The organism is Pseudomonas sp. BT-42-2 (assembly GCF_025847435.2).
Classification (GTDB): domain Bacteria; phylum Pseudomonadota; class Gammaproteobacteria; order Pseudomonadales; family Pseudomonadaceae; genus Aquipseudomonas; species Aquipseudomonas urmiensis.
Map to the genome: position 1 here is coordinate 169499 of NZ_JAOYTM010000016.1, position 46246 is coordinate 215744.

Here is a 46246-nt window from a genome sequence, read left to right on the forward strand (position 1 = left end):
GGCATGCAGCAAGGCACGGGCGCCTTCGATGCCCAGGACAACGGCCACCCCATGCCCGGTGAGCCGGTGGCGCGTTATCGCAAGTACAGCGCCACGCTCAGCCTGGTACAGGGCTTTGAGCTGTGGGGCGAGCAGTTGAGCTTTAGCAGCCTGGCCACCGGTCAACGCAGCGAGGACGTGTTGTTCAGCCCCCAGCGCATCAGCCTTGGCGGCCTGGCCTCGGTGCGCGGGCTGCGTGAACAGTCGTTGTCCGGCGACAGCGGCGGCTACTGGCGCAGCGACCTGCGCTGGACCCGGCCGGTGACCTGGCAGCCTCTGCGGCCAGTGCTCAGCCAGTACGGCGTGGGCTTGGGCTATGACCTGGGGGTGATCAGCAACGATCGCTACAACGGTGACAATCACGGTCGGGCCAGCAGCCACTCGCTGGAGCTGTTCGCCCGTGGTCAGCATGTGGGCGCCAGTATCACCTTCGCCCATACCTTGGAGCGCCCTGGAGTGCTCACGGAAAAAGAGCGGCCGGTGTTTTTCCGCCTCGACCTGTTCATCTGAAACCCTGATTCGCGAGATCCAACATGGACGTTCGTCTGTTTGCCTTCCTGGCCCGCCAACCTTCGGCCCAGCTTCAACCGCGTGAGCGCTTCTGCGGCCTGCCCAAGCGCAGCCTGGCCTTGCTGTTGGCCAATGTCATGTTCTGGCAGCCGTTGTGGGCGCAGGCCGATGGCATCGCGGTGAGCGCCGCGGGCACCAGTGTCGGCAAGGCAGGTAACGGCGTACCGGTCATCAACATCGCCAAACCCAACGCCAACGGTCTGTCGCACAACCATTTCAGCGACTACAACGTGGGTAAGAACGGCCTGATCCTCAACAACGCCACCGGTCGCACCCAAGCTACCCAGCTGGGCGGCATCATTGTCGGCAACCCCAATCTTGGCGGGCGCTCGGCGGCGGTCATTGTCAACGAGGTCAATGGCGCCAACCCCAGCCAATTGCGTGGCTACACCGAGGTGGCGGGGCGCTCGGCGCATGTCATCGTCGCCAACCCGCATGGCATCACCTGCGATGGCTGCGGCTTCATCAATACCCCGCGAGCGACGCTGACCACCGGCAAGCCGGTGCTCGACAACGGTCAGCTCAGCCGTTACCAGGTCGACGGTGGCTCGATCGCCATCGAAGGCGCTGGGCTCGATGCCAGCCGGGTCGACCAATTCGAACTGATCACCCGCAGCACCAGGATCAACGCCGAGCTACATGCCAAGCGCCTGGATATCGTCGCTGGACGCAACGATGTCCAGGCCGATACCTTGCACGCCACTGCGCGCGCGGACGATGGCAGCGCCCGGCCTGAACTGGCTATCGACAGCTCGGCCCTGGGCGGCATGTACGCAGGCGCCATTCGCCTGGTCGGCACCGAGCAGGGGGTGGGGGTAAAGCTTGCGGGCAATGTCGCAGCGTCTGCCAGCGACCTGACCATCGCGGCCGACGGCAAGGTCAGCCTGGCCCAGGCCAGCAGCACCGGCAACCTCGCTGTCAGTGGCCAGCAAGTCGAACTGACGGGCAAGACCTACGCAGGCGGTAGCGCTAGCGTGCACAGCGGCGCCCAGGTGCAGATCAAGCAAAGCCTGGCTGCCCGCGAGCGAGTCGACGTGCGTGCCGGCCAGCTGCGCAACGACGGTGTCATCGAGGCTGGGGTCGAGGCCGATAACAGCCGCAATACCCGTGGCGATGTGAGCCTCACCAGCCAAGGCCTGGTCAATGCCGGGCAGGTCATTGCCAGTCGTGATCTTGAGGTCACGGTCAGTGGCGCTGTGGACAATCGCGGCGGCGCGCTCAAGGGCAACCAGCAACGCCTGAGCGCCGACAAACTGGATAACCGCGCCGGTCAGGTGCTGGCCGAGCAGGACCTGCAGGTCACCAGCCGCACCCTGGACAATCGTAACGCCGGCGCCCTGCACAGCAAGGGCAGCGCTACTGTCAGCGCCCGGGAGCGCCTGGATAACCAGGGCGGGCGGGTCGTCGGCGTGCAACAGCTGACGGTCGACAGCGCTGCGCTGGGCAACAGCGCCAAGGGCCTGGTCGCCAGTGAAGGCACTCTCAATCTGACGGTCGGCGCCTTGGACAACCAGGGCGGTACGCTGTCTGCCAAGCAGCAGAAGATCACCGCCACGACCCTGGCCAATCAGGCTGGCACGGTCGTCGGCGCCTCGCTGGAGATCAACGCGCAGCAGCTCGACAACCAGGCTGGCAGCATCGTCGCCAGCGGCGGTCAGGCCAAAGTCACTGCCCACCAGCGGCTGGACAACAGCGGCGGCACCCTGCAAGCGAAAACCCACCTGCAGGTGACAGGCGGTGAGCTGATCAACCAAGGCGGCGCGATACTCGGCGCCAGCACCACGCTGGCCGGGCAGCGCCTGGATAACAGCCAGGCCGGGCGAGTGGTCGCCGATGCCGGCGCGCTGGCGGTTGACGCCGGAACCAAGCTGGACAACCGCCAGGGTCGCTTGCAGTCGACCATAGGGTCGGCGCAGATCGGCGCCGCCGAGGTCGACAACCGCGGCGGTGTGGTGGTCGGCCAGCAGGTTCGTGTCAGTGCCGCTGCCGGGACCTTGGACAATCGCGCCGGCCAATTGCTCGGCACTCGCCTGGTGCTGGCTGGCCAGACCCTCGACAACCGCGCCGGCGGCCAGGTACTGGCGGGCAGCGATGGCCTGAGCATTACCAGCAATCATGTGCGCAATCAGCAGGGCAAATTGCTCGCCGGTGGCGCCTTGGCGCAACTGCTGCTCGGCCAGGGACGACTGGATAACCAGCAGGGCACCCTCACTGCCGGCGTTGTCGAGCTGACGGCCGGCGATGCCGACAACAGCGGCGGCACCCTGGCCAGCCTGGATGGCAACCTGCAACTGACCGTGCAACGCCTGATCAACCAGGGCGGCCTGATCGAAGCTAGCCAAGCGCTGCAGATGGCTGGCCTGCGCGTGGACAACAGCGCCGGTGGGCGGCTGATCGCCCGTCAGGGCGCCGAGAGCCACGTTCTGCTGCAAGAGCAACTGGATAACCGTGGCGGTCGCATCGCCAGTGCCAGCACCGACTTCATTGTCTCGGCGCCGCAGCTGCTCAATCAGGGCGGCAGCCTGGAGCACGTCGCCAACGGCAAGCTGCAACTGCGTGCTGACTCGCTGAGCGGCGCCCAGGGCACCATCAATGGGCTGGGCAGTGGCACGTGGACGCTGGGTACGGTCGATGGCGTCGGCACCTGGCACCTCAATGGCAATCTCGACATCAGCGGTCTGCAAAGCATCGCCCTGGGTGCTGGCGAGCGTATCGCCAGTGCAGGCAACCTGCGCTTGGCCGGGGGAGGGCTGGACAGCGCCGGCGAGCTGCTCAGCGACGGCACGCTGACCCTGGACATGGGGGGTGACCTGCTCAACCAGGGGCTGATTTCCAGCCAGCAAGGCCTGCGTATCGCCGGCAATGACCTGACCCAGGCCGGTGGCCGCATCGCCAGTGGTGGGCCAATGTTGCTGGAGCTGGCCGGCGCGCTGCGCAACCAGGGCCGCCTGACCAGCAACCAGACCTTGCAGGTCAACGCCGCGCGCATCGACAACCAAGGCACGCTCGGTGCCCAGGGCAAGGTGACCCTGCACGCCAGCGGCGCCATCGAAAACCAGCAAGACAGCCTGCTGTTTGCCGGAGGCGATCTGCAGCTGCGCAGCGCCAGCCTGCTCAACCGCTACGCCGACCTCTACAGCAAGGGCAATCTCAGCTACGCGGCGCTGGACGGCAGCAAGGCCGAGCAACTGAGCAATCTTTCCGGCAGCATCGAAAGCGAAGGCGATATCGATCTCAAGGTCAAACAGCTGGAAAACGCCAAGGCGGACTTCGTCGTCGGCGAGGCCATCGCCAACCGCCGTATCGATATCAACTGCACCGATTGCAGCGGTGATCACCACACCGGTTTCTACATTGTCACCACCACCTACAAAGGCCAGGTCACCCGCGATTCGCCCGCAGCGCGGCTGCTGGCCAACCGTGATCTGCTGATCGACACCGTCACCGTGGATAACCGCCAGAGCCTGTTGGCGGCCAACCGCAACCTTAGCGTCAATGCGCACAACTTCTACAACCGCGGCCAGACCCTGGACAACCGCATCGAAGAGGTCAGCTACTGGCTGCATGGCGTCAGCCAGAGCGCCTATCGCGTTGCCGAGGCGGCCACCAACCAGTGGAATGCGCAGAATCGCGATCTGCCAGCGGATCAGCAGGCAGCGTTGCCGAGCGCCGTCACCCAGTACCCGATCAGCAGCACCACCAGCTACGTGCTGCCGGGCACCGACACGGCCCACAGCGGTACCGTCCAGGCCGGTGGCAGCCTGGCGTTGAATGTCAGTGGCGAACTGGTCAATGGCACGCTCAACCCGCACAACAACGCCCAGCTCACCGGTCAGGCGCTGGACAGCGCGGCCATCGGCGCTGGTGGTGTGCAGATTACCTTGGGCACCCAGGCCGGCGATCCTGGGCCGCTGCAGGACGTCAAACGTATCGAGACGCCAGCCGCCGACGGCAGCACCAAGGTCAGCTTCGTTCCGGTCGACTTCAGCGGTGCGCCGTTCATCAGCGTCGACCCTACCGCACTGCCGAGCTTCCGCCTGCCTGAAGGCGATTACGGTTTGTTCGTGCGCAACCGCGATCCGTCTTCCAGTTACCTGATCGAGACCAATCGCGAACTTACCGACCCCGGCCGCTTCATGGCCTCCGACTACCTGCTTGGCCAGCTCGGCTACGACGCAGATCGCGCCTGGCGGCGCCTTGGTGATGGCCAATACGAGACCCGGCTGATCGCCGATGCCGTACGCGCCCAGACCGGCCAGCGCTTCCTTGCCGATGGCCTGACCAGCGACTACGAGCAGTTCCAGTACCTGATGGACAACGCCGTCGCCAGCAAGGACGCCCTGGGCCTGACCCTTGGCGTGGGCTTGAGCGGCGAGCAGGTCGCCGCGCTGACCCATGACATCGTCTGGATGGAAACCCGCGAAGTTGCAGGTGAGAAAGTCCTGGCGCCGGTGCTGTACCTGGCCAAGGTCGACTCGCGCAACCTGCGCGGTGGCGCCCTGATCCAGGGGCGTGACCTGAACCTGCTGACTGGCGGCGACCTGAAGAACGTCGGCACCCTGCGCGCCAGCAATGACCTGACCGCCGTCGCAGGTGGCAGCCTGTACCAGGGCGGCCTGGCCCAGGCCAACGAAAACCTCGCGCTGATGGCCCAGGACAGCATTCGCAATGCCCTGGCCGGGGAGATCCGGGGCAACCAGGTCAGCCTGGTCAGCCTCAAGGGCGACATCCTCAATGACCGCACCGCTACTGAAGTGGCGGTGGGGTCCGGTAGTGCGACCCGTGTCGATGCCGGTTCGTTGATCAGTGCCAAGTCCGGCCTGAGCCTGGACGCTGCGACCGACATCACCAACAAGGGCCGCCTGAGCAGTGGTGGTGACCTGGCCGCCACTGCCGGCGGCAACATCAACCTGCTAGCCGTGCAGGACCGCAGTGTCAGCCGTGAAGCCTTGCGCCGTGGCTTGCGCACTGAAGAGACGGTTACTCAGCTCGGCTCGAGCCTTGACGCTGCAGGCAATGTCAGCCTCAAGGCCGGTGGCGATGTCAATGTCGTTGCCAGTCAGGCCGCTGCGGGCAAAAACCTCGATGTGGCCGCCCAGGGCACTATCAACATCGTGTCTGGGCAAGACCTGTACAGCCTTGAAAGCAACGCCAAGCACGGCAAGAAAAAGGTCCATGAGATTGCCGAGCAGAGCCGCCAGGTGGCGTCGCGCCTGAGCGCTGGGGATAACCTCGCCCTTGAGGCCGGCAATGACGTCAACCTGCTCGCCAGCCAGTTGCGCGCTGGCGAGGACGCTTATGTCTACGCCGGCAACGATCTGAACCTGCTGGCCGCGCAGGAGCACGACTACAGCCTGTATGACATGAAGAGCAAGGGCAGCTTCGGCGCGAAGAAGACCCAGCGCGATGAAGTCACCCACGTCAGCAACGTCGGTACGCAAATCACCAGTGGCGCTGACCTGACCCTGATCAGCGGGGCCGATCAGCTGTATCAGCGCGCGCGGCTCGACAGTGGCAACGACCTGACCCTGATCAGCGGCGGTGCCATCGCCTTTGAAGGGGTCAAGGACCTCCACCAGGAAAGTCACGAGAAGAGCAATAGCAGCGCCGTTTGGCAGTCCTCCAAGGGCAAGGGCGCCACGGATGAAACCTTGCAGCAGAGCCAGCTTACCGCCAAGGGTGAGATGCTGGTGGAAGCTGTAGCGGGGTTGAACATCGATGTGCGCGAGGTCAACCAGCAGACGGTTAGCCAGACCATCGAGGCGATGGTCCAGGCCGATCCCGACATGGCCTGGCTCAAGGACATGCAGCAGCGGGGCGATGTCGATTGGCGCCAGGTCAAGGAGGTGCATGATTCCTTCAAATACAGCCACTCGGGCCTAGGTGGCGCCGCCACCATCGTGATCGCCATCGTGGTGGCGTATTTCACCGCTGGCGCTGCCAGTGGGTTGGTTGCCTCAGGCGCATCGGCAGCAGGCGCCACCACCGCAACCGCGGCCGGTGGCGCTTGGGCGGCCGGCACCGGCGCTACCCTGACTGGGGTCGGCTGGGCCAACGCAGCGGTCACTGCCGGCCTGACCGGCATGGCTAGCACCGGGGCCATCAGCACGGTCAACAACCGTGGCAACCTCGCCTTGGTGGTCAAGGACGTGACGTCCAGCGATGCCTTGCGCGGCTACGCGGTGTCGGGTGTCACGGCAGGGTTGACCCAGGGCCTGTTCGACGGCTGGATGGGCACTGAAACCGGTCCGCCGGGGGCCATTCAGAATGGCGGCAATGTGCTGACCAGCAGTAACTTGACCCGGCTTGAGAGCATGGGGCGTTTCGCCGGTAATCAGCTGCTGCAGAACGGCACCTCGACCGTGCTCGATCGCGCTCTGGGTGGCGACAGCAGCCTCAGCGATGCCTTGCGTAGCAGCCTTGCCAATACTTTCGCCGCCGCAGGTTTCGGCCTGATTGGCGATGTGACTCTGCCCGAGCAGTTGGACTGGAAAGACGGCAGCCTGGGCAAGATCGCCTTGCATGCGGTAATGGGCGGTCTCGCCGCAGAGGCGGCCGGCGGCGACTTCAAGACTGGCGCATTGGCCGCAGGGGTCAACGAAGCCTTGGTCGATAGCCTGGCCAGCGCATACGGCGCGATGGACAGTGATACCAAGAAAAGCCTGCTGGTGATGAACTCCCAGGTGATCGGCGTACTGGCAACGGCAGCACAAGGCGGTGACGAGCAGGACATGCAGACCGGTGCCTGGGTGGCAGGCAATGCGACCCAGCACAACTACCTCGGCCACAAGGATGTGCGCGAGCTCGAGGAAAAAGCCCGTAACTGCGATGCCACGCAGTCTTGCGCTGAGCTTGAAGCCGAGGCCAAGGCGCGCAGCGAAGCCAACCATCAAAAACTGCTCAAATGTGGTGAAACAGGCACTTGCGCGGCGATCCGGGCCGAGATCGACATGGGCTCCAAGGCAATCGATGCCTTGGAAAGCCAATTGCCGGAAGGCGCGGCCAGCAAGATCCTGCGCGGCTACACCTTCATTGGCGGCGACAACCTCAGTGACTGGACCTTGGCCGGCCAGCTGCACCTTGACTACATCGCCCAGCTCTACCAATCGAACGATCCACGCTGGATGAGCGAAGCCAGCAAATACACCGAGCAAACCGGCTTCAGTCCCTTTGGCTTGAATCCGCTGGCGCTCGGCGGCATGGGTAAGGGCCTGGCCAGCGCGGGCTCCGTTGGCAAGGCTGGGAGTGTTGAGCCAGGCAGCGTTTCACCAGGCTCGACGCCAGCCAAATGGGACAACGCCGTGTCGCGTGCCGAAGGCGACTTTGGCGCGCTCAATCAGCCGTCGAAAACGGGCCAGACGCCTGCGTTCTTCAATCCGCAACGGTCGGCCAGTGAGGCGCTGAACAACGGTCGAATTCACATCGATGATCTGCGCAAGCTGGTACCTCCGGGCACACCTGACGGATTCAAACCTTCGGTGACGATTACCGACGGGAGTAAGTTCAACTACGTCATTGGTGGGCAGAAGGTCGAGGTCAAATGGCATGCGCCGGATAGCAATGCTGCGGCTAAGTTCCCCGGCTCCAACTCTGGCGCCGGCTGGACTGCGCAAATCAGGATTGGTGGCAAGCTGCTGGGCCAGGATGGCAAGCTCTACAGAAAGGCCGGTAATCAAACTCACATTCCCGTAGATTTCTAGCGATGAAAACACCTGACTATTATCAGTCCCTGCCCGACGGCATGCCGCCGCAGAGTATTCGTGATGAGTTCGAAGCCATCCTGCTGACGCCGGATGACATGGCCACACTGCCACTGACCGAGGCGCTATACGAGCTGGCTGATCGGCAATGGCATACCTACAGCTTGCTCGATGAGGCGCTGAAGGGGCGGCTGGAACAGTTGCTCATCAGTCGCTGGCGGGATGATCTTGAGATCACCGAGAACGTGTTGTCGATAGTGTCTCGACTGGGCTTGGTGGGGGTGTGGGAATTTCTTCTGGGGCTCGATAAGCAGCGGATTTCAGCTGCAACCCGCGAGGCGATCGACGATGCCGTGGCGGAGATGGCTGACAGCATTGCCGATCCCTACAGCGGGATGCGCTAGGGCCACCAAACGACAACGCCCGGTATATACGAATTGGGGCCGCTTTGCGGCCCTTCGCGGGCAAGCCCGCTCCCACAGGGATTGCGTCGACCTTCAGGTAAACGCTTCCTCTGTGGGAGCGGGCTTGCCCGCGAAGGGCTGCAAAGCAGCCCCGATTCTTAATTGACTGGCCGGCCCGAAGGCCGCCATTTTGATGAGCCAGGATCAGCCGATTAGAATTCGTGATCAGCGGTATCCGGGTTCAGGTTGGCAATGCCCAGCTTGCCGGCAGCCTGCTCGATCGCGCCGGTCTGCTTGACCAGCGAGGCGATGGCGTCACGCACGATCTGGTTGCCGGCAGCGTTGTCGGCGGCGATCAGCTGATCGTAGTGCTCGCCCTTGAGCGCGTGGTCAACGATGACCTGGATCTTGGCCTCGGTGGCCTCCAGGTCAGCCTTGAGGGTGGCGTCAGCGGCCGGGTCGACCTTGGCCACCAGCGACGACAGGCTCGGGCCGGTCAGCTTGCTGCCATCGACTCGGGTGTACTCGCCCAGGTAGACGTTGCGGATACCCTTGGCGTCGTAGAAGTGCGAGTAGTGGGTGTTGTCGCTGAAGCAGTCGTGCTCGTCTTCAGGCGAGTTGGCTTCCAGGGAGACCTTCATGCGCTCGCCGGCCAGTTCACCCAGCGACAGGCTGCCCATGCCGAACAGCATCTTGCGCACGCCGTCGTTGACCGGCTCGGCTTCAAGCTTGGCGCGGTAGTTGTCGGCGACGTTCGGTGCCCAGTTGCCAACCATCTCTTCGAGGTCTTTGACCAGCAGGTCGGTGACCGCTTTGAGGTAGGCACGGCGACGCTCGTTGTGACCGCCAGTGGCGCCTTTGCCTTCCAGGTAGTCGGTCGCTGGGCGGTTGCCCGCGCCTGGGCCGGTGCCGTTGAGATCCTGGCCCCAGAGCAGGAATTCGATCGCGTGGTAGCCGGTGGCGACGTTGGCTTCCGAACCGCCCAGCTCATTGAGGCTGGCGAGCTTCTCGGGGGTGATGTCCTTGACGTCGATCTTGTCTTCGCCGACCTGGATCTCGGTGTTGGCGATGATGTTGGCGCTGGCGGCTGGGTTACCCAGGGCGTGCTCGTAGCTCTTGTCGACGTAGTCGATCAGGCCTTCGTCCAGAGGCCAGGCGTTAACTTGGCCTTCCCAGTCGTCGATGATGGTGTTGCCAAAGCGGAACGCCTCGCTCTGCAGGTAAGGCACGCGCGAGGCGGCCCAGGCGTCTTTGGCTGCTTTCAGGGTTTCATCGTTAGGCTTGGCCAGGAACGCGTCGATGGCGCTCTGCAGGGTCTTGGCGGTGCTCAGCGAGTCGCTGTACACGGCATGGACCAGCTCGGCGTAGTGCTTGACCACGGCCTTGCCGGCGGCTTCGTCGATCGCCCCAGGCGCCGCAGCAGCGGTGCTGGCGGCAGCAGGTGCCTGGGCTTGCGGTGCGGCAGCCTTGTCGTCCTTGCCTTCGCCGCAACCGGCGAGAGCGATGGCGATGGCCAGCAGACTGGCGGAGGCCAGAGGCATTCGAATCATTATTGGTTTCCCTGCGTCGTGTGGTTGGACTGCGCGGCGTGGCACGCGAAACCGCAACATCATGCGAAAGATTTGCATTTGCTGTAAAGGGGTGGGCACGCAATTCATGCAAATGCCTGTTGCCAGGGCATTCTCAGCAGTGGCAAGGGTTACAGCGCCGACACCTGATTGCGTTGCGCCTGGCGCAGGAAGGCGGTGAGCTCCCGGGCCGACAACGGTTTGCTGTAGTGATAGCCCTGACCTTCATGACACCCCTGGGCAATGATGTAGGTCTCTTGTTCGGCGGTCTCCACGCCTTCGGCGATCACCTGCATGCCCAGGCTCTTGCCCAGCTGGATGATGGCGCGAACGATGGTCGCGTCGTCATCGTCATCGAGCAGGTCCTGGACGAAGCTCTTGTCGATCTTGATCTTGTCCAGCGGCAGCGATTTCAAATAGCTGAGCGAGGAATAACCCGTACCGAAGTCGTCGATGGCGATCAGCGCCCCGGAGCGGCGCAGGCTCAGCAGGTGCTGGGCGGCGGTGCTGATGTCTTCCATCAGGCCGGTCTCGGTGACTTCCAGCTCCAGGCTGCGCGGTGGCAGGCGGTAGGCCTGCAGCAGGTTGTTGACCACCCGCGGCAGCTCATTGTGGTGCAGCTGCACGGTCGACAGGTTGACCGCCATGCGCAATTCGCTGAAGCCCAGGTCGTGCCATTCACGCAGCTGCCGGCAGGCCTGGTCGAGCACCCATTCGCCGATGCTGATGATGTTGCCGTTCTGCTCGGCCAGCGGGATGAACTGATCCGGCGGGACCATGCCCAGTTCCGGGTGCTGCCAGCGCAGCAGCGCTTCGACGCCGACCACGCGATGATCGCGATAGCTGATCTGCGGCTGGTAGACCAGGTACAGCTGGTTGCGCGGCAGCGCTTCACGCAGGTCTTTTTCCAGCTCGCGGCGCCGACGCATCTCGCTGTCGACGCTGGCGATGTAGAACTGGTAGCGGTTGCGCGAGCGGGCCTTGGCCAGGGTCATGGTCTGCTCGGCTTTTTGCAGCAACTTCTCGGTGCTGTCACCGTCTTCCGGGAACAGGGTGATGCCGATGGTCGCGCGCAGGCGGATTTCCTGCAGGTCGACGGCGAACGGCGCTTCCAGATCATCGAGGATGCTCTGGGCCAGCTCGGCCGCTTCATAGGGCTGCTCGATATTGGCCTGGACCAGGGCGAATTGATCGCCACCCAAGCGCGCCAGGGCGCCAAGGCGGCCGCTGTGGGCGCGCAGACGGTCGGCCAGGGCCAGCAGCAACTGGTCGCCGACCTGGTAGTTGAATTGCTCGTTGATGCTTTTGAAGTCGTCCAGGCCCACGCACAGTACCGCCACGCGCCGTTGCAGGCGGCCGCCATCGACGAGGATCTGGTCGAGCTGCTGTTGCAACTGCTGGCGGTTGGGCAGACCGGTGAGGAAGTCGTACTGGGCCATGCGTTGCAGGCTGTTTTCGGCTTCGTGGCGCAGATGCGTGTTGCGTTCGATCGACGCCAGCAGCTGGTTGGCAGTATTGACCCACAGCCCCAGTTCGTTGCGCTCATGGCCCTTGATCAGTGGAATCTGATGCTGGCTGGGGCGGTCGGGGTTGATCTGGGTGAGGTGTTCGATGATTTTCGACAGCGGCTTGGTCAGCAGCCAGTGATAGACCAGGTACAGCACCAGGCCCATGGCCAGCGCGCGCAGCACGCCGGAGATGAAGATGATCACTGCGTTGATCAGAAAATCTTCGCCATAGGCGGCGGTGTCGAGGGTAATGCTCAGGTCGCCGTAGTATTCGCTATAGGGGCCGCGGCCGACCAGTTGAGTGGTGTAGGTGCGTTCCTGGCCGAGAAACAGGTCGGTCAGCCAGCGCATGGACATGTCCTGCAGCGGGCGGGATTTTTCCGCCAGCATGGTTTCGTTGGGGTGGCCGATAGAGGCCATGCGCACCGACTCGTCCTGGAACAGGCCTTCCATGACCTGCATGCCCATTTCCCGGTCGAGGCTGTACACAGCCTGGGTCGACGGGTCGCGGAACATGTCGAGGATGCGCTGGGCATCATTGTTCACGGCCTGGCGGGTCTTGTAGGTGTCGTAGACGATCTGCGCACAGCTCAGAACCACGCCGACCGCCAGTGCGCAAAGCAGCACGACCCTGAGCAACTTGACCGATAAGCTGTTGCGAAATTCCAGCTTCAATGGGGTTTCCTTAATCCATGCGCATGCCACTATTTTGCCATTAGCTTCGGCAATAGACTATCGACCTTGCTGCCTTCGGTACTGTATCGGTTGCGCGCCCCTGCGACTTGAGTGCGTTGCGTCAACTTTCCAGACGTTTGATGTTAGCGCGCTATGCCAGGGGAGCAAGAGGGAGAAGGGCGCCAGAGGGTGAAAAATTGTAGTGGCTGGCACTGATCGGGGCTGCCTTTGGCCTCGCTGTGCATGCCCCAGGCTTCTCTAGCGCCAAGCCATGGCGCAGCCACAAAAAAACCCGGCAAGTGCCGGGTTTTTTCTACAAGCCAGAAGCCACTCAGGCAGTGAAGGTCTTGCCTTCGAACTGCTCGGCAACGAACTTCCAGTTGACCAGGTTCCAGAACGCCTCGACGTACTTCGGACGGACGTTGCGGTAGTCGATGTAGTAGGCGTGCTCCCAGACGTCGCAGGTCAGCAGCGGGGTGTCGCCGTTGGTCAGCGGGTTGCCAGCGCCGATGGTGCTGGCCAGCGCCAGGGAACCGTCAGCCTTCTTCACCAGCCAGCCCCAGCCGGAACCGAAAGTGCCAACCGAAGTCTTGGTGAACTCTTCCTTGAACTTGTCGAAGGAACCGAAAGCGCTGTTGATGGCGTCGGCCAGAGCGCCGGTCGGCTGACCGCCAGCGTTTGGCGCCAGGCAGTTCCAGTAGAAGGTGTGGTTCCAGACCTGAGCGGCGTTGTTGAAGATGCCGCCCGAAGAGGTCTTGACGATCTCTTCCAGGGTCTTGCCTTCGAATTCAGTGCCTGGGACCAGGTTGTTCAGGTTCACGACGTAGGTGTTGTGGTGCTTGTCGTGGTGATACTCCAGGGTTTCCTTGGAGATGTGCGGCTGCAGGGCATCGTGGGCGTAGGGCAGCGGCGGCAATTCAAAAGCCATGGTGGATCTCCTGATTCAGGTCTAGTTCGCGGTTTGCGCAAGGCCGATCACGGGCGGCCCGGTAAACGTCGGCGAGTTTGTACTCTTTGCGACGCAAGCTCTGGATCATATCACCAGCCCCGGCGCATAACCACGCAACAACTATAGGGAATAGAGGTTCCAGAGCGGTTACATGGCCGCTGACCTATGGCCGTCAATTGAAGATCAACTGCGCAGCCACGGCGAACATCATCACTGCCACCATCAGGTCGAGCAGGCGCCAGGTGGTGGGTCGCGCCAGCCACGGGGCCAGCCAAGCGGCGCCCAGGGCGAGGGTGAAGAACCACACCAGCGAGGCGCTGGCAGCCCCCGCCACATAGGCACCGGGTACGCTTTGCTGGGCGCCCAGCGAGCCGATCAGCAGCACCGTATCGAGATACACGTGCGGGTTGAGCAAGGTCACGGCCAAGGCGCTGAGCAGTACCGCGCGACGTGAGCGCATGCCCTGGCCTTCCTGTTGTTGCAGGCTCTGCTTGGAGCAGGCCCGTTGCAGCGCCTTGGCGCCATACCAGATGAGAAACACCGCGCCGCCCCAGCGAGCTGCCGCCAGCAGCATCGGGTTATGCGCCAGTACCGTGGCCAGGCCAAACACCCCGGCAGCGACCAGAATGGCGTCACACACGATGCACAACAGGGCCACCGGCAGGTGGTGCTCGCGGCGCAGGCTCTGGGCCAGGACAAAGGCGTTCTGCGTGCCGATGGCCATGATCAGGCCAAAGGCGACCAACATGCCGTTTAGATAGCTTTGCCACATAGCGCGAACACTCCACTGACGCCAACCGCTAGGTCGACGCTGTTTTGCTGATTGAATGCTGGTCATTGTGGATATTCCCGCTGTATAAGAAAAACAAATAAAGCTGATCAGGCATTAGGAACAACGATGTTCGATTACAAACTGCTTGCCGCCCTCGCTGCGGTGATCGAACAGGGCGGTTTCGAGCGTGCGGCGCAGGTCCTGGGGCTGTCGCAGTCGGCGATCTCTCAGCGCATCAAGTTGCTCGAGGCGCGGGTCGGCCAGCCGGTGCTGGTGCGGGCTACCCCGCCCAGCCCTACCGAAGTCGGCCGGCAGTTGCTCAACCATGTGCAGCAGGTGCGTTTACTTGAGCGCGACTTGCAGCGCCAAGTGCCGGCGCTGGACGAGGAGGGCATGCCCGAGCGTCTGCGGATTGCCCTCAACGCCGATAGCCTGGCGACCTGGTGGGCAGGCGCCGTGGGCACGTTCTGCGCCGAGCAGCAGGTGTTGCTGGACTTGGTGGTGGAGGATCAGGAAGTGGGCCTTAAACGCATGCGCGCCGGCGAAGTGGCGGCGTGCCTGTGTGGCAGCGAACGGCCGGTGGCCGGGGCGCGCAGCCTGCTGCTGGGGGCGATGCGCTATCGAGCCCTGGCAAGCCCGGCGTTCATGGCTCGCTACTTCCCCCACGGCTTTGACTCCAAGCGGCTGGCGCGCACCCCGGCAATCGTGTTCGGCCCGGATGATTTTCTCCAGCATCGTTACCTGGCTTCACTGGGCATCCAGGAAGGCTTCCTGCATCACCTGTGCCCGTCTTCCGAAGGTTTTTTGCGCCTGACCGAAGCAGGCCTGGGTTGGGGGTTGGTGCCGGAGCGCCAGGTCGCCGCCCAGTTGCAGGGAGGTGAATTAGTGGAAATCTGCGCCGATACCCCTATCGATGTGCCGCTGTACTGGCATCATTGGCGCAACGGCGGGCAACTGCTCGCGCAATTGACCGAGCACCTGCGCCAGATGGCGCCGGGCTGGCTGGTGCCCTTGTAGGGGCTGGCGACGTCAACTGCATCTGAAATCTGGCAAGGCGGAGTGTTACATGCGAATTCTGGTCACCGGCGCGAGCGGCTTCATTGGCGGGCGCTTTGCGCGTTTTGCCCTGGAGCAGGGCCTGGACGTGCGCGTCAATGGCCGGCGTGCCGAAGGCGTGGAGCACCTGGTCAAGCGCGGCGCGCAGTTCATCCCCGGCGATCTGGGCGATGCCGAACTGGCCCGGCGCCTGTGCCAGGGCGTCGATGCCGTGGTGCACTGTGCTGGGGCGGTGGGTAACTGGGGCCGCTACCAGGATTTCCATCAGGCTAACGTGGTGGTCACCGAGAACGTGGTCGAAGGCTGCATCAAAGAGCACGTGCGGCGCTTGGTGCACCTGTCGTCGCCGTCGATCTACTTCAATGGCCGCTCGCGCCTGGATATCCGTGAAGACCAGGTGCCGCGGCGCTTGCACGATCATTACGCGACCACCAAGTATCTGGCCGAGCAGAAGGTCTTCGGTGCCCAGGAGTTTGGTCTTGAGGTGCTGGCATTGCGGCCGCGTTTCGTCACCGGCGCAGGCGACGCGAGCATTTTCCCCCGGCTGATGCAGATGCAGCGCAAACGTCGCCTGGCGATCATCGGCAACGGCCTGAACAAGGTCGACTTCACCAGTGTGCACAACCTCAACGAGGCGCTGCTCAGCGCGCTGTTCGCCGATGACCAGGCCTTGGGCCAGGCCTACAACATCAGCAATGGCCAGCCGTTGCCGCTGTGGGATGTGGTCAACTACGTGATGCGCCAGATGCATCTGCCGCAGGTCACCCGCTACCGCTCCTACGGCCTGGCCTACAGCATGGCGGCCCTGAACGAAGCCGCCTGCATGCTCTGGCCCGGTCGCCCGCAGCCGACCTTGTCGCGCTTAGGCATGCAGGTAATGAGCAAGGACTTCACCCTCGACATCAGCCGCGCGCGCCAGTATCTGGACTACCGCCCGCAGGTCAGCTTGTGGAGCGCGCTGGATGAATTCTGCGCGTGGTGGAAGAACGTCCCAGGCAACCAGTGAACCTGGCGCAGGTATGATGGTCATCAGTGCGCCGCCGTTTGCGCGGTTTATACTAATGCCTCTTTGCCACCACCGCGGTTGAATCCACCCATGCGTAACGATGCTCGAGACGATTTCGACGACGTGCCCACCCTGCGCGCCGGCACCCCCGATGATGATGAACTGCTCCCTGCGCATGTCGCGCGCACGCGGCAGAAGGCCGCGCGGCCGGCCAGCAATGGCCCGCTGTGGGCACTGCTGGGCGCGTCGTTCATCGCCTTGGCCGGGTTGGGCTGGTGGAGTTTTCAGCAGATCTCGCTGATGGAGCAGCAACTGGTGGCCACCCAGGAAAGCTTCGCCCGCATCAGCGAAGAAGCTGCCGGTCGCTTGCAGGCGATCAGCGGCAAGGTCGATGCCAGCGATGCCAGCGTCAGCACCGGGAGCGAGGCGTTGAAGTTGCAGATTCGCCAGTTGCAGGCAAGCTTGGCCGAACAGGGCAAGCAGCAGCAGGGGGTGGCGGGGCAAGCCGGGGATTTGGGCAAGCGCCTGGAGCAGGTGCTGGCCGATACCCGCGAGCAGCAAAAAGCGGTGACCGAGTTGCAGAGCCAGTTGCAGGCGCAACTGAAAGCGGTCAACGCTGAGCTGGCGGCGCTCAAGTCGGGGCAGTTGGACGGTGGCAAGCTGGACAGCGAGCTCAAGAGCTTGAGCAGTGAAGTTGCAGCGTTGAAGAAGCAGGGCAATCCGAGCGCGGCGATCGAGAGCCTGGAGCAGGATGTGCTGGTGCTCAAGAGCCAGGTCGACAACAAGCCAGCGGCCGCAGCTGGTGGGGCTTCGGTGCAGGAGTTCGATGCGTTCCGCGGGCAGACCACCCGCAGCATCAACACCCTGCAGAGCCAGATTCAGAACTTGCAGCAGCAGATCAACGCCCGGCCCTAGAGATCGTGAGGCCGCTTTGCGGCCTTTCGCGGGCAAGCCCGCTCTCACAGGTACCGCGCCGGACCTAAGATTGACGCTATCGCTGTGGGAGCGGGCTTGCCCGCGAAGGGGCGCACAGCGGCCCCGGGATGTCACTTACAACCGCGGATAATCGATATACCCCACCGCCCCCTTGCCATAGAAGGTCTCCGGACGCGGCTCGTTGAGCGGCGCATCGGCAGCCAACCGCGCCGGCAAGTCCGGATTGGCGATAAAGGCAATACCAAACGCCACCGCGTCCGCCGTACCGCTGGCCAACGCCGCATTGGCACTGGCCTTGTCGAACCGCTCATTGACGATATACGGCCCGCCAAAGGCTTGCTTGATCAGCGGCCCAATGCTGTCATCGGCCTGTTTTTCCCGCGAGCAGATAAACGCAATACCACGCTTGCCCAATTCGCGGGCAACGTAGGTAAAGGTCTCGACCCGATCGGCATCGCCCATATCATGGGCATCGGCCCGCGGCGCCAGGTGCACGCCAACGCGGCCCGCGCCCCATACCTCGATCACCGCATCGGTCACTTCCAGCAGCAGTCGTGCGCGGTTCTCCAGCGAACCACCGTAGTTGTCGTTGCGCTGGTTGGTGCTGCTTTGCAAAAACTGATCGAGCAGGTAACCGTTGGCGCCATGAATCTCCACGCCATCGAAACCCGCCGCCTTGGCATTTTCCGCACCCACCCGATAGGCATCGACGATATCGGCGATCTCTTCGCTTTCCAGGGCCCGTGGTGTGGGGTATTCGGCCAGCGGCCGGACCAGGCTGACATGGCCTTTGGGCTGGATCGCACTCGGTGCGACCGGTAATTCGCCATTGAGGTAGCTGGGATGGGAGATGCGGCCAACATGCCACAGCTGCAGGACGATTCGCCCGCCAGCCCCATGCACCGCCTTGGTCACGTTGTTCCAGCCGCGCACCTGGTCGTTGGACCAGATCCCTGGGGTGTCCGGATAACCGACGCCCATTGGCGTGACAGAGGTCGCCTCGCTGATGATCAGCCCGGCGCTGGCGCGCTGTACGTAGTACTCGGCCATCAGGGCGTTGGGCACCCGGCCGGCGTCGGCGCGGCAACGGGTCAGCGGCGCCATGATGATGCGGTTGGGCAGTTGCAGCTCGCCCAAGGTCAACGGATCGAACAGCGTGGTCATCGGTGTTACCTCGCAAGGATCAATGGGAAGCAGTGGCCAGTTCGGCGTCGCCACCGCGCTGGCTGAAAGCGATCAGGGTGACGATCAACGCCAGCAGCGCCAGGGCCGCTGCGGCCAGCGGCACGCGGGTCAGGCCCAGGCCATGGGCGATGACGCTGCCACCGACCCAGGCGCCCAAGGCATTGCCCAGGTTGAACGCGCCGATATTCAGGGTCGAGACCAGATTCGGTGCGGCCTTGCCGTAGCTGACCACGTTGACCTGCAAGGCCGGCACTGCGGCAAACGCGGCAGTAGCCCAGAGGAACAGGGTGATCTCGGCCGGCACCAGGGCGCTGCTGGTCCAGCTCAGCGCGGTGGACACCACGGCCATGGCGGCGAACACGCCGACCAGGGTGGCGCCTAGGCGGCGGTCAGCCAGCTTGCCACCGAGGATGTTGCCCAGGGTCAGGCCCAGGCCGATCAGCAGCAGGGTCCAGGTCACCCCGCGTGGCGAGACGCCGGTGACATCACCGAGCAGCGGCGCGACATAGGTGAACAGGGCGAACATCGAGGCGGCGAACAGCACGGTCATGCTCAGCGACAGCCAGATGCCGATACCCTTGAGGGCGGCAAGCTCAGCGCGCATGTCCACCGCTTCTTGCTGACGTTGCAGCGGTAGGAAGCGCACCAGGCCGATCAGCGCGATCACGCCGATACCGGTGACTGCCCAGAAGGTCGAACGCCAACCCGCCACCTGCCCCAGCGCCGTGCCCAGCGGCACACCAAGCACGTTGGCCAAGGTCAGGCCGGTGAACATCAACGCCACGGCCGAGGCGCGGCGATTGGCTGGCACCAGGCTGGCGGCGACCACCGAGCCGATACCGAAGAACGCACCGTGACACAGCGCGGTGACCACACGGGCGAACATCAGCAGGTTGTAGTCGCTGGCCACTGCACACAGCAGGTTGCCGACGATGAACACGCCCATCAGCGTCACCAGTGCGGCTTTACGCGGCAGGCGGGCGGTGGCCAGGGCCATGAACGGCGCGCCGATGGCCACGCCCAGGGCGTAGCCGGTCACCAGCCAGCCGGCACCAGGGATCGACACACCCAAATCCAGCGCCACCTCGGGCAGCAGGCCCATGATGACGAATTCGGTGGTGCCGATGGCGAAGGCGCTGAGCGCCAGGATCAAGAGGGGAAGCGGCATTGCAAGGTCCTTTTCAGAGCTCTTGGCTCATTTGCTTGAGAAACGCCTGGATGGTGTCCTCGTTGCGTTTGAAGAAGTGCCACTGACCGATCTTCTGGCTGCTGATCAGGCCGGCACGCTGCAACGTCGCCAGGTGCGCAGAGACGGTCGACTGCGACAGGCCGCAGCGTTGGTCGATCTGCCCGGCACAGACACCGTGTTCGGTGCTGTGGTGCTGGTCGGGGAATTGCGCCGCCGGGTCTTTCAGCCAGCTAAGGATGTCTCGCCGTACCGGGTGGGACAGGGCTTTTATTATTTCGTCGAGATCGAGAGGCATAAGAGGGGCTCGGGATGTGTAGCGGTATATCGCGATGGGGCGAAATATAAATCGGTATTTCGCGATATACAAATATGAAGAGGTTCTGAGCACAGCGCCAATCGCTATATCGCGTTATAACGATATGCCTGCGGCCAGTGCTAGACTGGGCGCCATGAACTACCTCGCACACTTGCACCTGGGCGGCCAGCAGCCGCAGCAATTGCTCGGCAGCCTGTATGGCGATTTCGTCAAAGGCGGCTTGCAAGGGCGCTTTCCACCCATGCTTGAGGCGGCGATTCGGCTGCACCGGCAGATCGACAGTTTTACCGACAGCCACCCGCTGGTGCTGGCGTCACTGGCGCGTTTTCCGCGTGAGCGGCGGCGTTACGCCGGGATCGTCCTGGATGTGTTTTTCGATCATTGCCTGGCGCGGCATTGGCAGGACTATGCCGAGCAGCCATTGGCGCAGTTCACCCACGGGTTCTATCAGGTGTTGCTGGCCGAGCCTGAGCTGCCGGGGCGCTTGGCGCAGATTGCGCCGTTGATGGCGGCGGATGATTGGCTGGGGGCGTATGGGGATTTCGCGACGCTGGAGCAGGTGTTCAAGGGCATCGCCCGGCGCTTGTCGCGGCCTGAGGGGATGGCGGGAGTGATGGGCGAATTGGACGAGTTGTATGAGCCGTTACTGGCGGACTTTCGTGAGTTTTATCCGCAGTTGCAGGCATTTGCGGCTGGCCGTTGATGATGTGTCAGCAGACCCCCCTCTTCGCGGGCAAGCCCGCTCCCACAGGTACGGCGTTGCCCTCGGGTTCAGAGCGGTCCTTGTTGGAGCCCACAGGTACGGCGATGCTCCTGGGTTCGCCGCAGGACCCTGTGGGAGCGGGCTTGTCGGGGCGCCGAACCGCCGCGAAGAGGCCGGTACTGATTTCAACAGACCATCAGGCCGCACGTGCCTGTCGACGAGGCGCCATCTCGATTTCTTCAGCACCGAACAGTGCTATATGAATGGCCTGCTGCGCCTGTAAGGCCAGGACCGCACGTTCTTTTTCCAGGCTGTCGATCGGTGGCAACAGGTGAATCTGCACCTGCCCACGCGGCTGAGCAAACAAACGCATCAAGTGCGACAGCAGGTCATCATCGCCAATGAACGGCGCGATCGAGTCGACCTCACCTTCACGCAAGTACTGAATCGCCACCGGCTGCACCGGCGTCCCCTGGTCAATCGCACCCGCCAGCAGGCGGCCATGGAAGGTGCGCAAGCTGCGCCCATCGGTGGTGGTGCCTTCAGGGAAAATCAGTAAAGGCCGCTGCTGAGCCAATTGCGCGCTGATCTGCTCACGCAGGCATTGGCCATCACCACCGCCGCGGCGAATGAACAACGTCCCGGCTTTCTCTGCCAGCCAGCCCGCCAATGGCCAGTGACGCACCTCGGCCTTGGACAGAAATGACAGCGGGGTGAGCATGCCCAGCAGCGGAATGTCAGTCCAGGACACGTGGTTGCCGATCCACAACATGGGGCGTTGCGGTAACTCGCCGATCACCTGCACCTCAAAGGGCAGGGCGGCGACCAGCCGTTGCATGAAAAACTGGCTCCAGCGCTGGCGTCGCTCGATCGACATCTCCAGCCCCAGGCGTTCGCGTACAGCCGCCACGCTAGCCATGCCAGCGCCGAGCAACAGCACCATCAGCAACCGGGCCAGGCGGGCGATCACCCGCAGCCGCAGCATCAGACCGCTGCCTTGAAGTGGCGGGCGTAGCGCGGGCAGAGATCGTCGCGCTTGAGCAGGATGAACACGTCGGCGACTTGGAAGTCTTCGTCCCAGCAGGGCTCGCCGCAGATCTTCGCGCCCAGGCGCATGTAGGCCTTGAGCAATGGCGGCATCTCGGCGATGACATTGTTCGGCAGGGCCAGGCTTGGCAGCGGCTTCTTCGGCTCGGCGCGCAAGTGTTCGGTGCACAGGTAGCGCTCACGCAGGCGCTGCATGATGGCGTGGGCCTGCACGCCGCCGTCCTGCATGGGAATGCTGGCGCAGCCCATCAGGTAGCTGTAATGGCCTTCGTTGAGGACTTCGGCCAGCTCGCCCCAGAGTACCGCAATGGTGCCGCCGTTGCGGTACTCGGCGGCGACGCAGGTGCGGCCCAGTTCGAGAATCGGGCCTTGCAGCTGCAGCAGGCCATGCAGGCTGAATTCTTCTTCGCTGTAGAAGCGACCCAGGCTGCTGGCGGCCTGGTGGTCGAGCAGGCGGGTGGTGGCGACCAATTCGCCCGTAATCAGGTCGCGTACGCCAATGTGGCGGCAGTGGATATCGTAGTCATCCATGTCCAGGCCCTGTTCGGCGCCTTTGAGCTTGGCCTTGAATTCGGCGCTGAACACCTTGAAACGCAGGGCCTGTGCTTCCTGCAGGGCCGCAGCGCCGACCAGGCGTTCGGCTTGCAGACGGCGTTCAGTGCTGTTGTCGCCAGAGCGAGCGATCCGAGTCATTACGAGTCTCCATAAGCCAGCCATTAAGGGTTGCGGCCGGTCGGCTTTGTTGTGCAAAGTCAGCCTAGGTACGCCTGGTGTCACCTCGGTTAATCTTTGGTGATGCTTGCGTGACAGCCTTTTAAGGAGCGTCTGATGGCCTGGTTGCAACGACTTAACGACCCACTACGCCAACCCCTGGCCGCCAGCCTTGGGCAAACCTATGCCGCCCAGCTCGAACGCCTGGGCACCGTTGCGCCGTTCGAATTGGCGGTGCTCGGCGGGCGGGCCATGGCCACCCCGGGGCTGGCGTTCCTGATCGGCTATCAGGCGGCCTTGCGCGTGCTCTGGCCCAGCGCCCCGGCCGCGCTCGGCGCGTTGTGCGCCACCGAGCGGCGCAGCGTGCGTCCGGCAGATATGCACAGCCGCCTGGAGGGCTTGCGTGTGACCGGGCGCAAGGACTTCGTCACCGCCGGGCTCGAAGCTGAATGGCTGCTGGTGGCGGCGCGTTGCGAAGCTGCGGGCGAGTCTGCTCAGTTGAAGCTGGCGGTGGTTTACCCAGGTGAGCCGGGGGTAACCCTGGAGGCGTTGCCGACCCTGCCGCTGATGCCCGAAGTCGGCCATGCTCGCCTGACCTTGCAGCACGCCGCCTGCGAGCTGCTGGCAGGCGATGGCTGGGACGCCTACGTCAAGCCGTTTCGTTCTCTGGAAGATCTGTATGTACTGGCCGCCCTGGTGGCCTGGTTGTACGGCGTCGGCCAGGAAAGTGCCTGGCCCCAGGCGTTGCAGCTACGTCTGCTGGGCCTGCTCGGCGGCTGCGCTGAAGGTAGCCGGCAGTGCGCCGACAGTGTGGGCTGCCATCTGTTGCTAGGCGGCCTGTTCGCCCAATTCAACGCCTTGCGTGGCGAGCTCGACCAAGCCTTGGCCGCAGGGCCTGAGCAGTGGGCGCAGTTGTGGCAGCGCGACCAGGGCGTGCTGGCCCTGGCCACTGCCGCACGGGATAAGCGCTTGGCCAAGGCCTGGGCCGCCATCGGACTGTCATGAAACGCTGCCAGGCTCGCCTGATCGTAGATGAGAGGGCGGGGCATGCGCGTGTTTCGCGGTGGGCTGTGGCTGCTGTCGCTGCTGGCCTGTGCGGCGCCAGCGCAGGACTGGCCTGTACCTGACTGGCAAAGCCAACCTACTGCCATCGACTGGCGGCCCGTCGACGACTATGCCTTCCCCGAACGCAACGAGACCGAGCGCAGTGGCGTGCGTAGCGATGCACTGCTGATCATTCGTGATGGCCGCATCCTGTATGAGCGCTACTACGCGCCGACTGCAGCCAATACCTCGCACTTGACTTGGTCGGTGAGCAAAAGCGTGCTGGCCACGCTGCTCGGCGTAGCTTATGGCCAACAGCGGTTCCGGCTAGAAGATCAGGCAGCGCGCTTCTACCCACCTTTGGCCAAGCACCCTGAGCTGCGCCTGGTCGATCTTTTACACTGGGCAAGCGGCCTGGCCTGGCAGGAGGATTACGAATACGCCCCGCTGAAATCTTCGGTGGTGGCCATGCTCTATACCCGCGGTCGCCAGGATATGGCGGCCTACACGGCGGCAATGGCTGCTGACCAGGCGCCAGGCCAACGCAGTCGCTATTCCAGCGGCGACAGCAACCTGCTGGTCGCTGCCTTGCGCGGGATGCTCGACCCGCAGCAGTACGCCAGTTATCCCTGGCAAGCGCTGTTCATCCCGCTGGGCATCGACAGTGCCGTGTGGGAACGCGATCGCGCCGGGACCTTTGTCGGCTCCTCCTATCTGTACCTGAGCGCCCGCGACCTGGGACGCATCGGTTTGCTGATGCTCCGGGAAGGTCGGTGGCAAGATCGGCAATTGCTACCCGTCGATTGGGTCGCCTTCAATCGAGCACTGTTTGCTCATGCGCAAGCTATCGAGGGTGAGGCCAACCCCGGCGGCCACTGGTGGCTCAACCGACCAGTGCCGGGCCATCCGCCACCCTGGCCGGACGCCCCGCAAGATGTGTACGCCGCGCTCGGCCACTGGGGGCAGGCGCTGTATGTACTGCCGAGCCAGAAACTGGTGGTGGTGCGCTATGGCGATGATCGCGATCGCAGCTACAGCCACAACGCGTTGCTCAAGCGGGTCCTGGCGGCGGTGGCTGGGGAGGGTAGATGAGGCGCGTGCTGTGGCTGTTAGTTGCCCTGCTGCTGGCGTGGGCCTGGCATGAGCGGCAAGCGCTAGCGGACTTCCCGGGGATTCTCTCAGCCTACTCGGCCAAGGAGTACTGCTCATGCCGCTTCGTCATGGGCTTGGACGAGCACTACTGTCGAGTTTATGTGCAGCAGTACCTGCCGCTCACTCGCCTGCAAGAGGACAGCGCCACCCGTTTGGTTATCGCCGAGGGCCTTGGCCGCAGCAATCAAGCCGCTTGGCAGGGCCCGCGTGAGGGCTGCCGCTTGCTGCCGTGAAGGCGGGCGAGTAAGGTTGAACGCTTTGTTTCACAGGATTTTCCATGTTCAAGTTTGCCCGCCTCCTGCCTGCCCTGCTGCTGGCTTTGTGCCTGCCCGCTCACGCCAACTGGCACCTCGACGGCGAGTCGTCGCGCTTGTCATTTGTCACAGGCAAGAATGGCGACACCATCGAGGTGCATCGCTTCCTGGTGCTGCATGGCAAGGTCGACCGCAAGGGCACGGCAGGGCTGAGCATCGAGATGGATTCGGTGAGCAGCGGCATTCCACTGCGCGACGAGCGTATGCGCGATGGCTTGTTCGAGTTCGAGCGCTTCCCCGAGGCCACGGTCAAGGCGCAGATCGATCTACGCCCGATCAACGACCTGGCTGACGGTGCGCAGATCGAGTTGCGCTTGCCGGTCACCGTCACCCTGCACGGCCAGTCGCACAGCTACAACGCCCTGCTGCTGGCCACCCGTCTGGATGAGCGGCGTTTCCAGGTGGTCACCCTCGAACCGCTGATCCTGCGCGCCAGTGATTATGGTCTGTTGCCGGGCCTTGAGAGCCTGCGCAAATTTGCCAAGCTCAACTCGATCAACCCGTCGGTGCCGGTCAATGCGGTGCTGATCTTCACCGCCCGCTGACATGCCGGGGCCGGTCTTTCCCTGGCGCGATGGCAACCAGTTCGAACTGCTGATCGACGGCCCCGCGTTTTTTCCGCGCATGGTCACGGCGATCGTGCGCGCCCAGCACCAGGTTGACCTGGAGTTGTACCTGGTTGAGGCCGGTGCCTGTGCCGAGGCGGTAGTCGACGCGCTGGAGCAGGCAGCACGGCGAGGCGTGCGGGTGCGCTGCCTGTTCGATGACTATGGCTCATTGGCGTTTACCTCGGCACTGCGCGAGCGCTTGCTCAGCGCTGGGGTGCTGCTGCGCTGGTACAACCGGCTGAACTGGCGTCGCGGTTTTCGCAATCTTTATCGCGACCACCGCAAGCTACTGCTGGTCGATGAGCGCTGGGCGGTGGTGGGCGGGACCGGGGTCACCGATGAGTTCTGGACCCCGGACGCCGATGCCAGCGAATGGCACGAAGTGATGGTGCAGATGCAGGGGCCGATCGTCAGTGACTGGCAACTGTTGTTCGATCGCCAATGGCACGCCAACAACCGCCGCACGGCCTGGCGCCCGCCTGAGGGCTTCGGTCTGCCGCGCTTGCCGAAAGTGCCGGCGCAGGGTCAGGGCATGGGCCGGGTGGCCTACGCCGATGCCCGCCAGCACCGCGACATCCTCCATTCGCTGGTACGTGCGCTGAACAGCGGCCAGCGCCGGATCTGGCTGGCGACGCCGTATTTCCTGCCGACCTGGAGCGTGCGCCGCTCCCTGCGCCGGGCGGCGTCACGCGGGATCGATGTGCGTCTGCTGCTGACCGGCCCGCGCACCGATCACCCGTCGGTGCGCTATGCCGGTCATCGCTACTATCCGCGCTTGCTCCGCTCAGGGGTGCGCATCTTTGAGTATCAGCCGTGCTTTTTGCACCTGAAGATGGTGCTGATCGACGATTGGGTCAGCGTCGGCTCGTGCAACTTTGACCATTGGAACCTGCGCTTCAATCTGGAGGCCAATGTCGAGGCGCTCGACCCGCCCTTGACGGCGGCGGTGTCGGCCAGCTTCGAGCGGGATTTCCTCCTGAGCCAGGAGGTCGACCTGGATCACTGGAATGCGCGCCCGCTCTGGCGCCGGGTCAAGCAACGGGTGTGGGGATGGCTGGATCGGTTGGTGGTGTTGTTGCTCGATCGGCGCAGCTGAGCGCGGTTTTACCAGCTATCGTTGGCGTTCCTGCTGGCTTATTTAATGTGTCTGCACCAGCCTCTTCGCGGGCCTGTGGGAGCGGGCTTGCCCCGCAATGAGGCCGGCACAGACACCCCAAACAGAGAGGTGCTTGCAATGACGGCAAAGAAAATTCTCATGCTGGTGGGCGACTACGTCGAGGATTACGAGGTAATGGTGCCGTTCCAGGCCCTGACCATGGTCGGCCATACCGTGCACGCAGTCTGCCCGGAAAAAATCGCCGGGCAGACCGTACGCACGGCGATCCATGACTTTGAAGGTGAGCAGACCTACAGCGAAAAACCCGGGCACAACTTTGCCCTGAACTTTGATTTCGTTCAGGTGCGAGCAGAAAGCTACGATGCCTTGGTGATCCCCGGTGGGCGTGCGCCTGAGTACCTGCGGCTGAATGAACAGGTGCTGGCTTTGGTCAAGGCGTTCGATCAGGCCAACAAACCGATTGCAGCGGTCTGTCACGGTGCCCAGCTTCTAGCTGCTGCCGGTGTGCTGGAGGGCCGGGAGTGCAGTGCCTATCCTGCCTGCGCGCCTGAGGTAAAGTTGGCTGGCGGCACGTTCATCGATATCGCGGTGGATCAGGCCCATGTCGAGGGCAATCTGGTTACGGCGCCCGCCTGGCCGGCACATCCTGCTTGGTTGGCGGCGTTTCTCAAGGTGCTCGGGACCAGGATTTCCTGACTGGCCGGCAGATCGCGATCAAAAAAACCGCCCATGTAGGGCGGTTCTTCTATACCCAGCGAAGTGGAGTTACTTAACTTCTACCGCCAGGCTTTCAGCGATCTTGCTCTGCCACAGTGCGGGACCGGTGATGTGCACCGACTCACCGTTGCTGTCCACCGCGACGGTGACCGGCATGTCCTTGACCTCGAACTCGTAGATCGCTTCCATGCCCAGTTCGGCAAAGGCCAGCACCTGCGATTTACGGATCGCTTGAGCTACCAGGTAGGCAGCGCCGCCAACGGCCATCAGGTACACGGCCTTGTTGTCCTTGATCGCTTCGATCGCGGTCGGGCCGCGCTCGGACTTGCCGATCATGCCCAGCAGGCCAGTTTGCTCAAGGATCTGGCGAGTGAACTTGTCCATCCGCGTTGCGGTGGTCGGGCCGGCTGGGCCAACCACTTCGTCACCGACCGGATCGACTGGGCCGACGTAGTAGATGAAACGGCCTTTCAGATCGACCGGCAGCTCTTCGCCACGGTTGAGCATTTCGACCATGCGCTTGTGCGCCGCATCGCGGCCAGTGAGCATCTTGCCGTTGAGCAGGATGGTCTCGCCCGGCTTCCAGCTGGCGACTTCTTCTGGGGTGATGTTGTCCAGGTTGACCCGGCGGGCGCTTGGACCGGCTTCCCAGACGATTTCCGGGTAGGCGTCCAGCGACGGCGCTTCCAGCTCGGCGGGGCCAGAACCGTCGAGCACGAAGTGAGCGTGACGGGTGGCGGCGCAGTTAGGGATCATGCACACCGGCAACGAGGCGGCGTGGGTTGGGTAGTCCATGATCTTGACGTCGAGCACGGTGGTCAGGCCGCCCAGGCCCTGGGCGCCGATGCCCAGTTGGTTGACCTTGTCGAACAGCTCCAGGCGGATCTCTTCGATGCGGTTCTGCGGGCCACGGGCCTTGAGCTCATGGATGTCGATGGATTCCATCAACACTTCCTTGGCCATGACCGCGGCTTTCTCGGCGGTGCCGCCGATGCCGATGCCGAGCATCCCAGGCGGGCACCAGCCAGCGCCCATGGTCGGCACGGTCTTCAGGACCCAGTCGACGATCGAGTCGGATGGGTTGAGCATGGCCATTTTCGACTTGTTTTCCGAGCCGCCGCCCTTGGCTGCGACATCGACTTCGACCTTGTCGCCAGGAACGATCGAGTAGTGGATGACGGCCGGGGTGTTGTCCTTGGTGTTCTTGCGAGCACCGGCCGGGTCGGCCAGGATCGAGGCGCGCAGGACGTTTTCAGGCAGGTTGTAGGCGCGACGCACACCTTCGTTGATCATGTCGTCGACGCTCAGGGTGGCGCCGTCCCAACGCACGTCCATGCCGACGCGCACGAACACGGTAACGATACCGGTGTCCTGGCAGATCGGGCGGTGGCCTGTGGCGCACATGCGCGAGTTGATCAGGATCTGGGCGATCGAATCGCGCGCAGCAGGCGACTCTTCACGCAGGTAGGCCTCGTGCATCGCCTGGATGAAGTCGACGGGGTGGTAGTACGAGATGAATTGCAGGGCGTCGGCAACGCTCTGAATCAGGTCGTCTTGCTTGATCACGGTCATGCAGCGCGCTCCTCTTAAAGACGGGAACATTCGTAAAGGCTTTCCGACGCTGCACACCTGCGCGTCGAAACGCCTGGCAAGGCGTCGGCAGGTCAGGCCGACGCAAAAAAGGCGCGGCAGTATAGCGTGCATCGGTGGGCGAAACACCTGCGGGTGGTCTGGACCATGGTCGGCAAGCGACGGGCACCCTTTTTGCTGGCGCTGCCCGCTTGCCTTAGAGTGGCGCTGTAGACCCGGAGAAATGATGACCATGGCTGAACTCAGTGTCGGCGAGCGCCGCTGGACGGTGCCTTCTGGCAGCAACCTGCTCGATGCCTTGAACGAGGCGGGGTTGAATGTGCCCTACAGCTGCCGCGCCGGCAGTTGTCACGCTTGCCTGGTACATTGCCTGGAGGGGCAACCGGCGGATGCCTTGCCCGAAGCCCTGGCACTGGAAAAACATGCACAGGGTTGGCGCCTGGCCTGCCAGTGCCGGGTAGTAGGCGACTTGCGCGTGGCGGTGTTCGACCCGCTGCAGGATGGTATTCCCGCGCAGGTCTGCGCGATGGACTGGTTAGGTGATGTGTTGCGCTTGCGCCTGCGGCCCGAGCGGGTGCTGCGTTACCAGGCCGGCCAGCATGTGGTGCTGTGGAACGGATCGGTCGCGCGGCCTTATTCGCTGGCAAGCCTGCCGGGTGAAGATGATTTTCTCGAGTTTCATATCGACTGCCAGCGGCCAGGGGCTTTTTGCGACAAGGCCCGTGGGCTGCAAGTGGGTAATGTGTTGCGCCTGGGCGAGCTCAGAGGCGGGGCGCTGCACTACGACCCCGATTGGCAGGCGCGACCGCTCTGGTTGCTGGCGGCGGGTACAGGGCTTGCGCCATTGTGGGGCATCCTGCGGGAGGCTTTGCGGCAGGGGCATCGGGGTGAAATCAGGGTGATGCATGTGGCGCGTGACCACGCAGGGCATTACCTGGCCGAGACGCTGGAGGCTATTGAAGGGGTGGCTGTCGAGCGGGTGCTGGCGCAGCAGCTGGATGAAGCACTGACGGCATTGCGGCCGTCGTCACGGCAGACCGTGGCGCTGGTGTGCGGCTCGCCGGGGAGTGTGGAGCGGTTTGCGCGGCGGCTGTTTATTGCGGGGGTGCCGAGGAATCAGGTGTTTGCCGATGTGTTTGTCGAGCATGCCTGATTTTTTGCGGTGTTCATGCTGGCCTCTTCGCGGGGTAAGCCCGCTCCCACAGAAAACCTGCAGCCCTTGAGTTCAGTGGGCCTGTGGGAGCGGGCTGGTCCCGCGAAAGGGCCGCACAGCGGCCCCTTCGAAGGCTATCAACCGACCAGCGGATCACCGACATGCAGGATCTTCATGCCGTTTGTGCCACCAATGGTGTGGTAGCTGTCGCCTTTGGTCAGGATGACCCAGTCACCTTGCTCGACCAGACCGCGCTTGAGCAGCTCATCGACCGCCGCTTGGCTGACCTTGTCGGCCGGCAGCGAAGCCGGGTCGAACGCGATCGGGTAGACGCCGCGGAACATCGACGCGCGCGCTTGGGTAGCGCGGTGCGGCGACAGGGCGAAGATCGGTACGTGCGAACGCAGGCGCGACATGATCAGCGGGGTGTAGCCACTTTCGGTGAGGGCGATGATCGCCTTGACGCCGGGGAAGTGGTTGGCGGTGTACATCGCGGCCAGCGCGATGCTTTCGTCGCAGCGCTCGAAGGTGGTGTGCAGGCGGTGGCTGGATTTCTGGTTGGTCGGGTGCTTCTCGGCACCCTGGCAGATCCGCGCCATGGCCTGGACCGCTTCGATCGGGTAAGCACCGGCGGCGCTTTCGGCCGAGAGCATGACCGCGTCGGTGTTGTCGAGCACGGCGTTGGCCACGTCGGACACTTCTGCGCGGGTCGGCATCGGGTTCTGGATCATCGACTCCATCATCTGGGTCGCGACGATCACTGCTTTGTTGTTGCGGCGGGCGTGCTGGATGATCTTCTTCTGGATACCGATCAGTTCGGCGTCGCCGATTTCCACACCCAGGTCACCCCGGGCGACCATGACGGCGTCGGAGGCGGCGATCAGGGCGTCGAGGGTCTCGTCGTCGGCTACGGCTTCGGCGCGCTCGATCTTGGCTACCAGCCAGGCGCTGCCGCCAGCTTCGTCACGCAGCTTGCGGGCGTATTCCATGTCCTTGGCATCGCGCGGGAAGGACACGGCCAGGTAGTCCAGGTCCATTTCTGCGGCCAGCTTGATGTCGGCCTTGTCTTTTTCGGTCAGGGCCGGTGCGGTCAGGCCGCCACCTTTGCGGTTGATGCCTTTGTGGTCCGACAGCGGGCCACCGACGATCACCACGCAGTGCAGGGCATCGGCAGTGGCGGTCTCGACGCGCATGACCACGCGGCCGTCATCGAGCAGCAGTTCGTCACCGACGCCGCAGTCCTTGACCAGGTCGGGATAGTCGATACCGACGATGTCCTGGTTGCCTTCGGTCAGCGGGTGGACGGTGGAGAAGGTGAAGGTGTCACCGATCTTCAGTTCAATGCGCTTGTTGCTGAACTTGGCGATGCGGATCTTCGGACCCTGCAGGTCGCCCAGCAGTGCGACATGGCGACCATTCTTGGCAGCGATCTCGCGGATCAGGCGAGCGCGGGCCTTGTGCTCGTCCGGAGTGCCGTGGGAGAAGTTCAGGCGTGCCACATCCAGGCCGGCCAGGATCAATTGCTCGATCACTTCCGGCGAGTTGCTGGCGGGGCCAAGGGTGGCGACGATTTTGGTACGGCGGATGGTCATGCACAGACTCCTATAGTGAAGCGCAGCGAAAGGCTACTCCTCAATTGCGCTGTAGTCATTGTTCCGTTGCACTACCTTGCATCCTGCACGGGTGGCATTTGAACGGTGGGGGTATCCTTGCAAATGCCTGTGAAGATTTGCCGTATCTGGCCGATACACTGCCTAGCAAAGGAGATTCCCCATGCGAGCCCTGATCGTTTTAGCTGTCGCGGCCAGTGTCGTCGGCTGCACCCGGTGGTCGATGGACCATCATCTGAACAATGCCTACCGTGCCTATGATCGCGGCGACTGCCAGCGGGTCATGCTGGAGCTGTCCCAGGTCGATCGCACCAGTCGCGCCCGGCCGTTCATCCACCCGGAAGTATCGCTGCTGCGGGGCCAGTGCCTTGAGCGGCAAAAGCTCTACGTCGATGCTGCCCAGACCTATGAATACCTGATCCAGCGTTACCCACAAAACGAGTACGCCTACCGTGCCCGTGCACGCTTGCAGACCCTTGAAAAGCTGGGGCATTACCGCATTGGCGAGGCGGCGGTGGCCAACCCGGTCAGGACTAGCCCTTGGCGTTAACACCAATGTGTCCTTGATTTCACGAGATTTGCACTGCGTGCTGGGCTAATCTGTCTCTTAGATGTAACAGCAACCGCCAGTACCTCGTATTCCTGGCCCGGGTACGGACAACTATTGCGATCATGTTCATTCAGCGCCACATCCAACGTCACCAGCTGCCCTGTGTGCTCAAGGTGTACAACCGCTTTACCGATCAAGAGATCGGCTACCTGGGCAATGCCTCGGAAGACGGACTGATGTTGATCAGCTCTTTACCGGTCTTGGTCGGGCCGGACTTCGAATTGCAGCTGCGGGTACCGTTGGCGGGCGGTGGGCATCAGTTCATCAATCTCACCGCCAGTTGCCTGTGGTGCCGCGAAGACCAGACGCCAGGGCATTACGACTCGGGCTTCATGCTGTTGCAGGCGCCGCGCGAGTACGACGACTTCGTGCATTCTCTTCGTGACTTCTTCAGTTTTCGCCCTGCCAACGCCTCGGCCTGAGGCCTGTGGACACATCGTGCCAGGATTGGGGATTCGATTTAGCGGCGTCGGCCGCTAGACTCACGGTCGACCTAGCTACAGGAAGACCCCGTGACCTCCAGCATCTTCTGGCACGACTACGAAACCACCGGAATCAATCCGCGCTGCGACCGCCCGTTGCAGATGGCGGGTGTGCGCACTGATTTTGAACTCAACGAAATCGACGCGCCGGTCAACCTCTATTGCCGCCCCTCGGACGATATCCTGCCGCACCCGGCGGCGTGCCTGGTCACCGGTATCACCCCGGCGGAACTGGCCAGCAAAGGGCTGTGCGAAGCGGAGTTCATGACCCGCGTGCATGAGCAGCTGGTGCGCCCGGGCACCTGCGGCGCGGGCTACAACACCTTGCGTTTCGATGACGAGGTCACCCGCTATAGCCTCTACCGCAACTTTTTCGACCCCTATGCCCGTGAATGGCAGGGCGGCAACAGCCGCTGGGATCTGATCGACATCGTGCGCACCGCCTATGCCCTGCGCCCTGAAGGGATTGTCTGGCCGCAGCAGGACGGTCGCACCAGCTTGCGCCTGGAATTGCTCAGCAAGGCCAATGGCATCGATCACGGCCATGCGCACGAGGCGCTTTCCGACGTGCGGGCAACCATTGCGTTGGCGCGACTGATCCGTGACAAACAGCCCAAGCTGTATGACTGGCTGTTTGCGTTGCGCAGCAAGCACAAAGTCATGGAGCACATTCGCCTGTTGCAGCCGTTGGTGCATATCTCGGGGCGCTTTTCCGCCGAGCGCAATTATATTGGTGTGGTCTTGCCATTGGCCTGGCACCCGCGCAACCGCAATGCACTGATTGTGTGCGACCTGCACTTGGAAACCTTACCTTTAATACGGGAAAGCGCCGAAACATTACGTGAGCGGTTATACACCCGGCGCGATGATCTAAGCGCAGGGCAATTACCGGTACCACTGAAGTTGGTGCATATCAATCGCTGCCCAGTACTGGCGCCATTGAAGGTGTTGCGACCGGTCGATCAAGCGCGGCTGGGTATCGACCTGGCAATGTTGCAATCGCGTGGTGACGCCTTGGCCAGTCAACAGAGCAGTTGGCACGATAAGCTCGAACACATTTACAGCGGGGAAGAATTCCCGCCGTGCGAAGATCCCGAACAACAGTTGTATGACGGCTTTATCGGTGATCGCGATCGGCGCCTGTGCGAACAGGTGCGGGTGGTCGACCCAGCGCAACTGGGTCGTTCGCAGTGGTTGTTCGATGACCCGCGGCTACCTGAGTTGTTGTTCCGCTACCGCGCGCGAAACTTCTTTGAAACATTGAATGAGCAGGAGCAGCAACGCTGGCTGCTATTTTGCCAGCAACGGTTGAGCGATCCGCGCTGGGGCGCGCCGATCACCCTGGGTGACTTCGAGCAGGCTTGCCAGAGCAGTTGGGCCACGGCCGACGAGGCGGGGCGCCGTGTGCTGGAGGCCTGGCAGGTGCATGTCCAACACTTGAAGACGCAGTTGCAGCTGTAATGTGATCGAGCAAATAAAAACGCCGGCATCAGCCGGCGTTTTTTGCAAAGCAGGTCGCGGACATATTAGTCCAGCAGGGTCGCCCAGCTTTCAACCACATCGCCACCCCATTTGGCTTTCCACTCTTTCAGGGTTTTGTGGTTGCCGCCTTTGGTTTCGATCACTTCACCATTGTGCGGGTTTTTGTATTGCTTGACCTTACGCGCACGCTTGGTGCTGGTGGTCTTGGCGGCGCCACGTGGGGCTTTGCTCAGTTTGGCTTCTGGGTCGAGCAGGGCAATTACGTCACGCAGCGACTTGGAGTATTCGCCCATCAGGGTGCGCAGCTTGCCTTCGAATTCCAGCTCTTTTTTCAGCTTGTCATCTTGCGACAGGTTGGCCAGGCGCGCTTGCAGTTCTTTGATGGCTTCTTCGGTAGCGCGGTATTCGTTGATCAGGGACATGGCGTGTTCCTTAATGCATGTTCAGAGAGACAGTGTGGGCCAATAATAGACAGGCGATACTCGCAAGTAAACAATTAATCAGGTAATAAACTGTAATCGGCTCGGCAATAACAAGATTCTTTGGTTAAGAAAAATTTACATATGATTTGCCGGTCTCATCAGAACCGATGTGCTTAAGCTCTAATTGTCGCGGCGGCAGCCGGAGGGTTGGCCCGGCCCGGGCAGGCGCCGATGATTACTGCGTTTTTCCTGGCAGCTCGTTAGAATATGCGCCTTTGCGAAGTTCTTGGAGTCTCCCTCATGCGCACCTATCGACTGGTGATTGCCTGCCCCGACCGTGTCGGCATCGTGGCGAAAGTCAGTAATTTCCTGGCCTTGTACAATGGCTGGATCAACGAAGCCAGCCACCACTCAGACGAGCAGAGCGGTTGGTTCTTCATGCGTCATGAGATCCGTGCCGAGTCGCTGCCATTCGGCATCGAGGCGTTCCGTGAAGCCTTTGCGCCAATCGCCGAAGAGTTTTCGATGATCTGGCGAGTGACTGACTCTGCGCAGAAAAAACGCGTGGTGCTGATGGCCAGCCGCGAGTCGCACTGCCTGGCGGACCTGTTGCACCGCTGGCACACCGATGAGTTGGATTGCGATATCCCCTGCGTGATTTCCAACCACAATGACCTGCGCAGCATGGTCGAGTGGCACGGTATTCCGTTCTTCCACGTTCCAGTCGATCCAAAGGATAAACAGCCGGCGTTCGCCGAAGTGTCGCGCCTGGTCGAAGAGCATGGCGCCGATGTGGTGGTGCTGGCGCGTTACATGCAAATCCTGCCGCCGCAGTTGTGCGAGCAGTTTGCTGAGCGGGTGATCAACATCCACCACAGCTTCCTGCCGTCCTTCGTCGGCGCAAAGCCTTATCACCAGGCGGCACTGCGTGGCGTCAAGCTGATCGGCGCGACTTGCCACTACGTTACCGAAGAGCTGGATGCCGGCCCGATCATCGAGCAGGACGTGGTTCGCGTTAACCATGCCGACAGCATCGAAGACATGGTCCGCTTCGGGCGTGACGTCGAGAAGATGGTGTTGGCGCGCGGCCTGCGTTATCACCTGGAAGACCGCGTCCTGGTGCATGGCAACAAGACCGTGGTATTCGATTAAGGAAGAGGGCGGGCCGATGGCTGATCCACGCGACAAGGCCGGCGCCAAGGCGCCACCCACCTTGGGCGAAGGTTGCCTGGCCCGCTTCGACCCCGAGGCGCTAAGCGCCGAGGATGGCACCGAATTCCCCGGCGCCGCCGCCCTGTGGCGCCAGCTCAACCCGCCTGATGGCGCCGCCAGCGCTCCAGCAGCGGACGCGCCAGCAGGCAAACGAACACCGGGCCGCCCGCCAGCAGATAAAAGTAGTAGGTAACCGCGCGCCAGATCAGGATCGCGGCGGCCGCGGTCGAGCTGCCCACCAACGGCGTCAACAGGCTCGCCGAGGTCAGCTCGGCGGCACCTGCGCCACCTGGCAGCAGGCTGAACTGGCCGGCGCTGAGCGAGAGCATCTGCACCAGGAAGCTCGGTATCCACGACAGCTCCACGCCCAATCCGCGCAATACCAGGTACAGCACGCTGTAGCGCAGGCTCCAATGCACACAGGTCAGGCTGAACACCAGCGCCAAGGTCCGTTTGGGTAGCCGCCAGGTTTCGGCCAGGGCATGCACGAAATGCAGCACCTTGCGCGCCCAGCGCCGGCGTCGATGCACGGCCATGCCCAGTCGCCGCAAAAGCCGGCCATTGAAGCGCATGACGGCGCGCCGATAGCGCAGCAGGCCCACCACACACCCTAAGGCGATACACAGCATCAGCGCGCTGCCCAGCAGCATGCTTTCTTGACTGTGTCCCAGGCTGTGGAACAGCGCATAACCGGCGATGGCCAGCATGGCGCAGAAGAAGAACAGCAAATCGTTCAACTGATCCATGGCGAACACCGCGCCACTGCGCGCTGGGCCGATCCGTTCACGTGCCAGCAGGGCCATCAAGGTCAAGGGGCCGCCGCTGCCTGCGGGGGTGGTGCAGATGGCGAACTCGGTGGCCATGATTACCCCAAGGCTGCGCACCCGGCCTAATTGAGCGCCTTGCTGGCCGAGTAGCAGGCGCAGGCGCAGGGCATTGATAATCCAGCACAGCAGGATCATCCCCAGCAGCGTCAGCATCAGTTCAGGGGCGAAGGTTTTCAGTCTTGGCAGCAACTCGCTGCCCCCCAGCAGGGCTGGCACCAGCACGGCGAACAGCAGCGCCAGGGCCAACCAGCCGAGGCGATTCATGCTGCGATCTGGCGTTCGAGCCAGGCCGACTTGGTCAAGGGTTGGCGACCTTGCGCCATCAGCGTTTGCAGTGCGTTTAGCCAATAGTTTCGAGAGCTGGGGTGGCGCATGTCGACAGGATGCAGGCCCAGGCGCACGGTCGACGCTTCATGCCAACGTCGCCGCTGCCAGTCGCAAACCACTCGTGACAGGCCTCGGCGCCAGGCGCTGCGGGCGCTCCAGACCAATCCAGGGGCTTCGATCGCGGTGAACTCAGGCAAGCGGTACAGGTGCTGTGGTGTGCTGGTATAGCGCAACGGCAACTGGCGCAGCGCCTGGCGCGTGCCTTCGCTCATCAACCAGGCCGGGGCAACGAAGCCTGCCACCGGCCAGCCCTGGTTATTGAACAGCTCAAGCCCAGCTTGCAGGCGTCGCATCGCCTGGGCTTGATCGAGCCCGTAGAACTCGCCTTCATGGGTGTAGATCCGGCGCATGAAATAGTCGCGGCTGCTGCGTGGCGGCGGGCCGTCATCGGCATGGTAATAGCCATGCAGGGCCAGCTCGTCACCTTGGCGCAAGCGTCGTTCGAGCAGTTGGCAGAAGCTGGGTGAACGGCTCAGGGGGTTGCGACGATGAAAGTCCGGGACCACCAGCCACGTCATGGGCACATCGCCCAGTTGGTCGACGGCCTCGACGAAGGGCTGGTAGTCGGGCCAGGTCTCGGGGGCAACATCGTGCAGCACCAGCATCAGGCTGCGTGGGCTAGGATTGGCCGGTTCAGGCATGGGCGCGGACCTGTGGCTGGTGGCCGAGAACCGCCTGGTAGTGCTGCAGCAGGCCGTTGACCACGTTGTCCCAGGAATAATGCTGTTCGACATGCCGGCGCGCCTGCAGGCCCAGTTTGCGCACGCCGTCTTCGAAGACTTCGCGTACGGTCGCCGCCATTGCCAGGCTGTCGTTCGGCGCGCAGAGGCGGCCACATTGCTCGTTGACGATCTCGCTAAACGCGCCGGCACGCACTGCCACCACTGGGGTGGCGCTGGCCATGGCCTCAAGGATGACCAGACCGAAGGTTTCCTGGTCGCCGGCGTGCACCAGCAGGTCGGCGCTGGCGATCAGCCGGGCGACTTCCTGTGGGGCGCAGAACTGATTGATCACACTGACGTTGTCCGGCACGTTGGCCGGCATCCCTGAGCCCACCAGCAGCAGGTGATAGTGGCGGCCCAGCTGGCGCATGCAGTCGAGCAGGACCGGCAGGTTCTTCTCGCGCGAACCGCGCCCGGCGAACACCAACAGCCGGGTGGTGTCGGCGATGCCTAGTTCAGCGCGCAGGCGACTGTCGCGATGCTCGGGGTTGAAGGTCGTGAGGTCGACGCCCAGGCGCTGTACGTGCACCTCCTTGACGCCGAGCCTGCGCAATTTGTCGGCCATTACCTGGCTTGGCGCCAGGACCCGGTCGAAGTTGCCGTAGAGCTTGCTGACGTAGGCTTCGACATTGGGCGTGAACCAGTTGCCCATGCGGTTGCCGACCAGCAGCGGCAGGTCGGAGTGGTAGAAGCCGATCACCGGCACTTCAAGCTTGCGCCGCGCTTCCAGTGCCGCCCAAGCGGTCAGATAGGGGTCGCCCACTTCAATCAAGTCGGGTTGCAGTTCGCGCAGTACGTTGCACCAGGGCGCCAGGCGGACCGGAAAGCGGTAGCCTTTGCCAAACGGCAGGGGCGGGGCGGGGACTTGGTACACGCCATCGGTATGGCTGGCGCTGGCGCCGGGGATCAACAGGCTGTGGCGTACGCCAGGCATGGCATCGAGGCGGCGGTGTTTGGCATCAAGATAGGTACGTACGCCGCCGCTGGCCGGGGCGTAGAACATGGTGATGTCAGCAATGTGCACGATCAGCATCCCTCCGGGATCGTCTTCGGGTCTGTCATCCGGCTGAAGCAGCCGGCGATGACGCGCCTAAAGGTTGACCTCTCAGAAGAATAGTTTGTTCGATCGAGGTTTGGAGGGAGGTGCTGGAAACAGAGTCGCCCGTTTCGCGGGCAGGCTCGCTTCCTATATAGACTGCGCAGGCCGTGAAGCCGGTACGGTCCCTGTAGGAGCGGGCTTGCCCGCGAAACGGGCGACGCGGTAGCTCAATTTAGATACGGAAACTGCCCACCAACTGCTTCAGTCGACCCGCCTGCTGCTCCAGGTCCGAACATGCCCGCAGGGTAGCCTGCAAGTTCTCCACGCCCTCCTGGTTGAGCATGTTGATCTCGCTGATGTCCATGTTGATCGACTCGACCACCGCCGTCTGCTCCTCGGTCGCCGTCGCCACCGACTGGTTCATGCCGTCGATTTCGCCAATGCGCACGGTGACGCTTTCCAAGCGCTCGCCGGCCTGGTTGGCGATCTGCATGCTGTCCTGGCTGTGACGCTGGCTCTGGCCCATGGTCTCGACCGATTCCCGCGCGCCGACTTGCAGCTCCTCGATCATGGTCTGTACCTGTTGCGCCGATTCCTGGGTGCGGTGGGCCAGGTTACGGACCTCATCGGCGACCACCGCGAAACCACGACCGGCCTCGCCAGCACGCGCCGCTTCGATCGCGGCGTTCAACGCCAGCAGGTTGGTCTGTTGCGAAATGCTGGTGATCACTTCCAGAATCTGGCCGATGTTGACCGTCTTGCTGTTGAGCGTCTCGATATGGGCGCTGGAGGTAACGATCAGGTCCGACAGACGATTCATCGCCTCGATGTTGCGATCCACGACCTGCTGGCCTTCTTCGGCGAGCAAGCGCGCGGAGCTGGCGTGTTGCGAGGCCTGGGCGGCGTTACCGGCAATCTCCTGAGCGGCGGCGCCGAGCTCGTTGATGGCCGCAGCGACGCTGTTGGTGCGGTTGGATTGCTCGTCGGAGTTGCTCATCGACGAGTTGGAGGCGCTGATCACCCGCAAGGCCACCTCGTTGACCTGCTCGGTGGCCGAGGACACTTCGCGGATCGAGCCGTGGATACGCTCGACGAACCGGTTGAAAGCGCTGCCGAGGATGCCGAATTCATCCTGGCTATGGATGGTCAGGCGCTTGGTCAGGTCGCCTTCGCCTTGGGCGATGTCTTCCATGGCGCGGGTCATGGTCAGCAGCGGTTGCATCAAGACCCGGATCAGCAGGCCCAGCAGGCCGATGATGATCACCACCGCCACCACCGTGGCGATCACCGCCGAGGTGCGGAAGGTACTGAGCATCGAGAAGGCTTTGTCTTTGTCTACCGACAGGCCGATGTACCAGTTGGCCGAAGGCAGGCCCTTGATCGGGGTGAAGGTCAACAGGCGCGTCTGGCCGTCGGCTTGCACTTCGGTCAGCTCACCGGAGAGTTTCGGCGTATTGTGCGGGAACTGGTCGGCCAGCGATTTCATCACCAGGTCTTTGTCCGGGTGGACCAGGATCTTGCCTTGGTCATTGACCAGGAAGGCGTAGCCCATGCCGCCAAAGTTCAGCGAGTTGATGATTTCGACCAGGCCGTCGAGGGCCAGGTCGCCACCGACCACGCCAACCGAGTTGGACACCTTGCTGAGAATGCCGATGACCATCTTGTTGGTGGTCAAGTCGATGTAGGGTTCGGTAAGAATCGCACCGCTGGCATTCATGCCGTCCTTGTACCAGGGGCGGGTGCGCGGATCGTAGCCATCGGGCATCTGCGAGTCCGGACGGACGCTGAAGCCACCGTCGACCTTACCCAGATAAACAGTGAGGAAGCTTGAGATCAGCGCGTTCTGGCCCATCAGGGTTTCAGCGTTGCTCGGCTGCTGGGCGATGTTCTGCGCCAGGTTCTCGACCAACTTGATGCGACCATCGAACAGGTTGCGGATGTTGGTCGAAGTGGACTTACCCATTTCAGCCAGATAATTCTCCAGGTCTTGGCGAATCGCATTACGCTGGAGGTAATCGTTGTAGAGAGTGAAGAGGCTGAAGGCGAGCATCACGATCAGTGAGGCGGCCAAGAGGATCTTATGGCTGAAACGTAGGCTTTTGTTCATGGCGTAATCGGTTCCGCTAAGGTATTTATCGGGTCGTTCGCACAAAGAGCTGGTAAACAGTGCAACAAGTCCCGCTAGTCCTTTTTTGGGATGTTCCTGTCTTAAGGGTGAATATCACCCAGAGATATCGGCCGTTATCGGGCAAAGCTTGAGCAGAGGATGAAACAAGATGTCGGATTCTTCGCAAATAGTTGTAGGAGCAGGCCCTGATGGCCAGCCTGTCAGCCAAGCCATGCGCCTGGCCAACCGTCATGGCTTGGTGGCAGGCGCGACGGGGACCGGCAAGACCGTGACCTTGCAGCACCTGGCCGAGGTGTTCAGTGATGCCGGGGTGGCGGTCTTTGCCGCCGATGTCAAGGGCGACTTGTGCGGCTTGGGCGCGGCAGGCGCGCCGCAGGGCAAGGTCGCCGAGCGAATCGCTGGCATGCCGTGGTTGGGCCATACCCCCAAAGCGTATCCGGTGACCTTGTGGGACATCGCCGGACATTCGGGCCATCCATTGCGCACTACGCTGAGCGAGATGGGGCCGTTGCTGCTGGGCAACCTGCTCGAGCTGACTGACAGCCAACAGGCTGCACTGTACGCGGCGTTCAAGGTGGCCGATCGCGATGGCCTGTTGCTGCTCGATCTGAAAGACCTCAAGGCCCTGCTCAACCATCTCAAAGACAACCCGCAGATGCTTGGCGAAGACAGCGCGTTGATGACCAGTGGCTCGACCCAGGCGCTTTTGCGGCGTCTGGCGACCCTGGAGCAGCAGGGCGCTGAAGCGCTGTTCGGTGAGCCGGCGCTGCAACTTGAGGACCTGTTGCAGCCTGATGCTCAAGGGCGCGGGCGAATACACCTGCTCGATGCCAGCCGCTTGGTGCACGAAGCGCCGAAGGTCTACGCGACCTTCTTGCTGTGGTTGCTGGCCGAATTGTTCGAGCAATTGCCAGAACGTGGCGATGCTGACAAACCGGTGCTGGCGCTGTTCTTCGATGAAGCGCATTTGTTGTTCAACGACACCCCCAAGGCCCTGCAGGATCGCTTGGAGCAAGTGGTGCGCTTGATTCGCTCCAAAGGCGTAGGGGTGTACTTCGTTACCCAGTCGCCAGGTGATTTGCCCGATGCGGTACTGGCCCAGTTGGGCTTGCGCATTCAGCATGGGTTGCGGGCGTTCACCGCCAAGGAGCAGAAGTCGCTCAAGGCTGTGGCTGATGGCTTTCGGCCTAACCCTGCGTTCGATTCGCTGGCCGTGCTCACTGAACTTGGGATTGGCGAGGCGTTGGTCGGCACGCTCGAAGACAAAGGTACGCCGGCGATGGTCCAGCGCGTCTTGATCGCGCCACCGCAGTCGCGCATCGGGCCGTTGACTGCGGCCGAGCGCAGTGCGCTGGTGGCCTCTTCGTCGTTGCTTGGCCGCTATGACAAAGCGATCGATCGCGAGTCGGCGTACGAGATGCTCACCCAGCGCAAGGGCGAGCCGGTGGAGCCGGCGCCGCAACCTAAAGTCGAGCAAGACAGCTTTGCCGACAAGGCTGGTGAGTTCTTGCAGGGCGCGGCGGGGCAGGCGATCAAGTCGGCGGTGCGCCAGGCGGCGAATCAGCTGGGCCGGCAGTTGGTGCGAGGGTTGATGGGCTCGTTGCTGGGTGGCAAGCGGCGCTGACGATGTCAGCGTGCTGCTCGTACAAGCGTGGGGGGCTTGCTGAGGCTATCGCGGGGCAAGCCCGCTCCCACGTTTGCCAGGCAGGTAGTACGAAAAAAGGCGCCCGAAGGCGCCTTTTTCACGTTACTGCACAGCGATTCAGCTAATCGCCTTGGTCGCCAGCCAGAACAACCCGGCAGACAGGCCCACGGTGGCTGGCAGGGTCAGTACCCAGGCCAGCAGAATGGTCCTGACGGTGCCGCCTTGCAGGCCGCTCTTGTTCGCCACCATGGTACCGGCGACACCCGACGACAACACGTGAGTGGTCGATACCGGCAGGCTGAACACGTTGGCCATGCCGATGGCGCACGCGGCCGTGATCTGCGCCGACATGCCTTGGGCATAGGTCATGCCTTGCTTGCCGATCTTCTCGCCAACAGTCAGTACCACGCGCTTCCAGCCGACCATGGTGCCCAGGCCCAAGGCCAGGGCGACGGCCACGATTACCCAGAACGGTGCATATTCGGTAGTGGCGGTCAGGTCTTTGCGCAGTTTTTCCAGGTCGGCCTTCTCACGCGGCTCAAGGCCCGGCAGTTTGCCAACCTTTTTCGCCGTGTCGTCCAGGCACAACAGGTAACGACGCACTTCCACGCGTTTCTCGGCGTTCAGGTCGCGGTAGTCGGTGACGCCTTTAAGCGAAGACTGCAATGCGGCAATGGTCGGCTCGGTCTGCTGCGGGTTGCAGCTGAACTGCTCCGGCAGGTCGCTGGACTTGGCTTTGCCCAGGGCCAGGTACTCGCCCAGGGTCGCTTCGTTGCGCTGGTAGAACTGGCTCAGGTGCAGGGTAGCGTCGCGGGTGCGCTCGATCTGGTAAGTGGTGCTGTTCAGGTCGAGGACGAACTTGGCCGGAACGATACCGATCAGCACCAGCATGATCAGGCCGATGCCTTTCTGGCCATCGTTGGAGCCGTGCACGAAGCTGACGCCCATGGCCGAGATCACCAGCACCAGACGGTTCCAGAACGGCGGGTGCTTCTTGTCGTCGAGCTTGCGCCGTTGCTCTGGGGTCTTGTGCATCTTCGACAGCGGGCGCCACCACTTCAGGCCCAGCAGGACCAGCGCTGCAACGGCAAAGCCGGCCATTGGCGAGAGCACCAGCGACATGCCGATGTCGATCGCCTTCTGCCAGTTGACGCCATCACCCAGCGGGATGTCGCTGATTAGCGCATTGGCCAGGCCCACACCGAGGATCGAGCCGATCAGGGTGTGCGAGCTGGACGCGGGGATGCCGAAGTACCAGGTGCCCAGGTTCCAGGTGATGGCCGCGGCCAGCAACGAGAAGACCATGGCCAGGCCGTGACCGGTGTTCACATTGATCAGCAGTTCGACCGGCAGCAGGTGGACGATGGCATAGGCCACGCCAACGCCGCCGAGCAAAACCCCGAGGAAATTGAACACGCCGGAGAAGAACACGGCCAGGTGCGGTGGCATGGCTTTGGTATAGATGACAGTGGCTACCGCGTTAGCGGTGTCATGAAAGCCATTGATGAACTCGAATGCGAGCACGAAGGTCAGTGCGAGCACCAAGCTCACCACTACCCAGGCATCCAGTCCGCTGAATAAATCGATCATGAAGGTTTTCTGGCGGTCGTAGGGGGGCCGGATTATGCCAGAAAACCTTGGCAATCGATGCACCCCCGACAGACCGATGGTGTCTTCAGGCGGTTACGAAGCCAGGGGCAACAGCAGGCTTTCGGCAAGATTAATGCCGATAAAAATCGCCAATTTCGGTAAAATGGTGCGATTTTTCGAAATCTATGAGGCGCAAGAGGCGTTCAAACGAGCGTATGAAATTTGTGTAATTCCATTTCATGCGCGTCATTTGAGTAACGATCTGTCAGCCGCTTGGCCTGGCCACATGCCAGGCCGTAGCGTCAGGATTCGTCGCTGCGCAGATCCTTTTCCATCTTTTCCAGTTCCTGGGCGAATACCTGGTCCTGGACAGTGGCTCGCTTGCGCCACGGTTTGCGTTCCGGCTCCGGTTGCGCCGCATAGGTGGTGACTTCACCACCATAAACATCCTTGTAACGTTCAGCCTGGCGCTCGAGTTCTGCGCGCAGTTCATCTTTCGTCACAGTAGTACCTGAATAGTATGAGAGTTGGCTCCGGCTCGGCATGCAAAGTTACGCATGCGGCTACGCAACCAGAGCGAAATCGCTGTCGCAGCAACAGTGGTCCAAAATGTGCGATGGCACTTGATCAAACGGCAACAGTTTTAAGCTATTCACCTGGCGAGCTGGCAAACACCCTATGCAAAAAGACAGTGAGGGCTAGCGCCCACATGTTGATCATGGCCAACAGACTGATTATAGCAATCAGCAACTCATTGATCATCGCTCTTTACGGGCAACTGACACAAGCACTCAAAGTTGTTCATTCGACTATCGACTCGGCCAGCGAATCGGTCAGAAGTTTGAGTTGAGCGGGTGCAGAAAGTTCGCAGGAACGCGAAGGGAGGTAAAACGGCCTCGTGGTGACGAGGCCGTGCCTGGGGACTTCTACGGTGGGTACCTGACCAGTCTCTCCAAAGAAGCCACATGTGGCATGAGAAAGGTATAAGCAAAAGTGTCAGCGGTCAATTGCGATTATCGGCCGTTCGTTCGATAATCGCACGAACGACAGTTTTTTTTGAGGTCAGCCATGAGCGACGAAAACCTGCCCAAGGACGCCCCGGTACAGGAAAGAGCCAGTTCCCCCGCGATGGCGCCTCCGATCGTGGCGTCGCCCGCCAAGCGCATTCAGGCGTTCACCGGCGATCCGGACTTCATGACCTCTCTGGCCCGCGGCCTTGCGGTCATTCAGGCATTCCAGGAGCGCAAACGCCACCTGACCATCGCCCAGATCAGCCACCGCACCGAGATCCCTCGCGCAGCCGTGCGGCGGTGCCTGCATACCTTGATCAAGTTGGGCTATGCCACGACCAACGGTCGTACCTACTCATTGCTGCCCAAGGTTTTGACCCTGGGCCATGCCTACCTGTCGTCGACGCCGTTGGCGGTCTCGGCGCAGCCGTATCTGGATCGCATCAGTGACCAGCTGCATGAGGCGGCCAACATGGCCACCCTGGAAGGTGATGACATCCTTTATATAGCGCGTTCGGCCACGGTGGAGCGGCTTATCTCGGTCGATTTGTCGGTCGGCGGACGGCTGCCGGCCTATTGCACCTCGATGGGGCGCATTCTGCTGGCGGCGTTGGATGACACCAGCCTGCGCGAATACCTCGACCGTGCCGACCTCAAGGCGCGTACCAGCCGTACCCTGCATGATCCGGAGTCGCTGTTTGCCTGCATCCAGCAGGTGCGTGCACAGGGTTGGTGTGTGGTTGACCAGGAATTGGAGCAGGGCCTGCGCTCGATTGCCGTGCCGATCTATGACGCCTCGGGCCAGGTGCTGGCGGCGTTGAACGTCAGTACCCATGTCGGGCGGGTGACCCGCAGTGAGCTGGAGCAGCGGTTTTTGCCGATCCTGTTGGCTTCGAGCCGGGACCTGTGCACCCAGCTGTTCGGATAAGCGCTACGTGGCGCGGCTGCGGATGTTGGCTACGTGGCAGCGGGCTTGCCCCGCGATAGCGGCTGCGCGATCAATAACGCTATCGCGGGGCAAGCCCGCTCCCACGCTAGCCGACATCTACGC

The 46246-nt window shown here is 62.6% G+C and carries 39 protein-coding genes and 1 pseudogene (1 of these 40 only partly in view); 21 read left to right on the forward strand and 19 right to left on the reverse strand.

The features are described 5' to 3' along the window. The 3 genes in view from OIU19_RS20255 to OIU19_RS20265 are tightly spaced (at most 23 nt apart) and all read left to right on the forward strand, a layout consistent with a single transcriptional unit that may run on beyond the window. Positions 1-549 carry the end of a ShlB/FhaC/HecB family hemolysin secretion/activation protein gene (locus OIU19_RS20255; protein ID WP_264236553.1) on the forward strand. Its footprint begins 1107 nt before the window's first position, so only the last 549 of its 1656 coding nucleotides appear in the window; the start codon falls outside the window, past its left edge; the stop codon is at positions 547-549. A gap of 23 nt (positions 550-572) precedes the next feature. Next, positions 573-8309 carry a DUF637 domain-containing protein gene (locus OIU19_RS20260; RefSeq protein WP_264236519.1) on the forward strand — a complete coding sequence of 2579 codons (7737 nt, stop codon included), beginning with the start codon at positions 573-575 and terminating at the stop codon, positions 8307-8309. Positions 8310-8311: 2 nt separating this feature from the next. Further along, a complete protein-coding gene (locus tag OIU19_RS20265; protein ID WP_264236521.1) occupies positions 8312-8713 on the forward strand; it encodes a hypothetical protein in 402 nt (133 codons plus the stop codon). A 212-nt stretch (positions 8714-8925) separates the two neighbouring features. Here OIU19_RS20265 and OIU19_RS20270 read toward each other — a convergent pair whose 3' ends face one another. The 4 genes from OIU19_RS20270 to OIU19_RS20285 form a co-directional block, all read right to left on the reverse strand. Continuing rightward, the gene (locus OIU19_RS20270; protein ID WP_186553905.1) at positions 8926-10263 is read right to left on the reverse strand and encodes an imelysin family protein; all 1338 of its coding nucleotides are present in this window, start codon (positions 10261-10263) and stop codon (positions 8926-8928) included. A gap of 149 nt (positions 10264-10412) precedes the next feature. Continuing rightward, positions 10413-12464 carry a bifunctional diguanylate cyclase/phosphodiesterase gene (locus tag OIU19_RS20275; RefSeq protein WP_186553906.1) on the reverse strand — a complete coding sequence of 684 codons (2052 nt, stop codon included), beginning with the start codon at positions 12462-12464 and terminating at the stop codon, positions 10413-10415. 331 nt (positions 12465-12795) lie between these two features. Then, a complete protein-coding gene (locus OIU19_RS20280; protein ID WP_186553907.1) occupies positions 12796-13392 on the reverse strand; it encodes a superoxide dismutase in 597 nt (198 codons plus the stop codon). Positions 13393-13585: 193 nt separating this feature from the next. After that, complete coding sequence (locus OIU19_RS20285; RefSeq protein WP_186553908.1) at positions 13586-14185, reverse strand: LysE/ArgO family amino acid transporter; 600 nt, start codon at positions 14183-14185, stop codon at positions 13586-13588. Positions 14186-14311: 126 nt separating this feature from the next. On the opposite strand from OIU19_RS20285, the gene OIU19_RS20290 reads away from it, so the two are divergent. The 3 genes from OIU19_RS20290 to OIU19_RS20300 all read left to right on the forward strand — a co-directional run bounded on the left by OIU19_RS20290 (position 14312) and on the right by OIU19_RS20300 (position 17162). Continuing rightward, positions 14312-15202 carry a LysR family transcriptional regulator ArgP gene (locus tag OIU19_RS20290; protein WP_264236522.1) on the forward strand — a complete coding sequence of 297 codons (891 nt, stop codon included), beginning with the start codon at positions 14312-14314 and terminating at the stop codon, positions 15200-15202. Positions 15203-15251: 49 nt separating this feature from the next. Continuing rightward, complete coding sequence (locus OIU19_RS20295) at positions 15252-16247, forward strand: NAD(P)-dependent oxidoreductase (protein ID WP_186553910.1); 996 nt, start codon at positions 15252-15254, stop codon at positions 16245-16247. A gap of 90 nt (positions 16248-16337) precedes the next feature. Further along, on the forward strand, positions 16338-17162 hold the full coding sequence (locus OIU19_RS20300) for an ATPase (RefSeq protein WP_264236524.1): 825 nt from the start codon (positions 16338-16340) through the stop codon (positions 17160-17162). 135 nt (positions 17163-17297) lie between these two features. On the opposite strand, the gene OIU19_RS20305 is transcribed toward OIU19_RS20300, so the two are convergent. Genes OIU19_RS20305 through OIU19_RS20315 form a run of 3 tightly spaced genes read right to left on the reverse strand, consistent with a single transcriptional unit; the run spans position 17298 to position 19852 of the window. After that, a complete protein-coding gene (locus OIU19_RS20305) occupies positions 17298-18347 on the reverse strand; it encodes an alkene reductase (RefSeq protein WP_264236525.1) in 1050 nt (349 codons plus the stop codon). 19 nt (positions 18348-18366) lie between these two features. Further along, complete coding sequence (locus OIU19_RS20310; protein ID WP_264236526.1) at positions 18367-19536, reverse strand: MFS transporter; 1170 nt, start codon at positions 19534-19536, stop codon at positions 18367-18369. A 13-nt stretch (positions 19537-19549) separates the two neighbouring features. Further along, positions 19550-19852 (reverse strand): helix-turn-helix transcriptional regulator, encoded by a 303-nt coding sequence (locus OIU19_RS20315; RefSeq protein WP_264236527.1) that lies wholly within the window; start codon positions 19850-19852, stop codon positions 19550-19552. A gap of 154 nt (positions 19853-20006) precedes the next feature. Between OIU19_RS20315 and OIU19_RS20320 the strand changes: the two genes are divergently transcribed. Continuing rightward, positions 20007-20576, forward strand: a complete 570-nt coding sequence (locus tag OIU19_RS20320; RefSeq protein WP_264236528.1) for an ACP phosphodiesterase — start codon at positions 20007-20009, stop codon at positions 20574-20576. A 196-nt stretch (positions 20577-20772) separates the two neighbouring features. Here OIU19_RS20320 and OIU19_RS20325 read toward each other — a convergent pair whose 3' ends face one another. Beyond that, entirely contained in the window at positions 20773-21561 is a 789-nt protein-coding gene (locus tag OIU19_RS20325; RefSeq protein ID WP_264236529.1) for a lysophospholipid acyltransferase family protein, read from the reverse strand. After that, the gene (olsB, locus tag OIU19_RS20330) at positions 21561-22316 is read right to left on the reverse strand and encodes an L-ornithine N(alpha)-acyltransferase (RefSeq protein ID WP_264236530.1); all 756 of its coding nucleotides are present in this window, start codon (positions 22314-22316) and stop codon (positions 21561-21563) included. The genes OIU19_RS20325 and olsB overlap by 1 nt, the downstream gene beginning before the upstream one ends. 135 nt (positions 22317-22451) lie before the next feature. Here olsB and OIU19_RS20335 point away from each other — a divergent pair, with 135 nt between their 5' ends. The 6 genes from OIU19_RS20335 (at position 22452) to OIU19_RS20360 (ending at position 27265) form a co-directional block, all read left to right on the forward strand. After that, positions 22452-23339, forward strand: a complete 888-nt coding sequence (locus OIU19_RS20335; protein ID WP_264236531.1) for an acyl-CoA dehydrogenase family protein — start codon at positions 22452-22454, stop codon at positions 23337-23339. Positions 23340-23381: 42 nt separating this feature from the next. Then, positions 23382-24470, forward strand: a complete 1089-nt coding sequence (locus OIU19_RS20340; protein WP_264236532.1) for a serine hydrolase — start codon at positions 23382-23384, stop codon at positions 24468-24470. Next, positions 24467-24763, forward strand: a complete 297-nt coding sequence (locus OIU19_RS20345) for an amidase (RefSeq protein ID WP_264236533.1) — start codon at positions 24467-24469, stop codon at positions 24761-24763. Before OIU19_RS20340 ends, OIU19_RS20345 begins: the two co-directional genes overlap by 4 nt. 44 nt (positions 24764-24807) lie before the next feature. After that, positions 24808-25389, forward strand: coding sequence for a YceI family protein (locus OIU19_RS20350; RefSeq protein WP_264236535.1), 582 nt, complete (start codon positions 24808-24810; stop codon positions 25387-25389). A 1-nt stretch (position 25390) separates the two neighbouring features. After that, positions 25391-26548 carry a phosphatidylserine/phosphatidylglycerophosphate/cardiolipin synthase family protein gene (locus tag OIU19_RS20355; RefSeq protein ID WP_264236536.1) on the forward strand — a complete coding sequence of 386 codons (1158 nt, stop codon included), beginning with the start codon at positions 25391-25393 and terminating at the stop codon, positions 26546-26548. Between the two features lie 138 nt (positions 26549-26686). After that, the gene (locus tag OIU19_RS20360; RefSeq protein WP_264236537.1) at positions 26687-27265 is read left to right on the forward strand and encodes a DJ-1/PfpI family protein; all 579 of its coding nucleotides are present in this window, start codon (positions 26687-26689) and stop codon (positions 27263-27265) included. A 69-nt stretch (positions 27266-27334) separates the two neighbouring features. Here the strand turns inward: OIU19_RS20360 and OIU19_RS20365 are convergent, their stop codons facing one another. Continuing rightward, positions 27335-28858 carry a fumarate hydratase gene (locus OIU19_RS20365; protein ID WP_264236538.1) on the reverse strand — a complete coding sequence of 508 codons (1524 nt, stop codon included), beginning with the start codon at positions 28856-28858 and terminating at the stop codon, positions 27335-27337. A gap of 250 nt (positions 28859-29108) precedes the next feature. On the opposite strand from OIU19_RS20365, the gene OIU19_RS20370 reads away from it, so the two are divergent. Next, positions 29109-30029, forward strand: coding sequence for an iron-sulfur-binding ferredoxin reductase (locus OIU19_RS20370; RefSeq protein WP_264236539.1), 921 nt, complete (start codon positions 29109-29111; stop codon positions 30027-30029). Positions 30030-30166: 137 nt separating this feature from the next. Here OIU19_RS20370 and pyk read toward each other — a convergent pair whose 3' ends face one another. After that, positions 30167-31621, reverse strand: coding sequence for a pyruvate kinase (pyk, locus tag OIU19_RS20375; protein ID WP_186553926.1), 1455 nt, complete (start codon positions 31619-31621; stop codon positions 30167-30169). Between the two features lie 181 nt (positions 31622-31802). Between pyk and OIU19_RS20380 the strand changes: the two genes are divergently transcribed. The 3 genes from OIU19_RS20380 (at position 31803) to sbcB (ending at position 34192) form a co-directional block, all read left to right on the forward strand. Further along, positions 31803-32189, forward strand: a complete 387-nt coding sequence (locus tag OIU19_RS20380; RefSeq protein ID WP_264236540.1) for a tetratricopeptide repeat protein — start codon at positions 31803-31805, stop codon at positions 32187-32189. A 122-nt stretch (positions 32190-32311) separates the two neighbouring features. Further along, a complete protein-coding gene (locus OIU19_RS20385) occupies positions 32312-32671 on the forward strand; it encodes a PilZ domain-containing protein (RefSeq protein WP_264236541.1) in 360 nt (119 codons plus the stop codon). A gap of 90 nt (positions 32672-32761) precedes the next feature. After that, positions 32762-34192, forward strand: coding sequence for an exodeoxyribonuclease I (sbcB, locus tag OIU19_RS20390; RefSeq protein WP_264236543.1), 1431 nt, complete (start codon positions 32762-32764; stop codon positions 34190-34192). Between the two features lie 65 nt (positions 34193-34257). Here the strand turns inward: sbcB and mvaT are convergent, their stop codons facing one another. Beyond that, positions 34258-34635, reverse strand: coding sequence for a histone-like nucleoid-structuring protein MvaT (gene mvaT, locus OIU19_RS20395; RefSeq protein WP_186553930.1), 378 nt, complete (start codon positions 34633-34635; stop codon positions 34258-34260). A 300-nt stretch (positions 34636-34935) separates the two neighbouring features. Here mvaT and purU point away from each other — a divergent pair, with 300 nt between their 5' ends. After that, complete coding sequence (gene purU, locus OIU19_RS20400; protein ID WP_186553931.1) at positions 34936-35787, forward strand: formyltetrahydrofolate deformylase; 852 nt, start codon at positions 34936-34938, stop codon at positions 35785-35787. Positions 35788-35803: 16 nt separating this feature from the next. Next, positions 35804-36040: a hypothetical protein gene (locus OIU19_RS20405; protein WP_372353339.1), complete on the forward strand. Its 237-nt coding sequence runs from the start codon at positions 35804-35806 to the stop codon at positions 36038-36040. Here OIU19_RS20405 and OIU19_RS20410 read toward each other — a convergent pair. The 5 genes and pseudogenes from OIU19_RS20410 to OIU19_RS20430 form a co-directional block, all read right to left on the reverse strand. Further along, complete coding sequence (locus OIU19_RS20410; protein WP_264236544.1) at positions 35943-36938, reverse strand: lysylphosphatidylglycerol synthase transmembrane domain-containing protein; 996 nt, start codon at positions 36936-36938, stop codon at positions 35943-35945. The genes OIU19_RS20405 and OIU19_RS20410 overlap by 98 nt on opposite strands. Continuing rightward, on the reverse strand, positions 36935-37702 hold the full coding sequence (locus tag OIU19_RS20415) for a DUF2334 domain-containing protein (protein WP_264236545.1): 768 nt from the start codon (positions 37700-37702) through the stop codon (positions 36935-36937). Before OIU19_RS20415 ends, OIU19_RS20410 begins: the two co-directional genes overlap by 4 nt. Continuing rightward, a complete protein-coding gene (locus OIU19_RS20420) occupies positions 37695-38816 on the reverse strand; it encodes a glycosyltransferase family 1 protein (protein ID WP_264236546.1) in 1122 nt (373 codons plus the stop codon). The genes OIU19_RS20415 and OIU19_RS20420 overlap by 8 nt, the downstream gene beginning before the upstream one ends. A 238-nt stretch (positions 38817-39054) precedes the next feature. Beyond that, positions 39055-39819, reverse strand: coding sequence for a methyl-accepting chemotaxis protein (locus tag OIU19_RS20425; protein ID WP_372353340.1), 765 nt, complete (start codon positions 39817-39819; stop codon positions 39055-39057). A gap of 93 nt (positions 39820-39912) precedes the next feature. Then, positions 39913-40929, reverse strand: a pseudogene (locus tag OIU19_RS20430) (cache domain-containing protein); the annotation flags it as partial. A gap of 169 nt (positions 40930-41098) precedes the next feature. On the opposite strand from OIU19_RS20430, the gene OIU19_RS20435 reads away from it, so the two are divergent. Continuing rightward, complete coding sequence (locus tag OIU19_RS20435; RefSeq protein WP_264236548.1) at positions 41099-42574, forward strand: DUF853 domain-containing protein; 1476 nt, start codon at positions 41099-41101, stop codon at positions 42572-42574. A gap of 138 nt (positions 42575-42712) precedes the next feature. On the opposite strand, the gene OIU19_RS20440 is transcribed toward OIU19_RS20435, so the two are convergent. Further along, positions 42713-44185 carry an inorganic phosphate transporter gene (locus OIU19_RS20440; RefSeq protein ID WP_186553937.1) on the reverse strand — a complete coding sequence of 491 codons (1473 nt, stop codon included), beginning with the start codon at positions 44183-44185 and terminating at the stop codon, positions 42713-42715. A 302-nt stretch (positions 44186-44487) separates the two neighbouring features. Continuing rightward, entirely contained in the window at positions 44488-44688 is a 201-nt protein-coding gene (locus tag OIU19_RS20445; RefSeq protein WP_186553938.1) for a hypothetical protein, read from the reverse strand. Between the two features lie 565 nt (positions 44689-45253). Here OIU19_RS20445 and pcaR point away from each other — a divergent pair. Further along, positions 45254-46123 carry a pca regulon transcriptional regulator PcaR gene (gene pcaR / locus OIU19_RS20450; RefSeq protein WP_186553939.1) on the forward strand — a complete coding sequence of 290 codons (870 nt, stop codon included), beginning with the start codon at positions 45254-45256 and terminating at the stop codon, positions 46121-46123. The last annotated feature ends 123 nt before the right edge of the window (positions 46124-46246 follow it).

Coding starts and splice junctions, on each gene's coding strand:
- OIU19_RS20310 (WP_264236526.1), bottom strand. CDS start 19,536: ATGCCGCTTCCCCTCTTGATCCTGGCGCTCAGCGCCTTCGCCATCGGC.
- olsB (WP_264236530.1), bottom strand. CDS start 22,316: ATGACTCGGATCGCTCGCTCTGGCGACAACAGCACTGAACGCCGTCTG.
- OIU19_RS20420 (WP_264236546.1), bottom strand. CDS start 38,816: ATGCTGATCGTGCACATTGCTGACATCACCATGTTCTACGCCCCGGCC.
- OIU19_RS20350 (WP_264236535.1), top strand. CDS start 24,808: ATGTTCAAGTTTGCCCGCCTCCTGCCTGCCCTGCTGCTGGCTTTGTGC.
- OIU19_RS20385 (WP_264236541.1), top strand. CDS start 32,312: ATGTTCATTCAGCGCCACATCCAACGTCACCAGCTGCCCTGTGTGCTC.
- OIU19_RS20285 (WP_186553908.1), bottom strand. CDS start 14,185: ATGTGGCAAAGCTATCTAAACGGCATGTTGGTCGCCTTTGGCCTGATC.
- OIU19_RS20305 (WP_264236525.1), bottom strand. CDS start 18,347: ATGACCACGCTGTTCGATCCGTTGACCTTGGGCGAGCTGCAACTGCCC.
- OIU19_RS20345 (WP_264236533.1), top strand. CDS start 24,467: ATGAGGCGCGTGCTGTGGCTGTTAGTTGCCCTGCTGCTGGCGTGGGCC.
- OIU19_RS20415 (WP_264236545.1), bottom strand. CDS start 37,702: ATGCCTGAACCGGCCAATCCTAGCCCACGCAGCCTGATGCTGGTGCTG.
- pyk (WP_186553926.1), bottom strand. CDS start 31,621: ATGACCATCCGCCGTACCAAAATCGTCGCCACCCTTGGCCCCGCCAGC.
- OIU19_RS20265 (WP_264236521.1), top strand. CDS start 8,312: ATGAAAACACCTGACTATTATCAGTCCCTGCCCGACGGCATGCCGCCG.
- OIU19_RS20405 (WP_372353339.1), top strand. CDS start 35,804: ATGGCTGATCCACGCGACAAGGCCGGCGCCAAGGCGCCACCCACCTTG.
- OIU19_RS20340 (WP_264236532.1), top strand. CDS start 23,382: ATGCGCGTGTTTCGCGGTGGGCTGTGGCTGCTGTCGCTGCTGGCCTGT.
- OIU19_RS20270 (WP_186553905.1), bottom strand. CDS start 10,263: ATGATTCGAATGCCTCTGGCCTCCGCCAGTCTGCTGGCCATCGCCATC.
- OIU19_RS20380 (WP_264236540.1), top strand. CDS start 31,803: ATGCGAGCCCTGATCGTTTTAGCTGTCGCGGCCAGTGTCGTCGGCTGC.
- OIU19_RS20325 (WP_264236529.1), bottom strand. CDS start 21,561: ATGCTGCGGCTGCGGGTGATCGCCCGCCTGGCCCGGTTGCTGATGGTG.
- OIU19_RS20290 (WP_264236522.1), top strand. CDS start 14,312: ATGTTCGATTACAAACTGCTTGCCGCCCTCGCTGCGGTGATCGAACAG.
- OIU19_RS20410 (WP_264236544.1), bottom strand. CDS start 36,938: ATGAATCGCCTCGGCTGGTTGGCCCTGGCGCTGCTGTTCGCCGTGCTG.
- OIU19_RS20320 (WP_264236528.1), top strand. CDS start 20,007: ATGAACTACCTCGCACACTTGCACCTGGGCGGCCAGCAGCCGCAGCAA.
- purU (WP_186553931.1), top strand. CDS start 34,936: ATGCGCACCTATCGACTGGTGATTGCCTGCCCCGACCGTGTCGGCATC.
- OIU19_RS20440 (WP_186553937.1), bottom strand. CDS start 44,185: ATGATCGATTTATTCAGCGGACTGGATGCCTGGGTAGTGGTGAGCTTG.
- pcaR (WP_186553939.1), top strand. CDS start 45,254: ATGAGCGACGAAAACCTGCCCAAGGACGCCCCGGTACAGGAAAGAGCC.
- OIU19_RS20425 (WP_372353340.1), bottom strand. CDS start 39,819: ATGAGCAACTCCGACGAGCAATCCAACCGCACCAACAGCGTCGCTGCG.
- OIU19_RS20355 (WP_264236536.1), top strand. CDS start 25,391: ATGCCGGGGCCGGTCTTTCCCTGGCGCGATGGCAACCAGTTCGAACTG.
- OIU19_RS20280 (WP_186553907.1), bottom strand. CDS start 13,392: ATGGCTTTTGAATTGCCGCCGCTGCCCTACGCCCACGATGCCCTGCAG.
- OIU19_RS20370 (WP_264236539.1), top strand. CDS start 29,109: ATGGCTGAACTCAGTGTCGGCGAGCGCCGCTGGACGGTGCCTTCTGGC.
- OIU19_RS20365 (WP_264236538.1), bottom strand. CDS start 28,858: ATGACCGTGATCAAGCAAGACGACCTGATTCAGAGCGTTGCCGACGCC.
- OIU19_RS20260 (WP_264236519.1), top strand. CDS start 573: ATGGACGTTCGTCTGTTTGCCTTCCTGGCCCGCCAACCTTCGGCCCAG.
- OIU19_RS20300 (WP_264236524.1), top strand. CDS start 16,338: ATGCGTAACGATGCTCGAGACGATTTCGACGACGTGCCCACCCTGCGC.
- OIU19_RS20295 (WP_186553910.1), top strand. CDS start 15,252: ATGCGAATTCTGGTCACCGGCGCGAGCGGCTTCATTGGCGGGCGCTTT.
- OIU19_RS20360 (WP_264236537.1), top strand. CDS start 26,687: ATGACGGCAAAGAAAATTCTCATGCTGGTGGGCGACTACGTCGAGGAT.
- mvaT (WP_186553930.1), bottom strand. CDS start 34,635: ATGTCCCTGATCAACGAATACCGCGCTACCGAAGAAGCCATCAAAGAA.
- OIU19_RS20335 (WP_264236531.1), top strand. CDS start 22,452: ATGGCCTGGTTGCAACGACTTAACGACCCACTACGCCAACCCCTGGCC.
- OIU19_RS20435 (WP_264236548.1), top strand. CDS start 41,099: ATGTCGGATTCTTCGCAAATAGTTGTAGGAGCAGGCCCTGATGGCCAG.
- OIU19_RS20315 (WP_264236527.1), bottom strand. CDS start 19,852: ATGCCTCTCGATCTCGACGAAATAATAAAAGCCCTGTCCCACCCGGTA.